The following is a 56,898-nucleotide window of genomic DNA, read 5'->3' on the forward strand; positions in this document are numbered from 1 at the left end:
CGTCCGAAGACGAGGAGAACGCGGAGAAGCTGGCAGGAGGCAAGTCGTGAGCACACATGACGATGGCAGCGGCGCACACATGCGGGTGCGCCGCTATTCGGGAAGCGCCCGCATCAATCACTGGATCGTGGCGATCAGCTTCGTTCTGCTCTTGCTGAGCGGGCTGTCGCTCTTCCATCCAAGCCTCTTCTGGTTGGCCGGTCTCTTCGGCGGAGGTACGACCGTCCGCTGGCTCCACCCCTGGATCGGGGTGGTGCTGGTGGTCGGGTTCATCGGCCTGTTCCTGCGCTTTTTCGCGCAGAACCTGCCCGAGCGCACGGACTGGGTCTGGCTCGCACGCATCCGCCATGTCCTCAAGGGCGATGACGAATATCTGCCGGAAGTCGGCAAGTACAATGCCGGGCAGAAGTTCGTCTTCTGGTCGCAGTCCATCCTGGTGATCGTACTTTTCGTCACCGGTCTCGGGCTGTGGGCGCCTGGGCTCGCCTATGTCGAGGGGCTCTTCGGCTTCAAGGCAACCATCGATCAGCTCCGCATGGCGGCATTGATCCATGCCGGCGCCGCGGTGCTCGCGATCACGATCTGGATCGTTCACGTTTACGCAGCGATCTGGGTCCGCGGTACGATCAGTGCCATGACGCGCGGCTTCGTCACCGGCGGCTGGGGCTGGCGTCATCACCGCAAGTGGTTGCGCAAGGAAGTCGGCCACGACGAACGCTCACGCGTCACGCCGGCCGAGTAGTTCGGCGCACGCTGCGGCAGGAGGTGCCTATTCATGCCGAGCGGGCGTCGCATCGTCGGCGACATGACCAACATCGGGGAGCAGGCGAAGCCACCGTTCGCCGTGCTCCCCGATCCATCGTCGCTCTTTCTCGCACGCGCCGAGCGTTTGAGCGCGCTGGCGCCTGACCACGAGCTCGGCCCTTACCTCAGCTTTCTCGCGAAGCTGGCGACGGCGCAGCACGAGGTCGCGTCCGATCTGCCGCCGGCCTTGCTGCCGCCGGACGATCGCATGGCCCGGTCGCTCGCGCATGGCGTGCCGCCGCTGTCACGCGCGACGATCGAACCCGATGACATCATGCTGGCCGCCGTCGAGCGCCTGGTCGCGCGGTTCGGCGCGGTCACGCTTCCTTCTGAAACGGCAACGGCCATCGCGGCTTTGCGCACGGGATTGCGCTCCGACGGCCATCGCATCGTCGGGGCGGCCCTCAAGGAGGCGTCGCCCGCTCAGGATCTGGCCCAACGCGTCCTGATCCTTGCGGGTCTGCAGGTGCACTTCTCGCGCCTTGCCGCCATGCTGGATGCAAACGCGCTGAAGCCTGTCGCCAATGCGGCCTGTCCAACGTGCGGCAGTCCGCCGATGGCGAGCACGGTCGTCGGCTGGCCGCGCGCCTACAACACGCGCTACTGCACCTGCGGCCTCTGCGGGACCATGTGGAACGTGATCCGCGTCACGTGCGTGCTCTGCGGGGCGACGGACGGCGTGAGCTTCCGCGGCTTCGAGGGCCAGCCGGACACCGTCAAGGCCGAGACCTGCGACACCTGCCGCGGCTACGTGAAGATCGTCTACCAGGTGAGCAACACCGCTCTCGAGCCGCTCTGCGACGACGTCGCGAGCCTCGGCCTGGACATGATGCTGGCCGAGGAAGGCTGGAAGCGCGGCGGCGAGAACCCGTTCCTGCTCGGCTACTGACCGGCAGCCGGTAGTGGTAAAACCACCATCTTCAATTTGGTGCAGCGCTTCTGGCAATTATCAAGTGGCGAGATCTCGATTGATGGCCAGCGTATCGCCGACGTTCCGCTCGCCTCACTTCGCAGACAGGTGGCCCTGGCGAGTCAGGACGTCTTTCTCTTCGAGGGGACCGTCAGAGAGAACCTCGTAGGTGCTCTGAAGGATCGGTCGGAGAACGACATTCTGGCCGCTGCGCGGCTGCGCGCGCCGACGTATTCATCAGGAGGCTGCCGCGGGGGGCTACAATACACAGGTCGGCGACTCGGGGGACGACCGTCGGGTGGCCAGCGACAGAGCTTGTCGATCGCTCGGGTATGCCTGAACATGGTTGGCAACATGACATCTCGGTAGCCCCAGAGAGCAGGCTCTAATGTCGAAGCGCCCCGCAGTGATAATCACCGGCCTGCCGTGGATACGCAGCGGCACCGGAAAAGTAATGCAGGCTCAGGTCGAGTATTTCAAATCGTTGGGGTGGGTCACGATATTCGTGGCCTGCCCGTTTAAGCGGACTGATGCCTATTCGAGGAAGATCTGGAAGAGGTTCGAGGAAGAGAAGGTGGATCTCGATGCGGACTTCACCGCAATCGCCTCGTTTTGGTGGCGCGTCTCGAAGCCCAGCATCACGCGTAGGCTTTGGGGCCGCTGGCATGGACAGAATGCCATGCACTGGGCTCTCGAACCCGGCAGAGCCGCTAGCATTCCACACACTCTTATGAGTGTCGCCAAAGAGTTTGATATCAGGTTGGTTCTAGCCAACCATGTCTACACATTTCCGGTGGCGCAAAAGTTGCGTACGCGATGGTCGTCCAAAGCGCCTATTGCACTCGTGACGCACGATATCCAGAGCCACGTGCTGCTCGACAACGTGGAGATCAATCCCTTCACCGGACAATTGGACGGGAGTGACGTATTGCTTGATACCGAGTTGCGAACACTCGCTGGTGCGGACTATCTTATTCATGTATCGAGCGACGATGAGGAGTTTTTTCGCTCCTGTTTGCCAAGCATACCCCATAAGCTTGTTCTGCCCACGATTGATAGCAGCTTTAAAGGGAGCGATCATGGCGAGGAGGCTCCCTTCTCCGATTTTATTTTCGTCGGTGCCGGGCACATTGCAAATTATCACGCTCTGCAGTGGCTTCTCAATGATGTCTGGCCGTTAATCGATCCCGACCTGAGAATAAAGATTGTGGGACCGGTGAAGGACCTCATGAGTAAACGGAACCCAACGCTCTACGCTACTTTCCAAGAGTTCTTCACTGGCAGCGTTCCCGATGTTTCGCAATGCTATCGTGGATCGCGCTGTGTACTGGCCCCAATGGTCACCGGGCGGGGTGTCTCGATCAAGACGATAGAGGCGTGTGCATTTGGACTACCTCTTGTAGGAACCTCTTTCGCATACAGAGGTCTGCCTAAGTTGGAGGTCGAGGCGGCAGGTCTACGCATGTACGACGAGCCAGAGGCGTTTGCCGAGGCCGCTCGACGGGCGGTTGACACGCCGGCGCCGTTCCAAGAGGCGAGTAAGCGACTATACCGTCGGCTTTTCAGCGGAGAAGCATACGCAAGCTCCATGAGCCAAGTGCTTGAGCATCTCGGCCTCTCAGACTAAGTGGAACGATGAAAAACCTGGCCCTCGCAATGTCCAATTGGAGGTCCGTACTTCGTGGATGACGAAATAGCAACATATGCGGAACTGCTTCTTCAGCAGTCTCGCGACGCGCTCTCTGCGCGGTACGTTAATGCGGGTAGCCGGACATGGCTTGAAGCAGCAGACGTTCGCTCCCTCACGGTGCAGCCTCTGATCCAAGTTCATCCAAGATTGCGAGCCCTGAAGGATCATGCGGCGGTCAAAGGGCACAGGACTTTTCCATATGTGTGATGGCGGCGCCATCGACCTTTCCCATGCAAGCGGCTATATGGGTTGCTTGTGCTCGATGCACGCGGAACTCCATCGAATGCAGGGTTGAGCATACCGGGAGATTGGATAGCCGTGCTGGCAGAATCTACAACCAGGGCAGGGCTCATCTCGGCGTACTTCGCCGAAACAGAAACCCTTATAAAGCAGCTCACAACACTGAGTGCGCAAATTGAGCGTGCGGCCGATGCTTGGATCAACGCACTTCGGAATGGCAGGAAGATTATTTTCTGTGGAAACGGCGGATCTGCAGCGGACGCACAGCATCTGGCGGCCGAGCTGATGGGGCGCTTTCTCTTGGACCGCGAGCCGATGCCCGCACTCTCGCTCACGGTGGACACGTCGGCTTTAACCGCAATCGGCAACGACTACGGCTATGAGAACGTGTTTTCGCGCCAGCTACGCGGCATCGGTAAAAAGGGCGACGTGTTGGTAGGTCTGTCGACGAGCGGCAATAGCCCGAACGTCTTGCGCGCTTTCGAGACAGCACGAGCGATGGGCATCCTAACAATCGGCTTCACCGGTGAGCGTGGCGGCAAAATGGAGAAGCTGTCGGATATTCTCCTCGCCGTGCCTCACAAGCAGACGAATCACATACAGGAAGCGCACATCGTTCTTGGACACCTCGTTTGCGGATTGGTTGAGGCCACTCTTTGCTCTCCCAAGCTCTAGTCCTCTGTGGCGGTCTAGGAACCCGGTTGGGAGAACTCACCGCGTCGACGCCTAAGCCGATGCTGCCCGTAGCCGGCCGCCCTTTTCTGGAACACTTGCTTCAAGAAATTGCCCGCTACGGCGTGACGCATATCGTGCTGCTTGCCGGCCGTTTTGGTGAGCAGATTGCGGACTTATACGACGGTCGTCGCCTGTTTGGCGCTCACATCGAGGTTTTGGTGGAGCGGGAGCCGTTGGGGACAGCTGGAGCTCTGCGTTTTGCAGAGGAGAGGCTGGCGTCTGAATTCCTGCTGCTCAACGGCGACTCCTGGATCGACGCCGATCTCGTTCACTTTGCCCTTCAATGGCGCACGGCAAAGGCGGTTCAGCCAACGCTTGCAGCTCAGATGTTGCTGCAGTCAGTTCCGGACGTCGGACGGTATGGCAGCGTGATGGTTGACAACGGTCGTGTCACGGCCTTTCGAGAGAAGGCTCGCGACTTGGCCGGCTGTTCCGGCCATATCAATGCCGGCGTCTATCTCCTGTCGAAGGAAGTCATCGGCTTAATTCCCGGAGGCGTCGCAAGCTCGCTGGAAGCCGATATCTTGCCGCTCCTGATCTCGAGCAGGCAGGTCGTTGCCGTCGCCGCGCCGGAGAACACCTATTTCATTGACATAGGCGTGCCAGAATCTCTTGCCCGAGCGCAAGAAGCATTGCAGCGAGCGCGCACGCGGGCGGCAGTATTTTTCGATAGGGACGGGACGCTCAATCGTGACTTTGGCTACACCCATCGGGTTGAAGACCTAGCGTGGATGCAGGACGCCCGCGAAGCGATAGCTTTTGCCAATGCGGCGGGCTTTTTGGTCTTCGTCGTCACCAACCAGGCAGGCGTAGCACGCGGACTCTATGACGAAAGGGCGATTGCGGCTTTCCACGGAGCTATGCAGGAGCAGCTGTTCGATTTTGGCGCCCATATTGATGCCATCGAATGGTGTCCCCATCACATTGACGGCCTCGTTGAGGCGTATCGCAAGCAGTGCGGATGTCGCAAACCTCTTCCCGGCATGCTCAACAATCTGCTTGGCGCTTGGCCGGCTGATCGAACTCGCAGCCTCCTTATCGGCGACGCCGAGACGGACATGCAGGCGGCCGGCGCGGCCGGTATCCGGGCCTTTCGATATGAAGGTGGTTCGTTACTGAAACTATTGCAGAAGGCGATTTCAACATTCGAGGAAGGACATGTGGATTAGCAGAACGCCGTTGAGGGCCAGCTTTCTTGGAGGCGGCACGGACTATCCTTCTTATTTTCACTCGAATCCCGGAGCTGTGCTCGGTGGGACGATCGACAAGTATGTCTATATTCAGGCCCTGCCGATGTCGCCCATCGCGGAACAGAAATTCCGTGTCACCTATCGTACGACTGAAAGCGTCGATCGGATTGAGGACATCCGGCATCCGGTCATTCGCGAATCCCTGAGGTCCTATGATTGGACCTCGCCGCTCAACATCGCCACCATGTCGGATCTCCCCGGTAGTACGGGACTCGGGAGTTCTTCCGCCTTCACTGTGGGCTTCATCAACCTGCTTCACCGTATGCGCGGGATCGAGCTCACGCGCTACGAGCTCGCGCGTCAGGCTATCCATATGGAGCAGGACATCCTCAAGGAGAATGGCGGCGCCCAAGATCAGATCCATGCCGCCTTCGGCGGCCTGGCACGTTACGAGTTCGCCGGTGATACTTTCACTATCGAACCGCTGAGGTTGGCCACGAATCGTCTTAGTTTCCTGAACGCATCGCTGCTGCTCGTCTACACGGGCGAGCAGCGCAGCGCCTCGGTGGTTCTGGAAAACCAGGAAAAACGCAACAAATCCGGCGCCAACGAGAGCTATCTGCGCGAAATGTATGAGATGACGCGTGTTGGCGCCTCCATTCTGGAGGCTGATGGTGATGATCGTGCCGCGATCGTGCGCTTTGCCGAGCTGCTCGATCATGGATGGAAATTGAAGCGGAAGCTTGGAACGGCAGTGTCAAATACGACGATCGATAATCTCCACGGCAAAGAGTTGGGGGCATGGGGGGGAAAATTGCTGGGCGCTGGAGGTGGTGGGTTTGTTCTGTTCCTTGCCGATCCGGAGGTGCACGGGGTCTTCATCGAGCGCTTTGGGGCTGAGAGGGTTATTCCGGTTTCGCTGACCAACGGTGGGTCTACGGTGTCGAACATTCTGTAGACAGCAATTGAAGTCGCCGCCCGGGTATTGCGAGTGCGCCGCGAATACGGAACGACGCCTTCGTGTGGGAGGTCTGAAGGTGATCGCCGTCGATCCGGCCAGTGATGGAGACAGCGCATGACGGCACGTGAACGGCGCATTATCTTGGTTCCCCCCGCGACACCCGGCAGTAAGGGGGACGAGGGGATGGTCCGCGGCGCTCTAGAACTCTTCCGGTCGAGCGTTGTGGTTATCCTCAATGCCTCTCCGGAATGCCTCTGGATTGAAAAGCTGGGGCTCGCATCCGACGAGCGTCAACGCGTTTCCGATGCGGCAGGGCCGATTCGCGACTTCGCACAATACTTGGAGGCGAATGATCTTGTATTTTTCTTGGGTGCCGATGTCATCGACGGCACATGCGGTCTCGAACCTAGCTTGGAGCGGATTGAATTGATGGCCAGCGCGCTGGCACGCGGGGCGCCGGTGTATGTCTCTTGTTCGTTCCGGTCGGTTGTCGCATCGGAAATTTTGGAGCCGCTGCGTCTTATGTCCGATGCAATTTTCCTGCTGCGTGACAATCACTCATTGGGCAATTTCGAAAGACAGACCGGGCTCGCTGGCCGCTATTTGCCCGACATTTCGTTCTTTTGTCCCAGCAGCAGCGGGGCGCCGATTGAAACCATCATCGCCGATATCGCTAAGGCGCGGAAAAGCTACGAGCCTGTCATCGGTGTGAACTTCGCCGAGCATTCCTTTCGCTCGTTCTTTGAGGTGCATTCTGACTTGAATCGAAAGGTATTCGTCGGCTCCATCCTAAGAGAATTGTCTGCATCACATCCAAATGCTTTCTACGTGCTTCTATCTAACGACGAGCGGCGTTGGCACAATCATCCATCCGATGATGATTATCAGCAGATCGCGCAGGAATGGCTTATCGAGAACATCGGAGAAGACCGGGCACTCACAGTCTGCCCCTCCATCGCGTACGGTGGAAACATCACGGTGCTGAGTGCCGTCGATTTCTTGATTACGGGACGAATGCACCTATCGTTAGCGGCATTTCGTGCTGGCACCCTGCCGCTGGTTATGATGGCGCAGGGTAAGGGCTATAGTTCTGTGGATAAGATGCGCGGGGCCTTCGAGAAGCATGCCGGTTCAGCTGCCGGGGTAATTTCGAAGGTCGGACAACTTGGTGCTGCCAGCGCCCAGTTTTTTGCCAACCGGCAAGCGCTCAAGGATCGGGTATTGGTTATCGACGCGGAATTGCGAACGGCACGTGCGCAGGACGCCAAAGCGCTTCTGGAGGAAATGCACGGTCGGGCGCTTCCCGGCTTTGGACAGGGTGGCCAATTGGGTACGGCGCCGATGTCTGCATTGGCCGGGCTGATCCGACGTTCCGACCAACTCGTCAAAGAGCAAGCGGTCATCCAGACACTTCGCCACCAGTTTGCTGGAGTGCAAAGTCGTGAACTGAACGCCGCAAGGCTTGGCGATGAGAGCAAACATTTTTTGGCGAATAACGACGCTACGGTCACTCCTGCGCAGCAGCGCATCGCCAACATGGCTGTCCGAGGGGATCGATTGGCCGAGGAATTGCGTCGAGCCTACGCCAATCCTTGGCGTCCTCTCAGATTCGCCCTCCGACGCTTTGTCCTACGCAGTTTGCTCCTCCTCGAGGGTGTCATCCTCTCGAAACGGAGATCGGAAATGCTTCGCCGCTCGATAGCCAGGTACAAGCTCGAGCACGTTCGGCATGACTGGCTCGTGGCTCGCGGGTTTGATGCGGGCAACGGGGATAAACACGAGGTTTTGCCAAAGTGAAGATTACTCTGGGACAACGTTTACACGTCTTCTTGCTGCGATTGCTTGTGAAGTTGGTTAGGCCATTTTCGAAACGGACTGCCGCACGTTTTACGCGCTCCGCTGACAAGCGCGATCCGAAGCAACTGGCACTGAGGCTGAAAGAAAAGCAAGAGCTGGAAAGGGCCCTTGCACTGGGCCTTCCGGGCGGTGCAGAGCCTCTTGTTGATCCAGCTCGGGTGCGGCGAATCCTTGTTGTGGACGATCGAATGCCGCAGCAGGACGCTTCCGCGCGCGAGCGGGCGACGTTGGGGATCATTACGGATCTGTGTGCAATTGGCTTCGACGTTGTTTTCTGCCCAACCAATCTGAGCGATGCAGAGCCCGTTCGCCGCGATATTGAGGCGTTCGGCGCGACGGTGATTGGCGCCACGAGCGGTCATGTGGACGCCGGCGCCTATCTACGCGCCGAGGGGGCGAAATTCGGCGCATTCTACCTGGTCGGTCTCGAAGTCGCGGAAGCGTTGATGCCTGAAGCGCGAACAGCGGCTCCGGATGCTCCCATCGTCTTTCACAACCCCGATCTGGTGGCGTCGTGCGAGGGGCGCGGGACGAGCAAGGCAGGAGCACCTGCTGCTGCCGAAAATCGCCGCGCAAGAGAGAGTGCGCTTATGAATGCCGCCGATCATGTGGTTCTGGTGAACCCGGCGGAGTATCCTTTCCCGGAAAAAAGCGTCGATGGTCTCAAGATATCGCATTTGCGATCTCTCAGTGGTTCAGGCAGTGCGAACGTATCTGAGACGGTGCGTCGGTCCGAATTGCTGAGAGCCCTCGATCGGGCAAAAATACTGCCGCTTGATCTCTATATTGAAAGTTGCCGCACAACCGATCCTGTCGTCTTTCCTACATACGAGAGAGATCGCACGATCGATGTCTCCATCATTATGCAGGTCGGCAATGATCAGGCCCTTGCCGACAGTTGCTTGCGCTCCGTGCGAGTGGCCGCTTGCGGTACAGGTATTTGCTACGAGGTCCTGCTGGTAGACGAGAGCACTGGCACCGAAGAATCTACGGAGGCCCTGGGCTTTCCGAGATCCGAGACGGCAGCAGCCGATGATAGCCCCGATGAACTGAGGCATTGGAACGCAGCAGTTGCTCGGGCGCGGGGGCGGTACCTGCTCTTCCTCAGGAGCGATACGATCGTCTTGCCGAACTGGCTGCGTCCTCTGGTTCAAGTCATGGACGACGACCGGCGCGTCGCAATCGTTGGATCGAAAAGTCTCGATCAAAACGGCGCGATCGAGGAAGCTGGCGGCGTGCTGTATTCAGACGGTTCTGCCGTGAAAATTGGGCAGGGTCGTAGGCGGCGCTCGACATTCTATTCGCTCGTTCGGGAGGTCGACTACACATCTGGTTCGTCGATGCTAGTGCGCCGTGACTTCTGGCGGGAGGCCGAAGGGTTCGACAATCGTTTCGGTCGGTCAGATTATAGGGATGCGGATCTAGCAATGACCGCGCGGGCGCGGGGGTATCACGTTGTTTGCCAACCGATGTCCGAAGTTGTGCTGGCGAAGGCTGACCAACGCGCGAAGAAGGAAGGGGATCAGTCGGCGCCCCTTGCTGGGCAAGCCCGCGATGAGTTCTTTCAAAAGTGGCAAGGCTCTCTGGCCAAGGGTTATATGGAGAGCGGGACTGTGCCGGAGATCGCAATCGCGCGTGCCGAGCGGAAAGTCCCTGTCGGCGCAGCGGCCCGTCGGGCGTCGGGTAAGCTGAATGTACTTTACTTCAGCCCATTTCCCTCGCATCCCGACAACCACGGCAATCAAGCTACAATTCAAGCGTTTGGCCGGCGCTTCCGCGAAATGGGGCACCAAGTTCATTTCGCCTTGCTTCAAAGCCGGCTTTATGACGAGAACGCCGTCGCTTTGATGCAAAATGCCTGGGACAGCCTGACCATTATTCCGAACGATCTTCGGCTTTGGTCCAATGGTACGGATATTCCCTTTGACGCCTGGTATGAGGAGGGAATTGGTGAGCGTATTCGCTTGCTCTGCGCCAAGTACGACATTGATCTCGTTTTCTGCTCGTACGTCTTTCAATCGAAGCTTTTGGACTATGTCCCGGAACACGTGCTTAAGGTCATAGATACGCACGACAAGATGGGGGGGCGATATGAGATGCTTCGCAAAAACGGGCAGCCCACTGAATTCTTTTCGTGCACTCCTGATGAGGAAGGTGCATATCTGCGCCGCGCCGATATCGTAGTGGCCCGACGCGCCGAAGAAGCTGAATACTTCGACGCCGTGACCGGTCGTGCATCCGCGATCGTTATTCCGCATGTCGAGGAGCCTAGGCCTCTCGATCGGGAATTTACTGATCTAGCGAATATCGGACTAGTGGCGAGTGCCAATCAAATCAATCTGGCCATTGTGCTGCAATTTCTGCAAGCGGTCGAAAGACGCACCGAAGCCGGCCATCCGCCGTTTTATGTACATATTGCGGGACAGGTGCGTGACATGATCCGGGCACTGCCCTCGGCCAAGGCGGAGATGTTCATGAAGCCCTGGGTGAAACTACTGGGTTTCGTTCCAGACATAGGCGAATTTTATAGTAGCGTCGACCTTGTAGTTTCTCCAGTTACAATGGGAACGGGCATTAATGTGAAAACTGTTCAGGCCATGGCCTACGGTATGCCGCTTCTGGCTACGGCCTGGGGTAGCAAGGGCATCGAGACAGAAGAGCCGATGCATAACCATCAGGATCTCGACACATTGGTCGATGGCCTTTTCTGTTTGGCTAAGGATCCAAATCGGCTTTCCGCACTCGCTGAGGTCAGTCGTCAGCGCTACCGGGCCTTCTACGAGGACAGCAATCGCGCGATGGAGGGGATGTTTTCAGCAGCAAGAGGGCGTGAGGAAACGTCACTTGCGTAGGTTGCGCTCTCGCCCGCCTGGGTAAATATGAGTAACCAATGCGCGGTGAACAAAAGCAAGGGGGATCAAAACAATGGCTAACTTGCTCCGATGGATGCGCCGGACTTCTGGAAGCCCCGGCACTACGGCGCCGATTTCCGAGGATGTGCAGCCCCCTGCTGAGTATCCCGATGTCTCTGCGGCAATCAGCGCAATTACTACCAAAGAGTATCTTGAAATGTCTGCACGCTTCTTCGGCGCAGGGACGCATCGAGACCTAAGAAATGTTAAGCTCGCTTCGATCTATTTGCGCGACGATGAATTTTTCTCCCGCTGCCTCGAGGTGTTGCAGCAAGTAGAATCTGAAAAGATACAGAAATTGATCAATGATCAGGCGGCAAAGAGAGTCGGGGGCTCTTTTGCCGAGTTTGGCATCTTTCAGGGGGCTTGGATTGAACGCCTCTTTCACATGACGGAGAGTGCGGGCCTAAGCGACCGGCATATCTATGGATTTGATAGCTTTAAAGGACTGTCCAAGCCGCACGAAACTTTTGATGTGGCATTCTGGAAGGAGGGGATGTATGCGGCGTCGCGTGCCGACGTGGAAAAAAATCTGAAAGTCGCCGAACGGCCGAGGATCAAGCTGATTGAAGGTTTCTTTGACGAGTCGCTGGAGCGCGACGATGCCAAAACCGTTGGCAAGATCGCCTTTGCTCGTATCGACTGCGATATCTATGAACCGGCCAAGCGATGCCTTGAGTTTCTGTCATCGCGTCTGGAACATGGCGCCATTCTCGTGTTCGATGATTGGACGCATGACTACTCGGTTGGCGAGGGACGAGCATTTGCTGAGTGGGTCGTCACAGTTCCGCACTTGAGGTTTAAGTTTATTTTTCTCGGACCGTGGGATCATTTGCACTTGCGAGTACTGCATCGGGATCAGGACGACATTTTCTAGAGCGGCCTCCGCTGAATGATTGCTGCGATCGCGATCCTGCTCCTCAGCCCGCATCTGTTCGAACACCTAAGCGCGCTTTGCAAAGTCTTGATCGATGATTTCCCGATAGTGTTGGTCATAGATGCGCCGCAACGCACTTGGCATCGAGCGCTGATCGCACAGCGGTCTCCTTGGAAGCCGATACATCGCGACCGAGGCGATGCGCCTCGAATTGTTCGGCTTTTCCTTCGCCTTGTGGCGGATGAGACGATCGGCTTACCTGCGATCGCTGGTCCGCAGCGAAAAGGTGACCTCAGGTCTTGCGGAAGATATCGCGGATGTCTTTAGGGACCGGTGCGCGCAGGCAGTAGACGCTGCCGCGCCCGGTGAGCCAGCGATGTTTTGCCCACCGTCGCCATGCCCCCAAGTGCAACAGTAGGGTTAGCGAAGGCCCTGGTTTGCGTATTATTTATAGATTTCAGGGGCTTGGGCTGGTTCTGGCTCCGCGGGTAGGATTCGAACCTACAACCAACCGGTTAACAGCCGGTTGCTCTACCGTTGAGCTACCGCGGATCAGGGGTGTCGCCCGAAGGCTGGTGGCTTCTAGCAAACACTCGCGCGTCGCGCCACCCCTTTTGGGTGCGACTTGCGAGACTGGGAATATCCCGTGTGTCGCCGATTATTCCGTCGGCGTCATGTACTTCAGGGCCACGTTCGAGAGCGCCCCGCCGATCACGCACGGAATGCCGACCTGCGCCTGCCCGAGCGCGCTCGCCACTACGCAGCCGAAAGCCAGCGCCGTCTGGCCCGCCTGGCCCCACCACGAGGCATTCCGGACGTTTTCCGGCCCCTTGCGGCGCAGCTCCTCGACAGCAGCGACCGCCTGCTTGCGAATGGCCGCCGTCTCGTACGTCTCGGCCGCCGTGATGACCTCGCGCAGCTCCTTCGCCGTCTCCTTGGGGACGCTGTCGAGCTGACGCTTCACGTAGGCGAGGAGCCGCGGATCGGTCTGCAGGTTCTGGGCGAGCGTCCACTTCGCCATGCTGCCGAGCGTCAGCTTTTCGACATCATTGCGGTCCTTGGACCAGGGCAGAACAGTGATGATGCGGTCGATGCCCTTGAAGCTGCCCGAGCCGAAATAATGGCCCCACATGATATCGATGTTGGCCGGCGAGGCCTTGAGGTCCAGCGTCTCGAAGGTCGGGCCCTTGCCGTAGAGATGATGCTCGATGAGCACCTTGCGCGTCGGCATGCGCTCGACGAATTTCTGGAGCAGCTCCTTCCAGCCGCGGAGGCCCGAATACGCGATCGCGCGTATGATCACCACCTGATCCTCGGGCGGCAGCGGGTACATCTCCGAGATAAGCTTCTCCGCGATCTCGGGATTGGCCGCGATGACGCCGGCGATGAAGCCCTGGTAGACGCCAGCCTGCTCGAGCTCCTTGAACACGCCGATCCCGCTCATGGCCTTGACGGCCTCGGGCAGCTTGTTGGGCTCGGGCTTCTCCCGATAGCTGTTGATCCATTTGAGGATGGTCTGCGCCGTGAGCTGCTGCGGAGGCGGCTGCGGCTGCTGCAGCGTGGCCTTGCGCTGGGCACCAGCCGTGCCTGCGCTCAATGCGAGCACGAGCACCACGAGAAAGGACAACACCGCACGCATAGCTACTCCCAGTCTCTTCGGCGCGCGTGGCGGTGCGCGCGGCGCCTGCAGCTACAATGCGAGAGGGCGTGGCCAATTTGCGGCTGGCTTATGGCCGTTTTGCGGTTGTACCGTGGACGCGGGATGGTCGCGCGCGCGTCGAGTGGTGTAGGGCTTCGCGCTTTCAGCGCGACGGGGCTTTCGCCCCTGGCCCCAACCGGGGAGACCCCGGACCCCCTCCTTTTTATGACTTGGAGCGAGCCGCGAGCGCCGCCATGTCCCTTCTCCCCGTCCTTTACGGGGAGAAGGTTAGGATGAGGGGCGGCGCCAATTGCCGACGTTTGCGTATGCCGCCGCCCCTCACCCCGGCCCTCTCCCCATTGAAGACAATGAGGAGAGGGGGAATGGGGCGGCCTCTCGCGAGCGCTGTCCGCTCGCGGCCAAGAGGAAGCAATTGGCACCCGAGCGCGACAGTCATGAGCGCGCGACTGCGCGCCGGCCGGTAGGCCGTACCAGGAAAACGACAGCACCTCTTCCCAGCAGCCCGCGGCACTCAATAAAGGCGGGTGGGTCCGGGAGGGTGTCCCTCCCGGCTGGGGCTCGGGGACTGGTCCCCGTCGCGCCGAAGGCGCGAGCTTTGTCAGCGTTCCTCCCGCACGACCACCGCATCGACGATGGCATAGCCTTCGGCGCCGACGATGAGCGGGTTGATGTCGAGGCTCACAATGCGCGGGCTCGACTTCACGACGAGATCGCCGACGGCGACGGCAGCCTTCGCGATGGCCGCCACATCCGCCGCCGCTTCCCCGCGCGTTCCCGCGAGCACGGGCCAGCAGCGCAGCGAACGCAGCGCCGCGAGCGCATCGTCGATCGTGAAGGGCGGCAGCAGCAGACGCACATCCGGCATGGCCTCGACGTACTTGCCGCCATCGCCGAGCACCACCACGGGACCGAAGACGGCATCGCGATGCGCGCCGATCATCAGCTCGCGCAAGCCCCGCACCATGCGCGCAACGATCACGCCGTCGAACGTCGCGCCGGCTTTCGCAATAGCCTGCTCCATGTCGCGGAAGGCCGCGCGCACGGCATCCTCGTTGTCGAGGCCGAGACGCACGAGGCCGTGCTCGCTCTTGTGCGGGAGATCCGCCGAGCAGCCCTTGACGGCGACCGGGCCGCCGAGATTGCGCCACGCGGTCGCGGCTTGTGCCGCCGTGCGGCAGAGGTGATGCGGCACGACATCGAGACCCGCACGCGCGAGCACGTCGAGGCTCTCGGCTTCATTGAGCACGCGGCCTTCGAGAGTACCGCCATCCTTCGGGCGCGCCCATTCCGGCGCCGGACGCGCCTTCGCCCGCGCGATGAGCGCGTCATGATCAATGAGGCGCGTCATGGCGGCAATGGCGTCCGCTTCGAGCGGAAATGTCGGCACGCCCGCGCCCTTGAACACGTCCGCAACCGACTTCTGCCAGGCCGAGACGACGACCGGCGTTCCCGTCGCATCGGCAAAGGCGGCCGTATCGCGCGCGAAGGTCGGAACGTCATAGCCCTGGCCCGCAATGGGGAAGCCGATCATGAAATTGTCGGCCGCGTTCTCGTTCGCGAGCACCGGCAGGATGTCCGAGAGCAGGCGATTGTTCTGCAGGAGCGCGGCCGTGAGGTCGATCGGGTTGGCCGCCGAAGCAAAGACGGGGAGGATCGCGTCGAGCTTCTGGCGCACAGGCCCTTCGAGGCGCACCATTTCGAGCCCGGCGAAGGTCGCTTCGTCCGCGCTCATGACGCCGGTCGCGCCCGAGCCGGAGATGGTGACGAGGCGCCGCCCCTTGGGCGTCCAGCCCTTGAGATAGATCTGCGCCGCTGCCACCAGCTCGCCGATATTGCGCGCGCGCCAGATGCCGACGCGCTCCAGCGCCGCATCGACGACGCGATCCTCATTGGCGAGCGCGCCCGTGTGCGAGAGCGCCGCGCGCTGCCCGGCCTCGGTGCGCCCCGCCTTCAGCGCCACGACATAAACGCCACGCGCGTGCGCGATTCTTCCGAGCGCTTCGAGCTGATCGGGGCGTGGGATGCTTTCGATATAGAGGAGCAGCAGCTTGATGGCCGGATCGCTCGCTGCGGCGGCAGCCATCTCGAGCACGGAAACATCCGCGTCATTGCCCGTTGCGAGCGAGTAGCGCACGCCGAGACCCTGCTCGAAGAGCAAGCCGACCGGCACCGCACTCATGGCGCCGCTCTGGCTGACGACCGCGATCGGGCCGTCAACCGGCTCGGACTCCGACCACATGGTCGAGAAGCTCGTCACCGCGCCATTGCCGAAGTTCGCGAGGCCCTGCGTGTTCGGCCCGACCATGCGCATGCCCGCGGCGCGCGCGGCGGCGACCATGCGCGCTTCCTTGGCTTTGCCCTCGGGATCGGACGTCTCGCCGAAGCCCGAGGTCATGCACACGAGGCCCTTCACGCCCTTTTTCGCGCAAGCCTCGACCGCCGCGACGGCGTTGTCACCGGGCACCGCGACGACGACCGTATCCGGCACCTCGGGAAGATCATCGAGGCTCGGAATGCTTTTGAAGCCCTGCACCTCGGGTCGCGTCGGATTGATCGCCCACACCGGCCCCTTGAATCCGAAGCGCTTGAGGTACGCCAGCGGCCGCCCGCCGATCTTGTTCGGGTTCTCCGACGCGCCGAGCACGGCGATGGAGCGCGGGGCGAGCAGCGGCTTCAGGCTTTCGATCGACATGAGAGGACCTCAGGCGCGCTTGAAGAAGGGAATGGGACGACCGGCGAGTTCGACGATACTCCCGGCAACGCGATCGCCGATGGCGAGGCCGGGTTCGCCGTGCGCCATGAGGCGGAAGCCTTCCTCGGCATCGACCATCACGAGCGTGTAGGGCGCGAGTGCTTTCATGTCGGGCGTCGGCGCGCGATCGACGATCGTCACGGCGTGCACGACACCCGCACCGGACGCACGCGACGTCACAGGCTCGCGTGCGCCGCACTTCGGGCAGAAGCTGCGCACGAAGTACCAGACATGTCCGCAGGGGGCGCAACGCTGATAGCTGATCGCCTCGCTCATCCTTGACGCTCCATGATCAGGCTGACGTGCGAGGACATCACACCGCCATCGCCGTGCAGGAAGGCGAGGCCCGCATCTGCAACCTGACGGCTCTCCGCGCGTCCCGTCATCTGGAGCTGTGTCTCGACGAGATGAGCGAGCGCACCGGCAACGCCGCAATGGCCGTAGCTCATGAGACCGCCGTGCGTGTTCAGCGGTTTTGCACCCGTGCGCGAGAAGTAGCCATCGCGTGCCAGCTTGCACGCCTCACCGCGCCGCGCGAGGCCCAATTCCTCGAGCAGGATCGCGAGCGTGATCGTGAAGCTGTCGTAGATGGCGAGATAGTCGGCATCTGTCGTCGTGAGCTTGCGCCCCGTCGCGGCAATGGCGCGATCCATGGAGAGCCGTGCGCCGAATTCCGTCAGGCTCGGTGCCTCGCTGATGTGCTGGTGCGTGTGCGCCTGTCCGGCGCCGATGATGCGGACAGCGGCAGTGCCCGTCCGCTCGCGGCTGACGACGAACGCAACGGCACCATCCGCCGTCGCGCAGCAGTCGAGCAGCTTCAGCGGCCGTGCGATCGGCTTCGAGGCGAGCACATCGCCAACCGTGATCGGCTCCCTGAACTGCGCCCCCGGATGCGTCGCAGCGTTCGTGCGCATGAGCACGGCAAACTCGGCGAGATCGGCCTCGCTCACATCATGCTCGTGCATGTAGCGGTTGGCGACGAGACCGTAATAGGCCGGAATGGTCGGCCCGAGCGGCACCTCGTGCACCGGATGGCCGACCTGCGCCAAGGTCTCGACGACCTTGTCGCGGCCGCCCGGCGCCGAGAGGCGGTTCTCGCCCGCGACGACGAGCACATGCCTGAGGCGCCCGGCCGCGACCAGCTCGTGCGCGAGCATGGCCATGGCAAATCCTGTCGCACCGCCGACCTGCAACCCATGCGCATAAGCCGGGCTCAGGCCGAAGTGCTCGCAGAACACTGTCGCCAGCATGATGTGCGGCATGGTCGTGGCGTAGCCCGTGAGCACGCCGTCGATGTCGCCGCGCTTCAGGCCGGCATCGTCGAGCGCCAGCGCCGCCGCCTCGCTCATGAGGTCGAGCGTGTTCTTGCCCTCATGTCGCCCGAACGGCAGCAGGCCGACGCCAGTTATCCAACTCATGGGACCCAGCTCATGTGAGCCGGCTCAGACCGTAGCGATCGCGTTCGCGGGCGAGCCGACCGCACCCGGCAGATTGAGCGGCGGCGCCGTCATCAGGAAGCGGCTGCGGTTGTTCGCGCGCAGCCAGTCGGCAAGCTCGGAAAGCCGCCAGATCTCGCCGAGATTGACGCCGGTCTTGAAGAGGCAGTGCTGGTGCAGCGGGAGCGCCGCGCACTGGCCGGGCTTCAGCGGCGCATTGTGTACCTCGACGGCGTAGTTGTCCGAGATGAGCGCGACGAGCTTCGACTCCGTGATCCACTGATGGAGCTTCGTATCGCTGCCATCGAGGCCCGTGCAGGTGTTGTGCATGGCCTCATGCGTGGGCTTGCCCTTCTGCTCGAAGATGACCTCGTCGAAGCCTGTTCTGAGGCACACGAAGTCACCCGGCTCGACCTTGATGCCGTCGGCGGCCATCACGCGCATGAGATCGTCGTACGTCACTGCGTGCTTGCGCCGGCCGAAGTGGGCTTGCAGGTCGATCATCACGCCGCGGCCCTGCAGGCATTTCTCGGCGAGGTTCTCGACGCCGAGCTTTTTCGCTGCGGACGTGGCCTTGGCCTCGACGAACGTGCCCGGAATGCTGCCCGCTTCCTTCGGGTCGGTCGGCCCGAACATGTCGGTGTCGCCGCGAAAGCCGTTGTAGAACACGGGCTCGGCAACGCCGTCACCGTCGGCGTCGAACAGCGAGCCGACATGCGCGAGCGTATCCCACTGGCTCGAGTACTGCAGGTGCAGCAGGACCATGTCGTCGTTGATGACGTCCGTGAGGCCCGCCTGGTCGTACTCCGTGCGATAGAGCCAGTTCGGCCGATCGCTGCGCACGGTCGGCCTCAGCAGCGGCGGGTGACGGCGCGGGTTCAGCACATTGCCGCCCGGCAGATCCAGTGGCATGGAGAGACAGAACGAGCGCCCCGCCTTGACCTCGGCAACGGCCTGCTTCGTGCGCTCGGCATTGAGCTCGTTCATGCGCCCGAGCTGGTCATCGGGGCCATAATCCCCCCAGGTCGAGTTCTCGGGCCGCTGCTTCCAGCGCTCGCTTTTGGCCATGGGCTTCCTCCGGTGCGGCGCTCTGCTGCAGGCGGCGCGTTATCTCCGCCGGCGGTCGTCCGCCGGTCGCGCCATCAGGATACGTGCGCCGCGCACGCTGGCAAGCCGCGATTGAGCGCCCCAGCTATACGCCGCGCCAGACCAGCACCGGCGTGGTCGTGTGGGTGAGCACCTTTTTGGTCTCGCTGCCGAGCAGGATGCCGGCAATGCCCCGCCGGCCGTGCGAGGACATGAGAATGAGGTCGGCCTTCTGCTCCTTGGCCGTCTCGATGATCGCCTGCCAGGGATGGGCGTGCTCCACCTGGAAGGTGCTCACAAGCACATTCGCGTCCTGCGCCACGCGCTTCACGCGGTCGAGCACCACGGTGGCGTTGATGGACGCGCGCTTGGTGTACTCGTCACCGACCAGGAAGGAGGCCAGCCCGCCGAGCGCGACCGTCTCGTAGGGGGCGGTGACGTGGAGCGCCGTGATGCGTGCGCCGATGGCCTTGGCGAGCCTCACGGTATAGGGCACCGAGCCCATCCCGAACTCGGAGCCGTCGACCGCCAGGAGAATGTTCTTGTACATGGGACCTCCCGACATCTTTTGCGGGGCCGCCCCGTCGGCGGCTTGGCCGCGCGCATGCCCCACGATGCTCTTTGCGCAGGGCACGGCGCTTTGCGGCGGATCAAGTCGGGTGCGGTCCGGGTGTAGGGGGCAGGCGATGTTTGGCGTCAGGGGCGGAAGCAGCTAGTGTGGCGCCGAATTTCGGACCGGATGACCACCGCACCCATGCCCAGCGAACACGCCCCACAGGTAAACGCCGCCGACGCCCATGTGTTCCGCCCCGCGGCAGAAAGTGCGCCGCTCGACGAGGCGCGTCTTGCCGCTTACCTCGCCGGCATCGGGCTGCCGCTCGACACGTCCGAGCCCGTCCGCCAGTTCGGCACCGGCCTCGCCAACATCAACTATCGCCTGACAGCGGGCGGACGACGGCTCGTGCTCAGGCGCCCACCAGGGGGCGACCTGCCGCCCGGCGCGCACGACATGTCCCGCGAGCATCGCATTCTCTCGCGCCTCTGGCGGGTCCATCCGCTGGCCCCCGAGAGCCTGCATCTCTGCGAGGACCGGAGCGTCATCGGCGTACCCTTCCAGCTCATCGACTATCGCCCGGGCCTCGTCATCAAGGGCGATGACCGTTCGCGTTTCGATGGCCGCCCGGACGTCGCCCGCGCCACTAGCGACATGCTCGTCGCGACGCTCATCTCGGTGCACCGCGTGGACTGTGCCGCGATCGGCCTCGACACGCTCGGCAAGCCCGAGGGTTTCATCGCGCGCACGCTCAAGGGCTGGGCCGGGCGCGGCCAGCGCCTGGATCTGGCCGCGGACACGGCGCGCCTCCTCGCCGAGGTCGTCTCATGGCTCGAGCGCCAGCCCGTCCAGTCGCGCGCGCCGACGCTGCTACATTCGGACTTCAAGCTCGACAACATGATCGTGCATCCCGAGACGCTGGCGCCGGTCGCCATCGTCGACTGGGACATGGGCACGCGCGGCGACCCGCTCTTCGATCTCGCGACCACGCTCAGCTACTGGGTCGAGCCCGGTGACCCGCCCTGCATGTACGCCCTTCGCCAGATGCCGACGGCGGCGCCGGGTTTTGCGCGCCGGCGCGAGGTGCTCGCTGCTTATGCCCGCGACATGGGCGTCGATGTTTCCGACTGGCAGGTTCTGCGCGTGCTGGCGATGCTCAAGCTGGCCGTCGTGCTGCTCCAGCTTTTTGCGCTCTATCAACGCGGTGCCGCCAAAGGCGTCGACTATGCCGAGTTCGACCGGGTTGCCACCGAGCTGCTCGCCTATGCTACCGACGTCGCTCACGGTCGCGCGGACTGACTGAGGCCGAATACCTAGGCCCCGAATACCCAGGCCAGAATACCCAGGAAGGAAGCCCATGGATTTCACTATTCCGAAGCCGCTCGAGGAACTGCGCGACCGCGTGTCCGCCTTCGTGCGCGAGAAGATCATTCCCTTCGAGAAGGATCCGCGCTGGGGCCATCACGGCATCCCGGAGGATCTGCGCCGCGATCTCAACAATGCGGCCAAGGAGGCGGGCCTCCTCGGCGTCAACAGCCCCGAGGAGTTCGGCGGCAAGGGATTCTCGCACTTCGAGCAGGCCGTGGTCTTCGAGGCGGCCGGCTACTCCATCCTCGGGCCGATCGCGCTGCACTTCCATGCCCCCGACGAGGGCAACATCCACATGCTCGACGTCATCGCGACGCCGGCACAGCGCAAGAAGTATCTCTCGCGCCTCGCGACGGGCGAAGTGCGGTCATGCTTCGCGATGACCGAGCCCGATGGCGGCGCTGGCGCCGATCCGCTGCTCCTCAAGACCCGCGCCGTACCGGACGGCAACGGCTACGTCATCAATGGCCGCAAGTGGCTCATCACGGGCGCCGAGGGTGCCGCTTTCGCCATCATCATGGCGCGCACCGGCGACGGGCCGGCCGACTGCACCATGTTCCTCACCGAGCTGCCGAACCCGGCCTTCAAGATCAGCCGCGTGCTCGGGACGATGGACACGAGCTTCATGGGCGGCCACGCCGTCATCGACATCGAGAACCTGCGCGTGACGGGCGAGGATATTCTCGGCGAGGTCGGGCAGGGCTTCAAATATGCGCAGGTGCGCCTGGCGCCCGCGCGTCTTACGCACTGCATGCGCTGGCTTGGCTCGGCGATCCGGGCGCATGACATCGCGACAGCCTACGCGCGCGAGCGCACCTCCTTCGGCAAGCCGCTCGGCGATCACCAGGGCGTGTCGTTCATGCTCGCCGACAACGCGCTCGACATCCACACGAGCCGCCTCGCCATCTGGCACACGGCATGGCTGCTCGATCAGGGCGACAAGGCATCGACCGCGAGCTCGATGGCCAAGGTGATCTGCTCGGAGGCAATTTTCCGCGTCGTCGACCGCTCGCTGCAGATCCTCGGCGGCATGGGCGTCACCTCGGACACCGTCGTCGAGCGCATCTTCCGCGACGTGCGCGCCTTCCGCATCTACGACGGTCCGTCGGAGGTGCACCGGCACTCGCTCGGCCGCCGCATCGTGAAGGGCGATCGTCCCAAGGCGCACTGAAGTAGTTCAATCAAGATCGAAGCGCGATCCCCCTCCCCCTTGTGGGGAGGGGTTAGGGGTGGGGGGAATCCCAACGCCAATGTTCTGCAATCCCTCCCTAACCTCCCTCACAAGGGGGGAGGAATAAGTATGGAGCGCATCCACGACGATCGCGCGCTACTTCTTGCTGCCGGCCACCGCGGGCTTTACCGGCTCGGCATTCTCCGCGTCGTCATCCGCCTTGGCTGCGGCTGGCTTTGCCGCGTCGGGCTTGGTGACATCGGCAACCGGCGACGGCCCCGGCGGTGACGTATCGCCGATCACCATTTTGCACTCGGCCGGCAGGTCGGCGAGCGTGATCTCGGGCGGCTTTGGCTTGGGTTTCGGCTTCGGCACCGCGATCTTCGGCTCAGGTGCCGGCGGGCGCGGCGCATAGATGCGCTTCATGCGCGCGATCCAGTCGTCGACCTCCTTCCCGCAGCCATCGTCCGTGCCGACAATGGGCTGTGGCGTGCACGCCGGGCTGTCCTTCGGACAGGCCATGCGAATGTGCATGTGATAGTAATGCCCCCAGTACGGGCGGATCTTGTTGAGATGCTCGCGTGGCAGCGTCTTGGTCTCGCAGATGGCCTTCTTGATGGCGGGATGCACGAGCACGCGCTCGACCTGCGGGTAGGAGGCGGCGCGCGTGATGATGCGGCCGTGCGCCTCCGTCCAAACCTTCGGATTGATGCTCACCCTGTCATCGGCCAGCATCGAGGTCGCCGCGAGGTCCTCGCGCTCACGCGTGCTCAGTCGTTGATCCGGCATCGGCGTCAGCCAGATATCGGCATCGAGCCCGATCTGGTGGCTGGCGTGGCCGGTCAGCATGGGGCCGCCGCGCGGCTGTGAGATGTCGCCGACGAGGAGGCCCGGCCAGCCGTCGTGCTCCTTGCCGTCCTTCGACAGCCGCTCGACGAGTGCGATCAGCGAGGGATGGCCCCACATGCGATTGCGCGAGAGCCGCATCACCTGCCAGGTCGGCCCATCGACGGCGATGGCCTTGGCGCCGGCAAGGCAGCCCTTTGCATAAAAGCCGATCGCGCGCGCGGCGAGCGGCGCCGGGGCCTTGGCGGCCCCAAAGAGCACTTTGGCGGGCGTCGGCGGCGGGCCCTTTGGGGCTTGCGCCTTTTTCTTCACGAGCTTCCTTGCCGGCAGTGGCTTGGGTTTGGCCTTTGCAGCTCCGGTGTCGCCGGCCGCGGCGAGGCGCAGCTCGGCCTGGCTCTGGGCCACGGAGTCCGTGCTGGCGGGCATCAGGGCGAGGGCGATCAGCAGCGCTGGCCATGCCAGATGCCGAGACGTCAATTTCATGCGCGCTCCTCTAAAGCTCGCCGTCGTGTCTACCATGGTCGGCGCGTGGCACCAACGCTCATGGCTTCCACGCGAGAGGGCGGGATGACAGGTGAACGGGAGATGAAGCGCGTCGCCGAAATCGGCGACGAGGGGACGCAGCTCTTCACGTGTGGTTGTTCGGCGCGTGAAGGCGGTGCGCATGACAGCACCGCCACAATGTCATTTGCTATTCGATGACGGCGCTGCGCGATCGCGCCTTGCGCGGGCGCTTGGACGCCACCGGAAGCTTGGCGGGCGGCGCGCTCGGAACGGGCATCGATACTCGCCCGCGCCAGCTCTGATCCTGCCACGTGTTGCCGAGGCGCGGCCGCACCTTCCGCGTCCTGCGCGGCTTCGCGTTCGATACGATTGCAGTGTTCAGCATGATGCTTTCCGATTTGGACGGACTGCCCCGGGAGGATATCCCGGGGCAGTCCACTGGATCGTCGGATGATGGCCTACTTTTCGATCTTCGGCAGTTCCTTGGCCTGATCAGCGGTCAGCGTGAGCAGAATCTTGTTGTCTGCCGTCACGGTGAACTGCGAGGGCATGACCCGCACGCGCGTCTTGCCGATGCCGAGGAAGCCGCCGATATCGGCCTGCAGCTCGGTGACCTTGCCGTCGCTGTCGCGCTGGATGGCGGCGACATCGCCGACGTTCTTGTTGTCGCTGCTGACGACGGTCGCGCTGATCAGCGCCTTGGCTTGCGCCTCGGTGAGCATGGGTGCCGATTGGGCTGGAGCCGGTTGCACGCTCGGTGCCGTCACCGCCGGCGGTGCGGGCTCCGTCGACGGCGTCGTCGTCTGAGCAAATGCACTCGTCGATGCGGCGATGGCCAGCGCTGCGGCGGTCGGGACAATCCACTTCATCACGTCATCTCCATGACCTGTTGGCGGTAATGTGCGTGCCTTGATGTGGGAGCACTGCTCGAAGAACTCTTAATGGTGCTGACGGTTCCGGCCCTTTCGGCGCCCGATATGACGGCGCACGCGCCCAAGGAACCATGGTTTCGCACGTGCGTTCTCAGCACATCGGTCTCCGGCGAGGTCACACCTCCCGCGACACGAATTGAACCTGCATAAAAATGTAGAGGAGTTCAGCCGATGGATTGGAATCGGATCGAAGGCAACTGGAAGCAGTTCCGCGGTAAGGTCAAGGAGCACTGGGGCAAGCTCACCGACGACGAGCTCGACCAGATGGAGGGTCGTCGCGAGCAGCTCGAGGGCAAGATCCAGGAGCGCTACGGCTATGCCAAGGATCAGACCCGCAAGGAAGTCGACGAGTGGCTGAAGCGCATGTAACGCGCAACGCTAGATCAAGTGATTGTCAGCAGTGCGCGCCCGGGTGGCCTCAGGTCTTCCCGGGCCGCGTTGCGTCAGATGTGTTCATGCTACTAAAGTGTGCAATGCGGATCGTCCGTTTCCGGCGGTCCTTTATTTGCGTCGGGGTACCGTCATGTCGTTCGATTTCTCCTCGCTCATCTGGATCGCCGTTCTCATCATGGTGCTTCAGCCGCTACTCATGGGACGCTGGTTCGCCATGCAGCGGATGCGGCTCATTCGCGCCGTCGAGCAGGAGCACGGCTCGCGCGTCATCACGATGATCCACCGCCAGGAGCGCCGCAGCCTGCTCGGCTTCGCGGTCGCCCGGCACATCGACCTAGAGGACGCCCAGACGATCATCGCGGCGATCAAGGAAACGCCGCGCGACATGCCGATCGACCTCGTGCTGCACACGCCGGGCGGCCTCGTCCTCGCCGCCATGCAGATCGCGCGCGCCGTCGAGGCTCATCCCGCGAAGGTGACGGTCTACGTGCCGGTCTATGCGATGTCCGGCGGCACGCTGATCGCCCTCGCGGCCGACGAGATCGTGATGGGGGAGTTCTCGGTGCTCGGCCCGATCGACCCGCAGATTGCCGGCTTTCCTGCGGCCAGCATCGCCAAAGTGCCGAAGATCAAGCCCATCGAGCAGGTCTTCGACCTGACCCTCGTTCTCGCTGACGTCAGCGAGAAGGCGCTCGAGCAGGTGAAGCGCGGGGCTGTCGAGCTGCTCACGCCGCAGATGGAGGAAGGGGCCGCGCGCGCCCTCGCCGAGAAGCTCGCCGGGGGGCACTGGACGCACGACTATGCCCTGACCGCCGAGGAAGCCCGCTCGATCGGCCTGCCGGTCAAGGTCGCGATGCCGAGCCGCATCCTGGACCTCATGAAGCTCTACCCGCAGCCCGTTCAGCAGTCGGGGATCGACTTCCTCCCGATCGACCTGCCGCGCCGCCGGCAGACCTGATCGGCTTGTCACACTGGCGCCTTAACCATGATCGCTGCCGCGATCCGCGACAGCGGCTCCGCCAAGTGCTAAGGGCTGCAGTGGGACTGGCGGACCAGGTGCGCGCGCCGAGGCGTGGAGATCCGCCGAGCGGCGCGCGCTTCGAGGAGGGAGTGATGGGTGATTGTCGCAGAGCCTGTTGATCCGGCCCGGATGCTGGAATGGGGCGCATACTCTCGCGCAGCACACTACACTAGCCGCTCGCAGGGCCATTGATGCGGTTCCGGGCCTATATCCCGACACTCCTGATCATGCTGTTGCTGCTCGGCGCAACCGCCGTTGCGTCGTGGCTGCTGTTTAGCGACGCCACCGACAAGGCGCGCCGCCAGTTCGAGGAGCAGGCGAACGCATTCGAAAATCTGATGATCGATGTCATGCGCTCCTATCAGCAGGTGCTGAGAGCGGGCGTTGCCGCCGTGAACGCCATGCCCGCGATCACGCGCGAGCAGTGGCGCTTCTTCATCAGGGATCTCGCCATCGACGACTTCTACCCCGGCACCCAGGGTATCGGATACGTGAAGCGCCTCAGGTACGAGGAGATCGAGAGTTTCGTCGAGGAGCAGCGCCGCGCCGGGCGCCCGGACTACCGCTTCAATCCCGAGGGCAAGCGCGACGAGTACACCGCGATCGTCTACCTCGAGCCCGAGAACTGGCGCAACACGCGGGCGGTCGGCTACGACATGTTCTCCGAGCCCCGCCGCCGCGCCGCCATGGAACGCGCGCGCGATACGGGCAATGCCGCGCTGAGCCGCAGGGTCTCGCTCATGCAGGAGACGGGCGAGGACGTGCAGGCGGGCGCGCTCGTCTATATGCCCGTTTATGCCGATGGTCTCGTGCCCGATACCGTCGAGGCACGACGGCGCGCGCTGACGGGCTACGTCTACGGCGTTTTCCGCATGCAGGATTTCATCCCGCGGGTGATCGACAGAAACCTGCCCGGCACCCTCCAGCGTCTTCACGTCCAGATCTACGACGGTGCCAAGCCCACCGAAGCAGACCTGATGTTCGACGACAGGATGCTCACGCACGGCGGCATCTCGCCGCTCCCGCCACTGGGGCGTGTGCCTTTGTTCACCGATAGTCGGCCCATCACGGTCGCCGGGACGGACTGGACGATCGTGCTCGGCTCGAGACCTGTGCTCGAAGAGATGGTCGATCGCTCGAAGGCCTGGATGGCGCTGCTCGGCGGCACGCTCATCAGTCTTCTCATTGCGGGCATCGTCGGCTCGCTTGCCTATGCTGCGGAACGCAATGCGGCAGCCGAGCAGGAGCTCTCCGCCGAGGTCGCCGAGCGCAAGCGCGCGCAGGAGCAAGCGCAGCTCGCCAATCGTGAGCTGATCCACCGCGTCAAAAACATTCTGGCGATCGTTACGGCGATTGCATCCCAGACGGCGCGCTACAGCCCGACGGTCGAGTCCTTCAACAAGGCCTTCCGCGAGCGCTTGTCCTCACTGGCGCGCGTGCATGATCTGCTGCGGCCTGATCCGGCTCACACGCCGGACCTCGGCTCGTTCGTCAATGAGATCCTCGCCCCGTACTGCCACTGGCAAGGGGCGCTCGTCACCAGCGGCCCTCCGGTGGAGGTGACGCAGAACGAGGCCGTGCTCCTCAGCCTCCTGTTCAACGAGCTTGCGACCAACGCGACCAAATACGGCGCGTGGTCCGTGCCGAGCGGTCAGGTCACGCTGTCGTGGCGGGATGAGATCAACGGAGCCGAAAGCACCGTCTATATCGTCTGGCAGGAGCGTAACGGGCCCCCGGTGCTGGCGCCCTCGGCGAGCGGGTTCGGCACGAACGTCATGAAATTCTCGATCGAGCGCGGCCTGCGCGGGCGCATCACGACCTCGTTCGATCCTTCCGGTGTGCGCCATGAAGTCGAGCTGCCGCGCACGAGCGGGGCGACACCTGCCGAACGCCATCCTTCTGCGAATGGCGAGGATCGGCAGAACCACCGCAACTGACGTGCGCTTCGGTCGGTGCTCATGGCCGGCATCAGATGATGCCAAAGATGTTCAGCAGGATCAGAACCGAAATCGGCACGCCGAGCATCCAGAGAATGATGTTCTTGGTCATGTGTTTCCTCCTTGGATCGAAGGTGCGATTGCCGTGGCGACAGACCGCCGCCTGAGCTTGGATCTGCGTGCATAACGCTGCGGGTGTGCCGATCGTTGCTCGCCGTCGCTCAGGAAATAGGCTCTGCAACACGTGTGTCTTCGGCCGTTCGCGCTTCGTCGTCACTCTGGGTTTTGCGGCGCGGCGCGCAGTCGAGCTGGGCGACGATCGGCGCGATGGTCGTGTGCACGCGCACGTGCCCGTCATCGTCCCGCCGCTCCGATTGATCGTTGAGAGGTGACTGCGCAAGGCTCAGCACGAAGTGATGGGCCTCAGGGAATGCGCGGGTGGCGCGCCGCGCCATCAGCCTTATTTGCTTCTCGTCCACGCCGCCGACGGTCGCGATCACGATCGTATCCACCTCCTGATACTCCTCCATGGCCTGGAGATCGGCGATGGCGGTCAGGCCCGTCGAGCGCGTCGCAACGACGGCACGGCACGGTGTCTGGCGGCTCACGAGCAGCGCAATGTGCTCCGCCGCCGCGCGATCGACGATGCCGCGCGCCGGAATGACACAGACAGTCGGTCGCGCTTTTTCCGCTGGCGCATCGCTCTTGTCCTCCGGCGCCTCGAAGAAGAGGTCGGACGTATCGCCCATGGCTTCGCGCAAGCTCTCGGCCTTCTCGGCATCGATGCGCTGCGCGCGCTGATCGAAGGCCGCGAGCTGCAGCGCCGGCAGCACAATGCGGTCGCTGACCTCGACAGGGGAGAGGCCCTCCGCATCCTCCGCGAGCGTGGAAGCTGCAGCCACGGGATCACCGGCCAGCAGACGATGATAGAGCTCCTGCGCAGGGTCGAGCGCCGGCTCGTCACCAAAGAGCACCGATATGAACTCGAGCCCTCTGACGTGATGCCCGAAGACGACGATCGTCGTCGTCAGCGGTGCTGACAGAAGCAAGCCTATGGGGCCCCAGACGACCGTCCAGAAGCTCGCCGCAACAGCCATGCCGAACGCCGTGATGCCGGCCTTGCGCCCGAGCATGAAGGGCTCCACCACGTTGTTGACGATCGTCTCGCAGATGACGAAGAGGGCGACGGCCATGATCACCGTGCTCCAGCCGGGGTCGACTGCGGCGGCGAGCGCAATGGGAGGAATTGCGGCCAGCAGCGGACCGGCGAACGGCACGAACCGCAGCAACCCGGCGAGGATGCCCCAAAGCAGCGGGTTCGGCACGCCGATGATCCAGAGCGATACGCCGATGACGAAGCCATAGCCGCCGTTCATCAAGGCGAGCGCGAGGAAGAGATCCGAGAGCTTGCCGCCGGCATCGCTGATCGCCGCCGCAGTGCCGCTCAGACGGTCGGTGCCGGCAATCTTTATGATGCGGTCGCGGATGTCGTGATGCTGCAGGAGCAGGAGCATCGCGAACAGGATGGTTATGCCGAGCTGTGCGAGCGGCTCGAGCAGGAGGCCGATGCCGCTCATGATCTCGAGTGGCGTACCCTGCTGCTGCTGCGCGACGACGACGGGCTCGTTCTGCCCGCTGAGGCCGCGTCCGAGCTCGCGCGCAATATCGGTGCCGAGGGCCTCTATGGCCGTCACAGCCCGTTTGATCAGGCCATCCGAGCGCCCCATGTCGGCGATCGCGCGCACCTTCTCGATGAGATTGTGCTGGTAGCCGCCGAGATCGGCCGTGAGCGACAAGAGCTGCGCGCTCACGGCAAACGAGAGCGCGACGATCAACAAGAGGGCGAGTAGCAGCACGCTGACGGCAGCCACGGGCTGCGGCACGCCGCGCGCCGCGAGCTGCCTGACGAGCGGCGCCAGGATGAACGCGATGATGATGGCGATCGCCAGCGGAATGAAGATCGCTTTGCCGAGCACCAGCGCCGTGACGACGAGCGCCATCACGATCAGCGATGCCGAGAGATTGCGCAGACTGTCGGCGAGCAATGGCATGCTTGGAAGTTCCTTGAATGGACGATGTACGACGACATCGCGGTACCGACGAGGTGCGCGATCAGGTTTGCGAGCGAGCTGCGTGCCCGCCCATCACGACCGGCTTGGGAACGCAGCGCCGGGCTCTCGGGTTGCAGAAGAGAGCGCCACGAACGACGCGCAGAAATGCCGCCTGCAGGAACGAATTCGCCTGTGTGGCGTTTTAAGGGGCATCTCTGACGAATTCGGAAGCTGAGACAATCAGGAGCTGAGATATGGGCAATCTGCTTCACTATGCCGTGGTCTTCCTCATCGTCGCGCTCGTTGCTGCTTTCCTCGGCTTCGGTGGCGTTGCGGGCACGGCCATGGAGGGCGCACGGATCCTGTTCTGGGTGGCGATCGTGCTGTTCGTGATCGCGCTGGTGGGTGGCTGGATAAGGCGCGCTTGACGCCGTAGTCATTCCACCGCAGGTCTATCGGCCGGTGCTGCGGGAGGCATTTGCTTCCCACGGTCACCGGCCGCATCATGTCGCGGCCCACACCTTTGATGTTCGAGCTGGCGAGGTTCGAGTTGGCCATGGCGAAGAGCAATCCCGCGACCAGTGCCGCACGCTACATCCTCGTCGTAACAGCGCTGTTGTTGCCGACGCTGTCCCTCGTGCCGCTTGGCGGTCTTTATCTCTGGGAGAAGGGCTACATCCTCTATTGGGCCCTGGCGGCGCTCGTCTGCGTCGGCGTCGTCACTCTCGTGCAGCGGCTGCTGATCGCGGGCGCCGTGCGCAATGCGCCGCCCGAGGTGAAGCGCGTCGAGGGCCGCTCCGACGCCTCTGGTGAAGCCGCGGATGCCGGCCTCGTCGATCCGACCTGGAGCCCGCTCGAAGCCAAGGCCTGGGGCGATGTGAAGATGGTCGCGTCGCGCGTCGATCTCGAGCGCATGAACGATCTCGACGCCGTCATCACGCTCGGGCGCAACACCGTCGAGGTTGTCGCCCAGCGGCTGCATCCGACGCGCGAGGATCCCATCTGGCAGTTCACATTGCCCGAGGCTCTCGCCATTACCGAGCGCGTCAGCCGGCGCCTCGGCCGCATGATCGAGACGAATGTCCCGTTTGGCGATCGCATGACCGTGTCGCAGTTCCTCAGCATCTACCGCTGGCGCCACATGCTCGATGCGGCAGAGCGCGCCTACGACGTCTGGCGGCTCGTGCGCCTCGTCAATCCGGCGACGGCCATCACCAACGAGGCGCGAGAACGCCTTTCCCGCGCCCTTTTCCAGTGGGGGCGCGAGCACGTCATGCGGCGGATGGTCGAGGCCTACGTGGAGGAAGTCGGCCGCGCCGCGATCGACCTCTATGGCGGCCGCTTGCGCATCCCCCGCACGCCTTCGGATGCATCACCGGACGCGCCCGACAGCGTCGCCGCACTGACGCGGTCGCCGATCTCGGTGCTCGTTGCGGGCGGCACGCGTGAATCGCGCGAGACCGCCGCGGCACTTTTGCGCATGATCGAGCAGGACGAGGCCCGCGCCATGCTCGCGAGCCTGGATCGCAAGGATCCCTCGGCGTCGACCTGGGATCTCGTCGGTCTCGAAGTCCGCCTCTCGGAAGCGGATATCGCCGCCGGCAAGCACGTGCGTCATCTCGTCGATGAGGTCGGCGGCGCTGATCTCGTGGTCTGGGTGCTTCCGGGCGGAGACGTGACGGACGCACAGCGCGCCGCACTTGCGGCCATTGCTGAACACTTCAGAGCAGCGCCGAGCCTTCTCGCACCGGCCGTGCTTCCTGTTCAGCTCACGGCCGCATCGCCCGCGCCCATCGTCAAGGAGACGATTGCTGCGCTATCGGGCGAGGGGATCACCGTATTGGCGCCCGTCGTCATCGATCCGAAGTCGGCAAATCCGGAGGCGGACGGCGTACGCATTGCCGATGCCCTTCGCCGTGCTCTCGCCCATGCGCGAAGGGTCAAGGCCGTGCGCTGGCTCGAGCGCATGAAGGCGCAGCGCGATTACGTGGGCGCAGGTCGCCAGGCTGCCTCGGCGATCGGATCGGCCGTCCGCTCGATCTTTTCGCGCAAGGGCGCATAGTGCGCACTGTCGGGCGCCTCAAGCCGCTTCACGCAAACTCTTACTCTTAAACTCCTTTTCCATGATGGAACTCCGGCTTCGCGCGGAGCGTTTTCGCCACATGATCATAATGACCCGTGACGAAATGCGATCGTCACCTCTGCGCGTCGAAGGAGCTCACCCTATGCAGACATCCAAGACCTATCCGCACCACGAGAGCAGCAACGGGAAGCGGACGCAGTCCTCTGCCAGCGACATGGCGGAGCAGGTTGCCGACAAGGCCGCCGAGTATGCGGGCAAGGCCGGTGAGCAGTTCGACCGCGCCGTCGAAGGTGCGGATGCGACCATCCGCTCGGTTGCCGAGCATGGCCGCGAAGCGGGCGAGCGCGTTCAGCAGGTCGCGGGCAACTTCAAGACGGCCATCGACAAGTCGGTGAAGGATCAGCCCATGGCGACCCTCGCCGTCGTCGGCGCGCTCGGCTTCGTCCTCGGGGCGCTCTGGAAGTCGTGAGCCGTTGACTTGATGCTCGAAGGGGCTGGCCATGTTCCGTATGCTTTTCCGGCGCGCGCAGGCGACTGTCGATCGAGCGATCGATGGCCTCATGCTCCGCGTCATCGTGGCAATTCCCTTCCTCATCGCCGCGGGCTTCGGCACGGCCGCTTTGGCCATCTGGCTCAATCGCGAGTACGGGCCGGAGACGGGCTCGCTCATACTGGCAGGTGGTTTCGCGGCACTCGGCGTCATCGTCGCGCTCATTGTACGGGCTCGCTCGGAAGTGCCTGCCGAGGGGCAGGGATCGCCCGACGCCGAGACGACCTCGGCGCCGGAGAGTGCCGAGGCTGCCGGGGCGCAAGATTTCTCGGGAGTCGACCGTGAGCTGATCATGGCGGCCCTGACGTCCGCGGCGCCGCTCGCCATTCCTGCGATCGTGCGCACCATCGGGCGCAATCTGCCGCTCGTCGCGGCCGTGGCCGCGGCGGTGCTCATAATTTCCCGCGACGACCAGGGCAGTAGCAGCAGCACTGCACTGGAGCCGGGCGAGTAGCGAGTAAACGGCGTTAACTAATTGTGCAGGCTCTTTCGCTTCCGCGAGCGCAAATTGCGCCGGTAGCGGGAACCCGGAAGGCCTCTGCGTGTTACAACCGCGTCGGCAGCGTCCGCGTGCGCGCCCAGGCGACCTTTGCGAATAGGGAAGGAAATGCGTCCTGGCCTCTCAAGAGCGTGGGGTAGTGGGGGGATGAATGGCTGATGATCGGAAGCGAAGTGAAGAAGAGATGCGGCAAGAGGCCAGAATAGTGACATTGACACCGGAGTCTGCCCCCGAGGGAGGACTGCCGGCAGAGGCGCGGGGCCTCATCGGGCATCAGTTGCGCGAGGAATATCGGCGTGTTCTCGCCGAACCTCTCCCTGACAAGTTCACCAAGCTGCTCGAGGAGCTGGCGCGCACTGAAGGCCAGTCGGAAAGCAAGCCGGAGAACGAGGAATGACAGCAGGCAGCACGGGGGACCTGCAGGCCCAGTTGGCCGCGCTCGTCCCCAACTTGCGCGCCTTTGCGAGGTCGCTTTGCGGCGCTGCGGATCAGGCTGACGACCTGGTCCAGGAGACGCTCGTCAAGGCGTGGAAAAGCCGGGCAAGTTTCGATCCCGGGTCCAATCTGAAGGCGTGGCTGTTCACGATCCTGCGCAACACGTACCTCTCCGAGCTGCGCAAGCGCAAATACGAGGTCCAGGACCATGACGGCGAGCTCGCCCAGCAGCTCAGCGTCAAGGACGGCCAATCGAGCCACATGGACCTTCTCGATTTCACGAAGGCCTTTGCGCTTCTGTCTGCGGAGCAGCGCGAGGCGCTGATTCTGATCGGTGCCGAGGGCTTTTCCTATGACGAGGCCGCGCTGATGTGCGGATGTGCGGTCGGAACGATGAAGAGCAGGGTCAACCGGGCCCGTGGCAAGCTCTCTGAGCTCATGGGCGTCGACGGGGCCGAGGACTTCGGATCCGAGCACACGCCGCGCCCGCGCGGCATTGCGGTCGGATGAGCGCGGAGCATTTGTTCTCCGCGCGGCTGTCGGAACCAACCAGCCTGCCGGTGTGTTAATGAACCTAGCGGCCACGGCCGCATTGAGCGATCGTGGAATACCCGAGATCCAAGACTAGTCCCGAGCCTTGTGCCCGAGCCTTGTGAAAGGGGGAGTTGCTGCAGATGACAAGCTCTGTTGCCGATCTGGTCGCGCCACAGATTCCCTATCTTCGTCGATTTGCCCGCGCTCTCACGGGCTCCCAGGACCGGGGCGATGCATATGTAGTGGCGACACTCGAGGCTTTGGTGGCGGACCAGCGGAGCTTCCGGCGCGATCTGCTGCCGCGCCCCGCGCTCTACCATACCTTCGTGAAGGTCTGGGGTGCGCTCCCGATCAACCAAGTGCCCGAGCCCGTCGAGGCCGGCCTCGGCGGCATTGTCGATCGCCGGATCGAAACACTGACGCCGCTGCCGCGGCAGGCTTTCCTTTTGGCCGCTCTCGAGGAATTCCCGACGAGCGAAATCGCCGAGATCCTCGGCACCAGCGAGGACGAGGTGCGCCGCCTCGTCGATGTTGCAGGCGCCGAGATTGCCGAGCAGATCACGGCCCAGGTGCTCATCATCGAGGATGAGCCGCTGATCGCGCTCGATATCGAGGGCATCGTCAGCGATCTCGGTCACGACGTGGTCGGCATCGCGACGACGCGGACCGAAGCCGGCGACCTTGCGCGCCGCACCAATCCCGGCCTCGTGCTCGCGGACATTCAGCTCGCCGACGGCAGCTCGGGCATCGACGCCGTCAATGATATTCTCCAGGGCGCGGATATGCCGGTCATCTTCATCACGGCTTATCCCGAGCGTCTGCTGACAGGCGAGCGGGCCGAGCCGACCTTTCTCATCACCAAGCCGTTCAAGCCTGAAATGGTGAAGGCCGTGATCAGCCAGGCTTTGTTTTTCGATGTGCGCGCCGGTGGACGGCCGCGCGGAGCAGCCGCATGAGGGTGATGCGGCGAGTGGCGAGGCCGATCGTCGATTTCATCCACAAGGAATGTGACCGGTCGGTCAAATCACTTCGGGGATCTGCAACTCGGAGCATAGAATAGGACGAGGTGGAGCCATACGAAGAGGCAACAAGGGTCGAGCGACGAGCAGCAATGCGTGGCGGCAAGTGCCACCACGCGGCGGCAAGGTCGGACCGGCGCCGGTTGCGTTCGCAGGGGTCGAGCGGGGTTCGGTGCAGGATATGACGTCGCCTAAGCAGCCGGATAAGGGCAAAGGGCCCATTGGCAATGCAGCCGATATTCGCGCTGGGATGGCGGCAACGGGTGACGGGCCGTTCGAGCTTCCCGTCGGGCTCGCTGCCACGCTGCTGGAGGCGAGCCCTGATTGTGTGAAGCTCATCGATCGCCAGGGGGCTGTCCGCTATATCAATCCGGCGGGCCGCGCTCTCATGGAGATCGACGACGTCGGCATCGCTATGAACAAGCGCTGGGCTGGCCTTTGGCCCGAAGCCGCGCGCCAAACAGTCGAGAGCGCCGTCATCGATGGATTTCGCGGCGAGGTCGTTCGCTTCAGCGATGCCTGTCCGACCGCGAAGGGAACGTCGAAGTGGTGGGATGTGATCGTCAACCCGGTGCGCGATGCCGGGGGGCGGATCGATCACCTTCTCTGCGTCTCCCGCGACGTGACGGCCCAGAAAATGGCGGAGGTTTCTCTCAAAGCCAGCGAGCAGCGCTTCCGCGCGCTTGCCGACAACATGGCGCAGTTCGCCTGGATGGCCTACCCCTCGGGCTATGTCTTCTGGCACAACCAGCGCTGGTTCGACTATGCCGGCATGGACCCCGTGGAATCCGCCGGAGAAGGCTGGCACGAGGTCATCCATCCCGACTTCGTCGAGCGCGTCGTTCGCCAACTGAAGCGTGCTTTCGAGAGCGGCGAGACGTGGGAAGACACCTTCCCCATGCGCGGCGCCGACGGCACGTACCGCTGGTTCCTGTCGCGCGCGATGCCGCTGCGCGATGATCAGGGGCGCGTCGTGCTCTGGTGCGGCACGGATACGGACATCACCGATCAGCGGCGCCTCAGCGAGCGCCTTCTCAAGCAACAGCGCGTGATCGAGCTTTCGCACGAGGCCATGCTCGTGTGGGAGCTCGGAGAAGGGATCATCCTCTTCAATCGCGGCTGCGAGGAGCTCTACGGCTACGGCAAGAGCGAGGCGCTCGGCGCTGTTCCGGCGGAGCTGCTCAACACGCGCTATCCGATGTCGCTCGACGCCCTGCTCGAGCATCTGGAGGCCGAAGGCAAGTGGAGCGGCGAGCTGCTGCAGCTCGCGAAGGATGGGGCCGAGATCTGGGTCGACAGCCGCCTCGAGCTGATCCGCACCGGCGGGCGCAGCCTCGTCGTCGAGACGAACCGCGACATCACCGAGCGGCGCAAGTCCGATGATGTGCGTAATCTCCTCGTGGGCGAGCTCAATCACCGGGTCAAGAACACCCTCGCGATCGTCCAGGCCATCGTGGCGCAGACCGCCCGCACCTCGACGACCATCGACCAGTTCGTTGCTGGCCTCAATGGCCGCATTCAGTCCATGTCGAGCGCCCATCATATGCTCACCGAGGCGCACTGGTCGGGTGCCTCGCTGCGGGAGATCGCGACCTCGCAGATCGAGGTGAGCGCCGGCGAGACGCGCAGCGTCGAGATCATCGGTGATGATGTCTTCGTGCCACCCCAGACTGCGCTTCAGCTCACGCTCATGCTGCACGAGCTTGCGACCAATGCCGTCAAGCACGGCTCGCTCTCGCGCCCGGAGGGCCGCGTCACCGTCTCGTGGACGACCGAGGGGCGCGAGCATCCGCGCATCATCTTGCTGTGGACCGAGCGCGGCGGGCCGCCCGTGACGCCGCCCGCCGCTCGTGGCTTTGGCACGCTGTTGCTCGAGCGCTCGGGCAAGCTGCCCCATCTCAAGGCCCGGCTCGAGTTCGACCCCAAAGGGGTCATCTGCCGTATAGAAGCCAGCCTCCTGGCCGGAGACGAAGGCGAGCAGGCCTACTTCAATCCGCGCCGCCGCCAGCTTCTTCGTGCGTCCGGCACGACCGTCTCCTGACGGGCTAGGCGGGAACCTGCTCTCAATCCTGCGCGTTTATCCGGGGCGTTCGACGCCGCTTGCCGCGGCACAGACCGTGCTGCGCACGGCCCAAGAAAAACGGAGGACAGCAGAATGTCTGAGATCATGCGCATTGCGCCGGAGAGGGCTCGCCAGGATCCCGAGGCAGTCTTCAAACGGCCGGCGGACATCGAGAAGGAGGTTGGCCTCACGCGTGGTCAGAAGATCGCGACGTTGAGGCGCTGGGAGGCGGACGTCACGCGCCGCCTCGAGTCGACGGACGAAGGCATGCCGTCCAACAACGAGAACTCCAACGACGCAGCGCTCCTGAAGGAGATCAAGGTGGTGATCGAAGCCATCAATGCCGGCGAGGAGCCCCGCCCCGACGCTCAGTAGCGCGGCGTGCGTTGAGTGATGCTGAAAAGTCGATCTGCGAATGGCCGGGTGGTGAGTCCACTCCCGGCCATTCTTTTTGCCCGGGTCGATGGGGCGATCTCGCGGCCGCCTCAGCTCTTGTCGAGCAGGCTCGCGAGTGGCCCGGTAATGGTCTTCGGTGCGCCGGTCTCGTAGCCGCCCCGCTTCGACGTCTTGTGCCCGAGCGCGACGAGCATCTCGGCGAGCTTCACGGCAGCGCCGACGCCATCGATGACCGGACAGCCGTGCTGATCGGAGAGATCGCGCGCGAGCTTGGCCATGCCGGCACAACCGAGCACGATGGCCTCGGCGCGATCCTCGGCGAGCGCGCGTGCGATCTCCGCGTTTATGCGCGCGCGGGCATCCGAGCCTTCGTCCTCCAGTGCCAGCACGGGCACCTCGGCGGCGCGGATCGTAGCGCGGCGCTCGAAGCCGTACTTCATGAGATTGTGCTCGAGCGCGGGAATGGAGCGCGCGAGCGTCGTGATCACCGTGAAGCGGTTCGCGATCAGCGTCGCGGCATGGTAGGCGGCTTCGCCAATGCCGATGACGGGGCCTGCCGCGATCTGGCGCGCGGCATCGAGGCCCGTGTCGTCGAAGCAGGCAATGACGTGCGCGTTGGCGCCCGCAGCTTCGCCCTTCCGGACTTCGATCAGCAGGCCCGGTAGCGACATTGCCTCATCGAAGTATCCCTCGATCGAGACGGGGCCTGTCGGCGATGTGATGGCCTCGATGATCGTGCCCGTCGCGGCCGCTTCCTCGGCGGCACGCGCGATGGTGGCCGTCATCGCGGCGGTCGTATTCGGATTGATGACGCGGATGCGCATGGCGATCAGCTTGTCACAGCCGGCGCCAGAGCGGCAACCTTGTTCACTGTCTCCGCCGTTCTGAAGCAGCGCACACGATGCCCGCCACCGAGATCGACGGGCTCCGGCACGCTGGCGCGGCAGGCATCCGCTGCAATGGCACAACGCGGCGCGAAGGCACAGCCGGGTGGCAGGTTGGCCAGATCCGGCGGGCTGCCCGGGATTGCGGGCAGCCGGTGGCCTTCGAGACGCCCGCCATGGGCGCGCGTCGAGAGCAATCCGATCGTGTAGGGGTGGCGCGGCGTGCGAATGACATCGCGCACCGTGCCCGTCTCGACAATGCGCCCCGCGTACATGACGGCAATTCGGTCGGCCACTTCCACGGCGACCGAGATGTCGTGCGTGACGAAGATCATCGACAGGCCGAGCTCGCGCTGCAGCTCGCGCAGCAAGAGCAGGATCTGCACCTGCACAGTCGCGTCGAGCGCCGTCGTCGGCTCGTCGGCGAGCAGGATGTGCGGCTTGCTCGCGAGCGCGAGGGCGATCATGGCGCGCTGGCGCATGCCGCCCGACATCTCGTGCGGGTAGGCCGCGAGCCGCCGCTCCGGGCTCGGAATGCGCACGAGCGTCAGCATTTCGAGCGCCCGCGCGCGGGCGTCGGCCGCCGAGATCTTCTCGTGATTGCGCACGGCCTCCGTGATCTGCTGGCCGACCGTGTAGACCGGATCCATGGCCAGCATGGGCTCCTGGAAGACCATCGACACGGTCTTGCCGCGGAAGCTTTCGAGCGCGCGGCCTTCGAGCGACGTGACGTCGATGCCCTCGACCTTGATGCTGCCCTCGATGCGCGAGCGCTTCGGCGGATGCAGACGCAGGATCGAGCGCAGCGTCACGCTCTTGCCCGAGCCCGACTCGCCGAGCAGTGCGATGACCTCGCCGCGCCCGAGCGCGAGATCCACGCCGTCGAGCGCACGCACCGGCTTTGGGCCGCCTCCGAACGTGACGGTGAGCCCGCGGATGTCGAGGATCGGATCGCTCATCGTGTTCATTGAGCTCCCTCCGCGCGCATCATGCCGCGGCCTTGCTGTGGCCGGACCCAGGATCGACCATGTGGCAGGCCGTGAAGTGCCCGGTGCCGCTCACGGTGAGCGCCGGCGTCTTCGCCGAGCAGACGCTCTCGGCAAAGGAGCAGCGCGTGTGGAAGCGGCAGCCGGACGGCGGATCGATCGGATTCGGCGGATCTCCGGCGAGTGGTGCCTCCATGGTGCGCTCGTCCGGGTCCATGGAAAGCATCGAGCCGAGTAGCGCCGTCGTGTAGGGATGGCGCCCGCCGGTGTAGAGCGCATCCGTCGGCCCGATCTCGGCGACGCGGCCGAGGTACATAACCATCACGCGGTTGGCGATGAAGCGCACGACCTCGAGATCGTGGCTGATGAAGATGTACGTGAGGCCGATCTCCTCCTTGAGATCGAGCAGCAGGTTCAGCACCTGCGCCTCGACGGACTTGTCGAGCGCCGAGACGGCCTCGTCGAGGATGATCACCTTGGGCTCGAGCGCGAGGGCGCGCGCGATGTTCACGCGCTGGCGCTGGCCGCCGGAAAGCTCGTGCGGATAGCGGCCGGCAAAGCGGCGCGGATCGAGGCCGACGCGATCGAGCAGGCGGCGCGCGCGGCGCACGGCATCCGTCCCGGAGACACCATGCACGGTCGGCCCATAGGCGATCGAGTCCTCGACCGTCAGGCGCGGATTGAGCGAGGCATAGCTGTCCTGGAAGACCATCTGCACTTGCGAGCGGAAGGCTTTCAGCGACAACTCGGGCGTTCCCGGTGCGCGGCCGTTGAGCAGCACATTGCCGCTGTCCGGCTTGATCAAGTTCATGAGCACGCGCGCGGTCGTCGACTTTCCGCAGCCGGACTCGCCGACAATGCCGAGCGTCTCGCCGGGGTACAGCGAGAAGGTCACGCCATCGACCGCGCGCACCACGGCATTCGAGCGCCCGAGCAGCCCCGACTTGATGGGGAAGTGCTTCACGAGGTCGGCAGCCTCGAGCAGCGGCCGCACCGGCTCGCTGCCCGTCGCTTGTGCCGCTGCCGGCGCCCTCGTCATGACCGTGTCGCTCGCCATCACTTAAGCCTTGATGTCCATGGCCGACCTCAGGCCGTCCGTCAGCAGGTTGAACGAGATCGAGGTGATGAAGATCATGATGCCGGGGAGCGCACACAACATGGGTTGCGTGTAGAGCGCCGTGCGCAGCGTGTTCAGCATGAGGCCCCACTCGGGCTCGGGTGGGCGCACGCCGAGGCCGAGGAACGAAAGGCCGGATGCCAGGATCATCGACACCGCAATGAGGCTCATGGCGTAGACGAAGATGGGGCCGAGCACATTGCCGAGTACGTGCTTGCGCACGATGGAGAGCGCACCGGCCCCGCTCGCGCGCGCGGCCTCCACATAGTCGAGGCTTCTGACGCTCGTCGTCACGCTCTCCGCGATGCGCGCGATCGGCGGAATGAAGACGATGGTGAGCGAGATGAGCCCATTGACGATGCCTGCGCCCATGGCGCCCGAGAGCGCGATCGCGAGCAGCACCGAGGGAAAGGCGAAGATGATGTCGATCGTGCGCATGAGCAGGGTGTTCACGATCCCGCCGACATAGCCCGCAGTGACGCCGATCGCCGAGCCGATGAAGAGCGCGAGGAACACCGGCGTCACGCCCATGAAGAGTGAGAGCCGCGCGCCGTAAATGAGGCGCGAGAGCATGTCGCGGCCGAGCTCGTCCGTGCCGAGCAGGTAGCCCGGCGTTCCGGGCGGTCTCAACCGCCGCAGCGTTGCGCCGCGAAAGGGATCGTGCGGCGCGATGTACGGCGCGAGGATCGCGATCAGGATCAGCAGGACGATGACGCCGAGCGCGATCATTGCGACCGGATCGCGGCGAAAGCGCCGCCAGACCGTCGACCAATAGCCCGGCGAGCGCTCGATGGTCGCATCGTCGATCATTGCGGGGGCGACGGCTTGGACCATTTCGTCAGCTCCGGGCAATGCGCGGGTCGATCGCGGTCTGCACCACGTCGACAATGAGGTTCAGGACGACGAAGAAACAGGCGAGCACCAGGATCGTCCCCTGCAGCAGCGGCAGATCACGCTGGAAGATCGCATCATTGAGCAGGAGGCCCGTTCCCGGCCACGAGAACACGGTCTCGATCAGGATCGAGCCGCCGAGCAGATAGCCGAGCTGGATGCCCATGACGGCAAGCGCGGTGGGTGCTGCATTCTTCACGACATGGCGGAAAATGCCGAAGGCCGACATGCCCTTGGCCTTGAGGCCGGCAATGAACTCCTGCGAGAGGATCTCGGCGACGAGCGCGCGGACCGTGCGCGCGATGATGCCCATGGGGATCACCGACATGGTGACGGCGGGCAGGATCATGTGGCGGATGTGCGCCCAGTCCCAGACCCAGTTGTCGGAGCCGCCGGGGCCCGCGCCGGTCGGCGGCAGCCAGCCGAGCTGCGCGGAGAAGATGATGACGAGCACCATGCCGAGCCAGTAGTGCGGCACGGAAACGCCGGTGACCGAGATGGCGGAAGCCACCTTGTCGATCCAGGTATCGCGGAAGCTGCCCGCAACGAACCCGAAGAGAGAGCCGAGCACGAAGCCGATGACGGTCGCGAGCGCGGCGAGCATCAGCGTGTTGGAAACGGCCTTGCCCACCTCGGCGACCACGGGGCGGTTCGTGCGGATGGAAGTGCCGAGATCGCCGCCGAGTGCGCGGCCGAGCCACTTGAGAAACTGCTCGGCATAAGGCCGGTCGAAACCGTAGAGCGCCATCATCTGCTGGCGAAGTTGCTCTGATGCGTCCGGCGGCAGCACCGAGACCAGCGGATCACCTGGTGCGATGTGTACGAGCAGAAAGCAGACGATCGCAACGCCCAGCATGATCGGCAGGGTATAGATCACCCGCTTGGCAATGTAGGTGAGCATCGGGCCCCTCTGTGGAGCGGGCTTTCATGTGAGCCCGCTCCACGCTCGAGTAATAGCTCCAGTTTCGGTCCGCTTATGCGCGCACCTACTCCATGCTGACCGTTGCGAGGTCGATGAACCAGCTCTTCGGCTGCACGACGCCCTTCAGCTTGGGGCTGATGGCACGGGGGCCGACGTCGTGGGCGACCCACAGGAACGGAGCTTCCTCGACGATGCGTGCGTGCAGGTTGGCGAGCGCCGCGTCGCGATCCTTGTCGGCGAACGAGGTGCGTGCCTTGGCGATCAGGTCGTCGAACTCGGGATTGACGAAGTAGCCCCAGTTGTTCGAGACCGGCGGAACGGTCTTCGACGACGTGAAGCGGACCATGGCGAAGAACGGATCCATGGCAGCGAACGTCACGTTCGTCGCATGAGCGCCGCGCGAGCCGGGGTCCTTCGCACCCTGGCGCCAGTTCGTGAAGAGCGCGTTCCACTCGATCACGTCCAGCTCGACGTCGAAGAAGCATTCCTTCAGCGCCTGCTGCAGGAACTCGTTCATCGGCACCGGCTGCATCTGGCCGGAGCCCGAAGCCGAGGTGATGGTCTTCACCTTGAGGCGCTTGTTCGGACCATAGCCGGCCTCGGTCATCAGCTTCTTCGCTGCTTCGAGGTCATACTTGATGTCGAACTTCGGATTGCCCCACCAGGGATGGCCTGGCGGCACCGTGCCCTTGGGAATTTCCATCAGGCCGTTGAGGGCTTCCTTCAGCTCCTCGCGGTTCACGCAGAGGTTCGCCGCGTGACGCACGCGCTTGTCGAGCCAGGGCGAGCCTTCGGCGAATGAGAACTGCCAGGGCCAGACGTGCGGCTGCGCGTTCGCCTTGATCACGAAGCCCTTGCCCTTGATGGCACTGAGCGCGTCCGGCGCGGGGTTCTCGATCCAGTCGACCTGGCCCGAGAGAAGGGCGGCCGTGCGTGCGTTCGCTTCCGGCATCGGGAGCAGCACGACGCGGTCGATCTTCGGCACGCGCTTCGCGTCCCAGTAGTCCTTGTTGGCGGCGTACTCGACGCGCTCACGCGCCGAGAAGCTCGCCATCTTGAACGGACCCGAGCCCGAGGCGTCCGTGGAGAAGGCGGCCCAGGCCTGCTTGGCGCGCTCGGCCGGATCGGAGACGCTTGCCAGCGCATCATACTTCTTCTGCCAGTGCGCGGGCGAGGCAATGAAGAGGTTGGTCAGGTTGATCGGGATGAAGCTGTCCGGCTCCTTGGTCGTCAGCTCGACCGTGTAGTCGTCGATGACGCGCGCCGAGACGAGGTTCGGCATGCGGCTGACCGTGACGCCGATCTGGTCGGGGGCGAAATGCGGTGCCGACTTGTCGAGCACCTTCTGCACGTTCCACACGATCGCCGCGGCCTTGAGGTCGCTGCCATCATGGAACTTCACGCCCTGGCGCAGCTTGAAGATCCACTTCGTCTTGTCGCTGTCGGAGACGGCCCATTCCGTCGCGAGGCCGGGAATGAGGACGCTCGGCTTGTCCTCCGACGAAAGATCCCAGTGCGTGAGCGCATCGAAGAGCGGGATGCCGGTGAAGCGGTTGCCTTCGAAGCCCTGGTCGGGCTGGCCGTTCGTCTTGGGGATGTCTGCGGCCGTCATGGCAATGCGCAAGGTCTTGCCTTGGGCCATGACCGGCAGTGCTGGCATCGAGAGCAGCAGCACCGAGCCGGCCACAAGGCCTGCCCGCCGCCACGAATACTGCAGTGGGGTCTTCTTCACTGGCGCCTCCATCAACGCACTCTGCGGTTTTCTGAAATTCGCGGAGCTTCGGCCGCGGTCGCACGGCAGGGAGGAATGCCTGCAGCATCAGGTGGCATGGTCGGAATTGCGCGCACCATGGATGCTCTTGCCTCTCCCCTTGCTCTCTTTTTGCGCTCGTTGAGAGCGCACTATCGCCTGGATGACACCGATTGTATACAGGCGCGAAAGCTTATCCAAGCACATGGAATAGGCACGCACTGCACAATAAGCCGCCATTGCGCCGCGAGAGCTTCCGGGCGCGCGTGAGTTCTTGTATACAGGATGGGATGAGCAGGTTGCGCAAAAGCCCGATGGAGAACGCTGGCGCCAGCACGGAGACGATCGTCGAGCGCATCACCACGGCGGTGCTGGAACAGCGCCTGCCGCTCGGTGCCAAGCTCGGCGAGGAGAAGCTTTGCGCCGTCTTCGGCGTCTCGCGCACCAAGGTCCGCCAGGCACTCAATCGTCTCGCCCGCAGCAAGCTCGTTGTGCTGAAGCCGCGCCGCGGCGCCTTCCTTGCCGAGCCGACGCCGGAGGAGGCGCGTCAGATCTTCGAGGCGCGCCGGGTCATCGAGTGCGAGATTTTTGCGCAGTTCACGCGCACGGCGAGCGAAGCCGATCTCGCCGCGCTCGAGCGTCACGTCCAGGCCGAGCGCCGCGCCATCCGCCTGGATGATGTACCGCTGCGCAACCGCCTACTCGGGACATTCCACGTACGCATTGCCGAGATGGTGGGCAACAAGGTGCTGACCGAGATCCTCGCCGATCTCGTCACGCGCTCGTCGCTCATTACGCTGCTCCTGCAGTCGACGCAGGCCGCATCCTGTTCGTCTGACGAGCACCGCGCCCTGATCGCCGCGATCCGTGCGCGAAAAGCGCCGCTCGTCCAGAAGCTGCTGCGCGAGCATCTCGACCATGTCGAGCGCGATCTCGCCGACATCGACGGCCGCGGCAGCGAGTTTGATCTTGCCGATGCCCTGGGGCCGGTCGCCGCCGAGCGTAAGGGCAAGGCGCCGGCCCGCCGTGTCCGCAATGGCAGCACGCCGAGCCGCGGGAGAGTACCGAGCCAGCCATGAGCCAGACATCCGATTATCCGCGCGATCTCAAGGGCTATGGCCGCGAGCCGCCTCATGCGCGCTGGCCCGGCGACGCGCGCATCGCCGTGCAGTTCGTCGTCAATTACGAAGAGGGCGGCGAGAACTGCATCCTGCACGGAGATGCAGCATCCGAGGCCTTTCTCTCGGAGGTCGTCGGCGCCGCGCCCTGGCCCGGCCAGCGGCACATGAATATGGAATCCATGTACGAGTACGGCGCGCGCGCAGGCTTCTGGCGTCTCTGGCGCGCCTTCACTTCGCGGCGGATGCCGGTGACCGCCTTCGCCGTCGCCCACGCCATGATGCGCGGGCGCGAGCAGGTCGCGGCCATGCGCGATGCCGGCTGGGAGCTCGCGAGCCACGGCCTCAAATGGATCGAGTACAAGGATTTCTCCGAAGCCGACGAGCGTGCGCACATTCGCGAGGCCGTGCGCCTGCACACCGAGATCGCCGGCGAGCGGCCGCTCGGTTTCTACCAGGGCCGCTGCTCGGCGCACACGCTCAAGCTGACCATGGAGGAAGGTTTCCTCTATTCCGCCGACAGCTATGCCGATGATCTGCCGTACTGGGTGCAAGGCCCGCGCGCGCCCTTCCTGATCGTGCCGTACAGCCTCGATGCCAACGACATGCGCTTTGCGACCGCGCAGGGCTTCAACTCGGGCGATCAGTTCTTCACGTACCTGAAGGATACGTTCGACGTACTCTACCGCGAGGGCGAGATGGTGCCGCGCATGATGTCGATCGGCCTGCACTGCCGGCTCGCCGGCCGTCCCGGCCGCACCGCCGCGCTCGAGCGCTTCCTCGACTACATCGCCGCGCACGATCGCGTGTGGATCGCGCGGCGCATCGACATTGCGCGCCACTGGGAGGCCGTCCATCCGCCCGAAGGCACGCGCTGATGGCCGACCTCGCGCTCGGCCGGCGTTTGATGGATCGTCTGGAGGCGCTCGCACGCTTCTCGGATGACGCCGACGGCCTGACGCGCCTCTATCTCTCGCCCTCGCATAAGCAGGCTGCCGACGCGCTCGCCGGCTGGATGCGCGAAGCCGGCCTCGATGTACGCATCGATGCCGTTGGTACGCTCATCGGCCGCTACGAGGGCACGACACCTGGAATGCCCGCGCTCCTCGTTGGTTCGCACATCGATACCGTGCGTCAGGCCGGCAAATACGACGGTGCCCTCGGCGTGCTCGCCGCGCTCACGGCCGTGGAGGTGCTATCGCAAGCGGGCGAGCGCTTGCCCTTCGCGATCGAGGTCGTTGCTTTCGGCGATGAGGAAGGCGTGCGCTTTCCTTCGACTCTCCGCGGCTCGCGCGCGCTTGCCGGCACGCTCGACGCCGCGACGCTCGATGAATGCGATGCCGCGGGCACATCCGTGCGCGAGGGCCTCATTGCTTTCGGCGCGAATCCCGCTCAGCTCGCCGAGGCAGCTTATCCGCGCGGTGCCGCGCTCGGATTCGTCGAGCTGCACATCGAGCAGGGCCCTGTGCTCGAGCGCATGAGCCAGCCCGTAGGCGTCGTGACCGCAATCAACGGCGCGCGGCGCCTCAGCGTCGTCGTGCAGGGCACAGCAGGTCATGCCGGCACCTCGCCCATGAACATGCGCCTCGATAGCCTCGCGGGCGCAGCCGAGATGATCCTCTCCGTCGAGCGCATTGCCGCCGAGACGGGCGATGTCGTCGCGACGGTCGGCGTCATCGAGGCGCGACCCGGCGCTGTCAACGTCATTCCCGGCGAGACGCGCTTTACCATCGATGCTCGTGCGCCCGATGATGTCGCGCGCGATACAGTCGTCGAGCGCATCGGCGCCGCCATCGAAGGCATCGCCGCTCGCCGCGGACTCGCTGTGCGCATCACGCAAACACATTCTGCGCCTGCCACCGTTTGCGACGCCAAACTGATCGCCGACCTCGACGACGCCGCGCGTGCCGCGGGCCATGAGCCCGTGCATCTTCCTTCGGGCGCCGGCCACGACGCCATGGCCATGGCCGCGTTGTGTCCGGTTGCGATGCTGTTCGTGCGCTGCGCGGGCGGCATCAGCCATCACCCAGCCGAATCCATCTCGCTCGAGGATGCGGACGCAGCCATGCGCGTCCTCCTGCACTTCCTGCGCACCTACCGCACCTGAAATCCAACGGACAGTGAACATGAGCACAGCCATCGATCAGAAGGTGCGGGCGTTTCTCGAAGGCGAGCGCGATGCACAGGTCCGCTTCCTCGCCGAGATCGTGAAGATCCCGACCGACAATCCGCCGGGTGACTGCGGCCCCGCTGCCGAGCGCGCTGCGAAACTCATCGAGGCCTTCGGCTGGACCGTCGAGCGCCATCCCGTGCCCGACGACATCGTCAAAGCTGCGGGGATGATCTCCTGCACGAACCTGATCGTGCGCCGCACGTTCGGGCCGGGGCCGACGATCGCCCTCAATGCGCACGGCGACGTGGTTCCGCCCGGCACAGGCTGGACGTTCGATCCTTATGCCGCGACGATCAGCGACGGCTGGATGTACGGACGCGGCGCCGCGGTCTCGAAGTCCGACTTCGCGACGTACATCTGGGCCCTGCGTGCGCTCGAAGCGAGCGGCGCCAAGCTCGGCGGCACCATCGAGCTGCATCTCACCTACGATGAAGAAACGGGCGGCGAGATCGGCCCCGGCTATCTGCTGGCACAGGGCCTGAGCAAGCCCGATCTCGCGATCGGCGCCGGTTTCTCCTATGCCGTCGTCACCGAGCACAATGGCTGTCTGCATCTCGAAGTGGAGGTTGCGGGCCGCTCGGCGCACGCCGCCAAGCCGTGGACCGGCATCGACGCATTGCAGTCCGCGACCGCCATTCTCTCCGCGCTCTATGCCTGGCGGCCGACACTCGCGACGCGCACGTCGAAGACGCCGGGTATCGGCGCACCGCAGCTCACCATTGGCCTCATCAGCGGCGGCATCAACACGAATGTCGTTCCTGATCGCGTCGTCTTCCGCCTCGATCGCCGCATTGTCCCTGAGGAAAATCCCGAGGTCGTCGAGGCCGAGCTGCGCGAGGTCATCGCCAAGGCCTCGTCCGCAGTCGAGGGGGGCGCGCGCGTGGACGTCCGTCGCATCCTGCTCGCCAAGCCGCTGCAACGCCTGCCAGCCGGCGATCGCATGATCGACGCGCTCTGCCGCCGCGCGAGCCAGATCATGGGCGAGCCGATCAGCGCGAGTGGCGTGCCGCTCTACACGGACGCCCGCCACTATACGGCCCACGGCGTGCCGATCGTGCTCTACGGTGCCGGTCCGCGCACGATCGAGGAGGCAAACGCGCATCGCGCGGATGAACGCCTTCCGCTCGCCGATCTCGCCAAGGCGACGGAGGTCGTCGCGCTCACGCTCGCCGATCTGATGGCGACCTGAGGCGCTCAGCCGGCGTTCTTCGCGCGCACTTTCGCGTCGCCGCCGGCCCATTCCTCGAAATACTTGATGATGTGCGCGTAATCGAGCGCGCCATCGCCCTGCTCCTTGGAGTAGGCGAGCACATCGCGCGCGCACTTCACGACCCACATGCGCGCGCCCATGGCCTCGGCTTCCTCGATGCCGAGATTGACATCCTTGTGCAGCAGGTCTGTCGAGAAGCGCATGGGGAACGTGCCCGGCAGAATGCACTCGGGGATCTTCACCTCTGTGCCGAAGCAGCGACCCGACGAGCTGTTGATCACGTCGAGCATCTTCTGCGGATCGAGGCCGGCCTTGGCGCCCGCGACCAGCACTTCCATGGCCGCGAGCGTTCCCGCCGCTGTCAGCATGTTGTTGACGAGCTTCATGGACTGGCCGAGCCCAGGCTTGTTGCCCATGTGCATGACGTTCTTGCCGATGATCTCAAGGATCTGGCGCACGCTCTCGAACGTTGCGGGGTCACCGCCGACCATCACCGTCAGCGTGCCGTTCGCCGCACCCGCAACGCCGCCGCTGACCGGCGCATCGAGCAGCGTCATGCCCTTCCCCGCGAGCTTCGGGGCAGTGCGAGTGATGACCTGGGAGCCGGTGGTCGACGTATCGATGATCGTCTTTGCCCGTGTGCCTTCGATCACGCCACCCGGCCCTGTCAATACGGTCTCGACCACATCCGGCTTCGGCAAGCTGAGTAGCACCACATCACTCCGGCTCGCGACCTCGGCGGCCGAGCGCGCAGCCTTCGCACCCTTCTCCACGATTGCCGCGACCGCACCCTCGCTCACATCATGCACGACGAGCGTATGACCTGCCGCGAGGAGACGCGCCGCCATGCGCGATCCCATGATGCCAAGCCCGATGAAGCCAATATCCGCCATTGTTGCGTCCTCGATCTGAAGTCGTTTCCCGCCCCAAATCTTGCCCAACGGCGCAGATTTGCCAATCGGTACGTTGGGGCAAGCCTCAGGTGCGAGCGGGCGCGCCGGCGAGTGGCGCAGGCGCTGAGGCAGGCACCGCCTCACGGCGATGGCGGCGGCGCACGACAGCAAGGATCGCGACCACGACGGCAATAGGAAGCAGTGCGACGGGGCTTTGCGCCACAGTCAGGACGATGGCCATGGCCCAGGAGATCGCGATGGCGTGCTCGACGAGCGCGATGAGCTTCGATTGCGAATGACGCCGCAGCATCCCACGGCGATTACCCGGCATGGGGTGCCAGAAGTTCAGCAGCGCCGTCGACGCGGCGCCTGCGGCAGCAAAGAGCGCGGCAAGGATCGCGATGCGCCACGAGGCGAGCGCGAGGCCTGCAAGCGGCAGCGCGACGATCGCCAGCACCGGCAAGCCGACGGCGGTCAGCTTCGCGCGGTCGATCTCGGCGGCGCTGACAGGCGCGGTCGCCATCAGCTCAGGGGCATCCTCGCCCGAGACCATGATCCACGAAATGGAAGCAGAAACTTGCGCGGCAATGACGACGATGGTCGGCGCCAGCGCGAGTGCGGTCGGCAGCGCCTCGCTGCGCAGCAGGATGACGGCGATCGGGATGGTATAGATGATCTGCAGGCCGAGCTGCGCGAACAGGCTCGGATCGCGCGCGACGAGCCGCCACTCCTTCCGGCGAAGATTGCGGGCGAGGCCGCTGCGGAAGCGGATACCGCGTTGCGAGCTTGTCGCACGATCACGTCCGGAAGGCGCGCCCGTCGCAGCGAGCGTCGCAGCCGCAAAGCGGTTCGCGAGCACGTTTATGGCGAGAGCAAACAACAGGACCGAGATCACAACGAGCACCGCCAGCGCCCGCGCATTCCCCTGCAGGGCGTGCACGGGCAGGAAGGCGATGTCGCTGAGACCTGAGCCGGCAGCCGTGTGCTCCAAGGCACGCGTGATCCCCGCGCGCATTCCCTCTGGCAGCACGGCAATGGCCTGCGCCCCGAGCACGAACCCGCCCGCGATGAGAGCGCCCGTCATCTGCGTGAACGTACGCGCGCGGCGCGGTCCGACGAGGAAGAACAGGCCGATCGAGATCCCGAGACCGAGCGCCGTCGCCATCAGCGCGAGAGAAATCAGCACCGGATAGGCGGCGAGCCAAACGGGCTCGCCGAGGATCGCGCTCATGTTGGCGAGCGGCAATACCAGCAGCGCAATCGAGCCGAGCGTGCTCGCGGCGATAGCGGTCGCCTTTGCCGCGAGGATGCGCGCGGCGGGGAGTGGCGCGCCGAGCAGGAGATCGAGATCGCCGCGATCGAAGAGCGTTCGCGTCGTCGCGAAGAGACCTTGCGCGATCATCCACGTGAAGATGCAGAGCATGGCGATCGCGAGCGGCATGAGGCTCGCATCGGCGCCCTGTACACGCGGCTTGACCAGCAGCACAGCCGGCCACGCAACGAGATGCAGCACCACGACACCACACGCGAGCAGCACGCCGAGATGGCTGATGCTCGTGCCGCCCATCATATCGACGAACCGACGCCAGTTCAGGCGCATGTCGTGCGCGACAAGCCAGAGAAAGGAGCCGGGTGCCGGGTTCATGACGCGCTCACGAAGCCAGTACGGCGTGATCCGCATCGGATCGCATGAGCTGCAAGAACACATCCTCGAGCGTCGAGCTGCCGCGCCCGGCGGTGGCCTTGAGCTCGGCGAGCGTGCCATCGGCAGCGAGGCGTCCGCGGTGCACGATGCCGATGCGGTCGGCGAGGCGCTCGGCGACCTCCAGAATGTGCGTCGTGAGGATGATCGTCGCGCCAGCGCGGACGCGGGCTGTGAGCAGGTCCTTCACCTGCCGCGCGATGGCCGCATCGATGCCGGTGAGCGGCTCGTCCAGCATGATGAGCTGCGGATCGTGGATCAGCGCGCCCGCGAGCGCGACCTTCTGTTTCATGCCGCGCGAGAAGCCTTCGCAGCGCTGATGTCGGTGAGGCCCGAGCTCGAGGACGTCGATCAGCTCGCCGGCGCGGCGCTCGGCAAGTGTTGTGGGTACGCCCCACAAGCCCGCGACCAGCTCCAGATATTCGAGCGGCGAGAGCTTGTCGTAGAGCATGGGCTCATCGGGGAGCCATGCCGTGATGCGTTTCGCTGCGGTCGGGTCCGCCAAGGCGTCGATGCCGAAAATGCGGATCGTGCCCGCATCGGGACGCAGCAGGCCTGCGATCATGCGCAGTGTCGTCGTCTTGCCGGCACCATTGGGGCCGAGCAGGGCATAGAGCTCGCCCGGCCGGACGGCGAGGTCCATCCGGTCGACCGCGACAGCCGCGCCGAATGTCCGCCGGACGCCGCACAGCAGCACGGCCTCGGCAGCCGGCGCCGCGCCCGCGCGCCAATCCGGCACAAGGTTTAAGCCTGCCGTCACATCCAACTCCTTTGCGCAGGGCGCTGCGCGGGCAACTCCCACGCACACAGAAGGTGTCGGCAGCCTAGCCGGCCGGCGTTGCTGCCGTCTTAATTGCCCGCATGGCGGTTGCGCGTTGCGGCCCCTGGACAGGGGCGCGGCGATACCCCTCTATGCTGGTGCAACACATGGGCATGACGGGAGAGGGTGGCATGAGCGCTGCGGCGGGGAAGAGCGATCTCGAGAAGAAAATCTGCGCATGGCTCGCCGAGAGCCGTCAGGACATGCTGAGCCTCCTGGAAGAGGTCGTGAACATCGACAGCGGCAGCTATGACAAGGCCGGCGTCGATGCCGTCGGCGACCGTTTCGTGCGCCATTTCGAGCAGCGCGGGCTGCTGACGCGCGTCGAGCCGCACGAGACCTTCGGCAATGCCATTCACATCCGCCTCGACGACACGCCGACCAACGAGAAGCCGATCGTGCTCATGGGCCACCGCGACACGGTCTTCCCCAAGGGCGAGGCAGGGCGGCGGCGCTTCAAGATCGAGGGCGGGCGTGCCTACGGGCCCGGCGTCGCCGATATGAAGGCGGGCCTCGTCATGAATGCTTTCGTGCTCGAGGCCTTCAAGCGCCATGGTGGGGCGCCAGGGCCGCTCGCTGGTCTCATCACCTCGGATGAGGAGATCGGCTCGCCATCCTGCCGGCCCGTGATCGAGCGCGTGGCGCGTGAGGCGCGCGCCGTATTCAACTCCGAGCCAGGTCGGCCGACGGGCAATGTCGTGAGCGGTCGCAAGGGCGGCGTTTTCATGCGCTTCGAGGTTCTCGGCAAGGCGGCCCACTCGGGTGGCAATTTCGAGAAGGGCATTTCCGCGATCGGCGAGCTGGCGCACAAGATCGTCGCCCTCCACGCGCTGACGGACCTGCCGCGCGGTATCACGGTCAATGTCGGCCTCGTCTCCGGCGGACAGAGCGTCAACACCACGGCTCCCTCCGCCGAAGGGCGCATCGACCTGCGCTACGTGAAGCCGGCCGATCGGCAGTACGCCCTCTCGGCCATCCAGAAGATCATCGATGGCGCGACCGTGCCGGGCACCTCCGCCAAGCTCGAGATCCTCGGCGAGTTCCTGCCGCTCACGCAGTCGAGCGAGAGTGGGGCACTGCTCGACACCTATGCGGCCGCCTCGCAGGACCTCGGCATGAGCGTGAAGGGCGAATTCACGGGCGGTTGCGCCGATTCCGGTTTCACTGCCGGGGTCGGCTGTCCGACGCTCTGCGCCGTCGGTCCCGTCGGCGGCAATGCCCACACGCCGGAGGAATACCTCGAGGTCGACAGCATCGTGCCGCGCGCGCAGGCTCTCGCGCTCGCCATTCTGCGACTTCCGCCGCCCGGCTGAGCAGCTTTTGCCGGATGACGGCAGAAAGTTGCCTCGCAGTGCTGATTCCGGTCGCGTTCGTATGCCAGTGTCCCAATTCCGAAGCTCGCCCCCCGGATGCTGGCGGTGCGAGCGAGCTTCGGAATTAAAAGGGACACTGGAATCATAATCTTGCTCGTGTGATTCAGATCGAGAAATTCGCTCCATACTGTGCCGCGAGATATGGCGAATTTCTCGATCTTCACACGAGGGACCGGAATCATCCAATAAGGTCCGAAGAAATCGCGCCTTCTTGCGCCTTCTAGCGCCCTGGGCCCGCGTGCGCTGTTGCAATGCGGCCTTGGATCACGAAGATAGGATCGAGCCACAACGCAGGAGCCTCCAGTCCCGTATGCCGCACGCCACGCCCCTGATCTCCACGATTGTAATAGGCCTGTCACTGGCCTTTCTATTGGGGGCATTTGCGCAGAGGCTGCGTTTTTCACCGCTTATAGGCTACCTCCTCGCCGGCGTCGTTGCGGGACCTCATACGCCGGGATATGTCGCCGATCAGGCGCTCGCCAACGAGCTTGCCGAGATCGGCGTCATCCTGCTGATGTTCGGCGTCGGCCTTCATTTCTCGCTCAAGGATCTCTGGTCCGTACGGACGATCGCCATTCCCGGCGCGCTCGGGCAGATGGCGGTGGCAACCATTCTCGGTATGGGCCTTGCCTATCTCATGGGCTGGTCGATCGGCGCCGGCCTGGTGTTCGGCGTCGCGCTCTCGGTCGCCAGTACCGTGGTGCTGCTGCGCGCCCTGCAGGAGCGCCGGCTGCTGACCACCGAAAGAGGCCGCATCGCGGTCGGCTGGCTGATTGTCGAAGACATCGCGATGGTCTTCGCCCTGGTGCTCATACCCGCGGTCGTGCCGCTGCTCGACGGCAGCATGGAGCGCAATGCCGCCTTCGGCTTCAGCTCCTCGCAAGTGCTCGGCACGATCGCGCTGACGATCCTCAAGGTCATGGCCTTCGTCGCCATGATGATGGTTGTCGGCCGCCGCCTCATACCGTGGGTGCTCCACTACATCGCACACACCGGCTCGCGCGAGCTCTTCCGGCTCGGCGTCCTGGCGATCGCGCTCGGCTTCGCGTTCGGTGCGGCAAATCTGTTCGGCGTCTCTTTCGCGCTCGGCGCGTTCTTTGCCGGCATGATCCTGAGCGAGTCGGAGCTCAGCCAAAGAGCCGCCGAGGAGACGCTGCCGCTCAGGGATGCATTCGCGGTCCTGTTCTTCGTGTCCGTCGGGATGCTGTTCGATCCGACCATCATCATCCGCGATTTCTGGCCGGTGCTGGCAACGGTCGTGATCATCGTCATCGGAAAATCTCTGGCCGCACTCGCCATCGTTCGGGCCTTTGGCCATCCCATGAGCACGGCGCTCACGATTTCGGCGAGCCTCGCGCAGATCGGCGAGTTCTCCTTCATCCTCGCCGGCCTCGGTGTCGCGCTCGGCGTGCTCGGGGCCGAGGCACGCGATCTCATTCTTGCCGGCGCGCTCATCTCCATTCTGCTCAATCCGCTGATCTTCATCGGCCTCGATCGCATGAAGCCGTGGCTGGATCGGCTCGAAGGAAATGTCGACGCCGCCCAGCCGCGAGAGCCCGAGCCGGCCAAGATCGAGGCGACCACGCTCGAGGATCACGCCGTGCTCATCGGTCACGGCCGCGTAGGGCATCGCATCGGCAAGGCACTCAGGGACAACGGCGTACCGCTCTTCGTGATGGACGAAAGCGAGGATGTGGTGAACGCGCTCAAGGAGGAGGGCATCGAGGCCGTCTCGACCAACGCCGTGACGAGCCTCGCCGCGGCGAACCTCGAAAAGGCCCGCTGCCTCCTCGTCGCGATCCATGAGAATTTCGAGGCCGGGCAGATCGTCGAGCAGGCGCGCGCCATCAATCCCAATCTCATCATCCTCGCGCGCGGCCATTCCGAGGCCGAGAAGCTGCACCTCGAGAGCTGCGGTGCCACGTCCGTGGTGCTCGGCGCGGAGGAGATCGCGGGCGCCATGCTAAGATCCTATTGGACCATCTTGCCGAACGAGTAGCCTCGGAGGGCGACATGACCCTTACCGTTGAAGAAAAGTCGCGACGCTTCGTAGCCCTGCACGAGCGCGATGGCACCTTCGTCATTCCCAATCCCTGGGACGCGGGCTCGGCGCGCATTCTCTCAGCTCTCGGCTTCGAGGCGCTCGCGACATCGAGCGGAGCGGCGGCCGGCGTGCTCGGCCGCACTGACGGCCGCATTTCCCGCGACGAGGCCATCGCGCACGCACGCATCATCGTCGAGGCGACCGATCTGCCCGTTGCAGCCGATCTCGAGAGCGGTTTCGGGGATAGCGTCGATGATGCCGCGGCGACGATCCGCGCGGCGGGCGCCGTCGGCCTCGTCGGCGGCTCGATCGAGGACTGCGCCGGCCCGGGCAAGCAGATCTACGAATTTGACCACGCCGTCCGCCGCGTCGAAGCGGCAATTGCTGCGGCGCGCGCGCTGCCTTTCCGCTTCATGTTCACGGCACGCGCCGAAAACTTCATCCGCGGCAATCCCGATCTCGACGACACGATCCGCCGCCTCAAGGCCTACGAGCAGGCTGGCGCCGATGTCCTCTTCGCGCCGGGCCTGCCGGATATCGAGGCAGTGCGCAAAGTGTGCGCGAGCCTCGATCGCCCCTTCAACTTCATGGTCGGGATCAAGGGCCGCTCGTTTACCGTCGCGGATTTGACTGCCGCCGGCGTGAAGCGGATCAGTCTCGCAGGCTCGCTCCACCGCGCCGCCATGACCGGCCTCATCGATGCGGCGCGCGAGGTTCGTGATCAGGGCACATTCGGCTATCTCGATCGCTCCGTGCCGGGGCCCGATCTCAACAAGATGCTCGACGGCTAAGCCACGCCGCGATCCCACGCACGCAGGTCATCGGCGCAGTTCGGCTCGCTGAAGTGCGGGCGGCTGCCGAAGCACCCACGTCCATGATCTTGGCATACCAGGCGCACCTTCGAGGCGGGCCGGCCGCAGGCGTAGTTCTTCGCCGTGAGCGCCGTACGGGGGCATCGGCGCGCCTCGCCGACCCGCAGAGCCACTCGCGATTACAACTCACGATGGCGTGATTGTTCTGTTTGATTAATAGCTTAGGCGGACTTGCGCTCTGTGCTCTGAGAGTCCTGCTGCAATGCAAAATATGTGTGCGTTTACAATGCGAAACGCAATGTGTAAGAGTTCTAATATTCGAGGAGTCTCGCCCGGGCGGTGGTCGACTTCGAAGACGTTGGTCTTCTTTGTACGACACGCGCCGAGGCGGGACTGGCAATCTCCGCAACGTCGGCGCGATAGACAAGGCGGAGAGGAAACTAATGAACGTGCAATTCTCACGACGCCAGTTCCTTAAGGGGACGGGCGCGGGGGTTGCGGGTTCGGCGATCGGAGCCTTTGGCTTCGGGGGAGCTGAAGTAGCGCTCGCGCAGGCCGCGCACGCCTTCAAGCTTTCGAAAGCGACCGAGACCCGTAACACGTGCCCATACTGCTCAGTCAGCTGCGGCATGATTCTTTACAGCCGCGGTGATGTGAAGAAGGGCGAAAAGGCCGAGATCTTCCACATCGAAGGCGATGTCGATAACCCGGTGAACCGCGGCACGCTGTGCCCGAAGGG

51 protein-coding genes, 1 tRNA gene and 1 pseudogene (2 of these 53 only partly in view) are annotated in these 56,898 nt (G+C 64.2%); 32 read left to right on the plus strand and 21 right to left on the minus strand.

All coding sequences use genetic code 11. The features are described from left to right. The 10 genes from fdxH to CS1BSM3_RS16220 all read left to right on the plus strand — a co-directional run. On the plus strand, positions 1–50 hold the 3' portion of the coding sequence (gene fdxH, locus CS1BSM3_RS16170) for a formate dehydrogenase subunit beta (protein WP_072388615.1). 889 nt of this gene lie to the left of the window's left edge; the window shows 50 of its 939 coding nt (coding positions 890–939); its start codon lies beyond the left edge, outside the window; it ends in the stop codon at positions 48–50. 29 nt (positions 51–79) lie between these two features. After that, a complete protein-coding gene (locus CS1BSM3_RS16175; RefSeq protein WP_072393847.1) occupies positions 80–742 on the plus strand; it encodes a formate dehydrogenase subunit gamma in 663 nt (220 codons plus the stop codon). 33 nt (positions 743–775) lie between these two features. Further along, on the plus strand, positions 776–1,693 hold the full coding sequence (fdhE, locus tag CS1BSM3_RS16180; RefSeq protein ID WP_072388617.1) for a formate dehydrogenase accessory protein FdhE: 918 nt from the start codon (positions 776–778) through the stop codon (positions 1,691–1,693). 409 nt (positions 1,694–2,102) lie between these two features. Then, complete coding sequence (locus tag CS1BSM3_RS16190) at positions 2,103–3,341, plus strand: glycosyltransferase (RefSeq protein WP_083528651.1); 1,239 nt, start codon at positions 2,103–2,105, stop codon at positions 3,339–3,341. Between the two features lie 381 nt (positions 3,342–3,722). After that, entirely contained in the window at positions 3,723–4,319 is a 597-nt protein-coding gene (locus tag CS1BSM3_RS16195; protein WP_244540536.1) for a D-sedoheptulose-7-phosphate isomerase, read from the plus strand. A gap of 26 nt (positions 4,320–4,345) precedes the next feature. Further along, positions 4,346–5,548, plus strand: coding sequence for an HAD-IIIA family hydrolase (locus CS1BSM3_RS16200; protein WP_244540537.1), 1,203 nt, complete (start codon positions 4,346–4,348; stop codon positions 5,546–5,548). Beyond that, positions 5,538–6,527: a GHMP family kinase ATP-binding protein gene (locus CS1BSM3_RS16205; RefSeq protein ID WP_072388624.1), complete on the plus strand. Its 990-nt coding sequence runs from the start codon at positions 5,538–5,540 to the stop codon at positions 6,525–6,527. The genes CS1BSM3_RS16200 and CS1BSM3_RS16205 overlap by 11 nt, the downstream gene beginning before the upstream one ends. A gap of 117 nt (positions 6,528–6,644) precedes the next feature. Continuing rightward, positions 6,645–8,327, plus strand: coding sequence for a polysaccharide pyruvyl transferase family protein (locus tag CS1BSM3_RS16210; RefSeq protein ID WP_072388626.1), 1,683 nt, complete (start codon positions 6,645–6,647; stop codon positions 8,325–8,327). After that, entirely contained in the window at positions 8,324–11,239 is a 2,916-nt protein-coding gene (locus tag CS1BSM3_RS16215; RefSeq protein ID WP_072388628.1) for a glycosyltransferase, read from the plus strand. Before CS1BSM3_RS16210 ends, CS1BSM3_RS16215 begins: the two co-directional genes overlap by 4 nt. Positions 11,240–11,312: 73 nt before the next feature. Then, the gene (locus CS1BSM3_RS16220; protein ID WP_072388630.1) at positions 11,313–12,176 is read left to right on the plus strand and encodes a TylF/MycF/NovP-related O-methyltransferase; all 864 of its coding nucleotides are present in this window, start codon (positions 11,313–11,315) and stop codon (positions 12,174–12,176) included. Positions 12,177–12,653: 477 nt separating this feature from the next. Here the strand turns inward: CS1BSM3_RS16220 and CS1BSM3_RS16225 are convergent. The 7 genes from CS1BSM3_RS16225 to CS1BSM3_RS16255 form a co-directional block, all read right to left on the minus strand. Further along, positions 12,654–12,728: transfer RNA gene (locus CS1BSM3_RS16225), tRNA-Asn, on the minus strand. Positions 12,729–12,834: 106 nt separating this feature from the next. After that, complete coding sequence (locus CS1BSM3_RS16230; RefSeq protein WP_072388631.1) at positions 12,835–13,815, minus strand: hypothetical protein; 981 nt, start codon at positions 13,813–13,815, stop codon at positions 12,835–12,837. A gap of 619 nt (positions 13,816–14,434) precedes the next feature. Continuing rightward, positions 14,435–16,528: an acetate--CoA ligase family protein gene (locus CS1BSM3_RS16235; protein ID WP_072388633.1), complete on the minus strand. Its 2,094-nt coding sequence runs from the start codon at positions 16,526–16,528 to the stop codon at positions 14,435–14,437. 9 nt (positions 16,529–16,537) lie between these two features. Continuing rightward, positions 16,538–16,864, minus strand: a complete 327-nt coding sequence (locus CS1BSM3_RS16240) for a Zn-ribbon domain-containing OB-fold protein (protein WP_072388635.1) — start codon at positions 16,862–16,864, stop codon at positions 16,538–16,540. Beyond that, positions 16,861–18,006: a thiolase family protein gene (locus tag CS1BSM3_RS16245; RefSeq protein WP_072388637.1), complete on the minus strand. Its 1,146-nt coding sequence runs from the start codon at positions 18,004–18,006 to the stop codon at positions 16,861–16,863. Before CS1BSM3_RS16245 ends, CS1BSM3_RS16240 begins: the two co-directional genes overlap by 4 nt. Positions 18,007–18,030: 24 nt before the next feature. Beyond that, on the minus strand, positions 18,031–19,092 hold the full coding sequence (locus CS1BSM3_RS16250) for a cyclase family protein (protein ID WP_072388639.1): 1,062 nt from the start codon (positions 19,090–19,092) through the stop codon (positions 18,031–18,033). Between the two features lie 124 nt (positions 19,093–19,216). Next, a complete protein-coding gene (locus tag CS1BSM3_RS16255) occupies positions 19,217–19,660 on the minus strand; it encodes a universal stress protein (protein WP_072388641.1) in 444 nt (147 codons plus the stop codon). Positions 19,661–19,864: 204 nt separating this feature from the next. Between CS1BSM3_RS16255 and CS1BSM3_RS16260 the strand changes: the two genes are divergently transcribed. Both CS1BSM3_RS16260 and CS1BSM3_RS16265 read left to right on the plus strand, forming a co-directional pair. Continuing rightward, a complete protein-coding gene (locus CS1BSM3_RS16260; RefSeq protein ID WP_072393851.1) occupies positions 19,865–20,962 on the plus strand; it encodes a phosphotransferase family protein in 1,098 nt (365 codons plus the stop codon). Positions 20,963–21,020: 58 nt separating this feature from the next. Further along, positions 21,021–22,202, plus strand: coding sequence for an acyl-CoA dehydrogenase family protein (locus CS1BSM3_RS16265; RefSeq protein ID WP_072388644.1), 1,182 nt, complete (start codon positions 21,021–21,023; stop codon positions 22,200–22,202). A 156-nt stretch (positions 22,203–22,358) separates the two neighbouring features. Here CS1BSM3_RS16265 and mepA read toward each other — a convergent pair whose 3' ends face one another. From mepA to CS1BSM3_RS16280, 3 genes are all read right to left on the minus strand, one after another. Continuing rightward, complete coding sequence (gene mepA / locus CS1BSM3_RS16270; protein ID WP_072388646.1) at positions 22,359–23,531, minus strand: penicillin-insensitive murein endopeptidase; 1,173 nt, start codon at positions 23,529–23,531, stop codon at positions 22,359–22,361. Positions 23,532–23,739: 208 nt separating this feature from the next. Continuing rightward, on the minus strand, positions 23,740–23,937 hold the full coding sequence (locus CS1BSM3_RS16275; RefSeq protein ID WP_072388648.1) for a hypothetical protein: 198 nt from the start codon (positions 23,935–23,937) through the stop codon (positions 23,740–23,742). A gap of 73 nt (positions 23,938–24,010) precedes the next feature. Then, entirely contained in the window at positions 24,011–24,421 is a 411-nt protein-coding gene (locus CS1BSM3_RS16280) for a PRC-barrel domain-containing protein (protein WP_072388650.1), read from the minus strand. 234 nt (positions 24,422–24,655) lie between these two features. Here CS1BSM3_RS16280 and CS1BSM3_RS16285 point away from each other — a divergent pair, with 234 nt between their 5' ends. The 3 genes from CS1BSM3_RS16285 (at position 24,656) to CS1BSM3_RS16295 (ending at position 27,835) form a co-directional block, all read left to right on the plus strand. Next, positions 24,656–24,853, plus strand: coding sequence for a CsbD family protein (locus tag CS1BSM3_RS16285; RefSeq protein WP_072388652.1), 198 nt, complete (start codon positions 24,656–24,658; stop codon positions 24,851–24,853). A 154-nt stretch (positions 24,854–25,007) separates the two neighbouring features. Further along, entirely contained in the window at positions 25,008–25,835 is an 828-nt protein-coding gene (locus CS1BSM3_RS16290) for an SDH family Clp fold serine proteinase (protein WP_072388654.1), read from the plus strand. Between the two features lie 254 nt (positions 25,836–26,089). Further along, entirely contained in the window at positions 26,090–27,835 is a 1,746-nt protein-coding gene (locus tag CS1BSM3_RS16295; RefSeq protein ID WP_072388656.1) for a CHASE domain-containing protein, read from the plus strand. A gap of 31 nt (positions 27,836–27,866) precedes the next feature. Here the strand turns inward: CS1BSM3_RS16295 and CS1BSM3_RS28030 are convergent, their stop codons facing one another. Continuing rightward, on the minus strand, positions 27,867–28,112 hold the full coding sequence (locus tag CS1BSM3_RS28030) for a hypothetical protein (RefSeq protein WP_143149238.1): 246 nt from the start codon (positions 28,110–28,112) through the stop codon (positions 27,867–27,869). Next, positions 28,057–29,886, minus strand: coding sequence for an AI-2E family transporter (locus CS1BSM3_RS16300; RefSeq protein ID WP_072388658.1), 1,830 nt, complete (start codon positions 29,884–29,886; stop codon positions 28,057–28,059). Before CS1BSM3_RS16300 ends, CS1BSM3_RS28030 begins: the two co-directional genes overlap by 56 nt. 254 nt (positions 29,887–30,140) lie before the next feature. Here CS1BSM3_RS16300 and CS1BSM3_RS16305 point away from each other — a divergent pair, with 254 nt between their 5' ends. The 9 genes from CS1BSM3_RS16305 (at position 30,141) to CS1BSM3_RS16345 (ending at position 37,443) form a co-directional block, all read left to right on the plus strand. Further along, on the plus strand, positions 30,141–30,314 hold the full coding sequence (locus tag CS1BSM3_RS16305; protein ID WP_072388660.1) for a DUF1328 domain-containing protein: 174 nt from the start codon (positions 30,141–30,143) through the stop codon (positions 30,312–30,314). A 128-nt stretch (positions 30,315–30,442) separates the two neighbouring features. Further along, positions 30,443–31,948 (plus strand): hypothetical protein, encoded by a 1,506-nt coding sequence (locus CS1BSM3_RS16310; RefSeq protein WP_143149239.1) that lies wholly within the window; start codon positions 30,443–30,445, stop codon positions 31,946–31,948. 163 nt (positions 31,949–32,111) lie between these two features. Beyond that, a complete protein-coding gene (locus CS1BSM3_RS28460) occupies positions 32,112–32,438 on the plus strand; it encodes a hypothetical protein (RefSeq protein WP_210188794.1) in 327 nt (108 codons plus the stop codon). A gap of 31 nt (positions 32,439–32,469) precedes the next feature. Further along, positions 32,470–32,973, plus strand: a complete 504-nt coding sequence (locus tag CS1BSM3_RS16320; protein WP_072388664.1) for a hypothetical protein — start codon at positions 32,470–32,472, stop codon at positions 32,971–32,973. A 196-nt stretch (positions 32,974–33,169) separates the two neighbouring features. Then, positions 33,170–33,415, plus strand: a complete 246-nt coding sequence (locus tag CS1BSM3_RS16325; protein ID WP_244540538.1) for a NepR family anti-sigma factor — start codon at positions 33,170–33,172, stop codon at positions 33,413–33,415. Continuing rightward, positions 33,412–33,963 (plus strand): sigma-70 family RNA polymerase sigma factor, encoded by a 552-nt coding sequence (locus tag CS1BSM3_RS16330; protein ID WP_072388668.1) that lies wholly within the window; start codon positions 33,412–33,414, stop codon positions 33,961–33,963. Before CS1BSM3_RS16325 ends, CS1BSM3_RS16330 begins: the two co-directional genes overlap by 4 nt. Before the next feature lie 164 nt (positions 33,964–34,127). Then, the gene (locus CS1BSM3_RS16335) at positions 34,128–34,943 is read left to right on the plus strand and encodes a response regulator (protein ID WP_072393855.1); all 816 of its coding nucleotides are present in this window, start codon (positions 34,128–34,130) and stop codon (positions 34,941–34,943) included. 244 nt (positions 34,944–35,187) lie between these two features. Continuing rightward, on the plus strand, positions 35,188–37,047 hold the full coding sequence (locus CS1BSM3_RS16340) for a PAS domain S-box protein (RefSeq protein WP_143149240.1): 1,860 nt from the start codon (positions 35,188–35,190) through the stop codon (positions 37,045–37,047). A 114-nt stretch (positions 37,048–37,161) separates the two neighbouring features. Continuing rightward, on the plus strand, positions 37,162–37,443 hold the full coding sequence (locus tag CS1BSM3_RS16345) for a hypothetical protein (protein ID WP_072388672.1): 282 nt from the start codon (positions 37,162–37,164) through the stop codon (positions 37,441–37,443). A 110-nt stretch (positions 37,444–37,553) separates the two neighbouring features. On the opposite strand, the gene CS1BSM3_RS16350 is transcribed toward CS1BSM3_RS16345, so the two are convergent. The 6 genes from CS1BSM3_RS16350 to CS1BSM3_RS16375 all read right to left on the minus strand — a co-directional run bounded on the left by CS1BSM3_RS16350 (position 37,554) and on the right by CS1BSM3_RS16375 (position 43,924). Then, a complete protein-coding gene (locus tag CS1BSM3_RS16350; protein ID WP_072388674.1) occupies positions 37,554–38,288 on the minus strand; it encodes an aspartate/glutamate racemase family protein in 735 nt (244 codons plus the stop codon). Between the two features lie 5 nt (positions 38,289–38,293). Further along, on the minus strand, positions 38,294–39,307 hold the full coding sequence (locus tag CS1BSM3_RS16355) for an ABC transporter ATP-binding protein (protein ID WP_143149384.1): 1,014 nt from the start codon (positions 39,305–39,307) through the stop codon (positions 38,294–38,296). Positions 39,308–39,335: 28 nt separating this feature from the next. Then, positions 39,336–40,391 carry an ABC transporter ATP-binding protein gene (locus CS1BSM3_RS16360; protein ID WP_083528654.1) on the minus strand — a complete coding sequence of 352 codons (1,056 nt, stop codon included), beginning with the start codon at positions 40,389–40,391 and terminating at the stop codon, positions 39,336–39,338. A 3-nt stretch (positions 40,392–40,394) separates the two neighbouring features. Beyond that, positions 40,395–41,285, minus strand: coding sequence for an ABC transporter permease (locus tag CS1BSM3_RS16365; RefSeq protein WP_072388678.1), 891 nt, complete (start codon positions 41,283–41,285; stop codon positions 40,395–40,397). A gap of 4 nt (positions 41,286–41,289) precedes the next feature. After that, positions 41,290–42,243, minus strand: a complete 954-nt coding sequence (locus CS1BSM3_RS16370; protein WP_072388680.1) for an ABC transporter permease — start codon at positions 42,241–42,243, stop codon at positions 41,290–41,292. 85 nt (positions 42,244–42,328) lie between these two features. Then, the gene (locus CS1BSM3_RS16375) at positions 42,329–43,924 is read right to left on the minus strand and encodes an ABC transporter substrate-binding protein (RefSeq protein ID WP_143149385.1); all 1,596 of its coding nucleotides are present in this window, start codon (positions 43,922–43,924) and stop codon (positions 42,329–42,331) included. A gap of 389 nt (positions 43,925–44,313) precedes the next feature. Between CS1BSM3_RS16375 and CS1BSM3_RS16380 the strand changes: the two genes are divergently transcribed. The 4 genes and pseudogenes from CS1BSM3_RS16380 (at position 44,314) to CS1BSM3_RS16395 (ending at position 48,494) form a co-directional block, all read left to right on the plus strand. Next, positions 44,314–45,093 (plus strand): GntR family transcriptional regulator, encoded by a 780-nt coding sequence (locus CS1BSM3_RS16380; protein ID WP_210188795.1) that lies wholly within the window; start codon positions 44,314–44,316, stop codon positions 45,091–45,093. Further along, positions 45,090–46,001, plus strand: a pseudogene (gene puuE / locus CS1BSM3_RS16385) (allantoinase PuuE); the annotation flags it as partial. The gene CS1BSM3_RS16380 and the pseudogene puuE, both read left to right, overlap by 4 nt. An 8-nt stretch (positions 46,002–46,009) precedes the next feature. Further along, a complete protein-coding gene (locus CS1BSM3_RS16390; RefSeq protein WP_072388686.1) occupies positions 46,010–47,239 on the plus strand; it encodes an allantoate amidohydrolase in 1,230 nt (409 codons plus the stop codon). Positions 47,240–47,258: 19 nt separating this feature from the next. Beyond that, entirely contained in the window at positions 47,259–48,494 is a 1,236-nt protein-coding gene (locus CS1BSM3_RS16395) for an ArgE/DapE family deacylase (protein WP_072388688.1), read from the plus strand. Positions 48,495–48,499: 5 nt separating this feature from the next. Here CS1BSM3_RS16395 and CS1BSM3_RS16400 read toward each other — a convergent pair whose 3' ends face one another. Genes CS1BSM3_RS16400 through CS1BSM3_RS16410 form a run of 3 tightly spaced genes read right to left on the minus strand, consistent with a single transcriptional unit; the run spans position 48,500 to position 51,807 of the window. Continuing rightward, complete coding sequence (locus tag CS1BSM3_RS16400) at positions 48,500–49,552, minus strand: NAD(P)-dependent oxidoreductase (RefSeq protein ID WP_280174756.1); 1,053 nt, start codon at positions 49,550–49,552, stop codon at positions 48,500–48,502. Continuing rightward, positions 49,494–51,053, minus strand: a complete 1,560-nt coding sequence (locus CS1BSM3_RS16405) for a hypothetical protein (RefSeq protein ID WP_143149241.1) — start codon at positions 51,051–51,053, stop codon at positions 49,494–49,496. Before CS1BSM3_RS16405 ends, CS1BSM3_RS16400 begins: the two co-directional genes overlap by 59 nt. Before the next feature lie 7 nt (positions 51,054–51,060). Continuing rightward, the gene (locus tag CS1BSM3_RS16410; protein WP_244540629.1) at positions 51,061–51,807 is read right to left on the minus strand and encodes an ABC transporter ATP-binding protein; all 747 of its coding nucleotides are present in this window, start codon (positions 51,805–51,807) and stop codon (positions 51,061–51,063) included. A 254-nt stretch (positions 51,808–52,061) separates the two neighbouring features. Between CS1BSM3_RS16410 and CS1BSM3_RS16415 the strand changes: the two genes are divergently transcribed. The 4 genes from CS1BSM3_RS16415 to fdnG form a co-directional block, all read left to right on the plus strand. Continuing rightward, the gene (locus CS1BSM3_RS16415) at positions 52,062–53,243 is read left to right on the plus strand and encodes a M20 family metallopeptidase (protein WP_072388696.1); all 1,182 of its coding nucleotides are present in this window, start codon (positions 52,062–52,064) and stop codon (positions 53,241–53,243) included. Between the two features lie 370 nt (positions 53,244–53,613). Then, positions 53,614–55,302: a YbaL family putative K(+) efflux transporter gene (gene ybaL / locus CS1BSM3_RS16420; RefSeq protein ID WP_072388698.1), complete on the plus strand. Its 1,689-nt coding sequence runs from the start codon at positions 53,614–53,616 to the stop codon at positions 55,300–55,302. 14 nt (positions 55,303–55,316) lie between these two features. Then, on the plus strand, positions 55,317–56,138 hold the full coding sequence (locus CS1BSM3_RS16425) for an isocitrate lyase/PEP mutase family protein (protein ID WP_072388699.1): 822 nt from the start codon (positions 55,317–55,319) through the stop codon (positions 56,136–56,138). 464 nt (positions 56,139–56,602) lie between these two features. Continuing rightward, positions 56,603–56,898, plus strand: the 5' portion of a protein-coding gene (fdnG, locus tag CS1BSM3_RS16435) for a formate dehydrogenase-N subunit alpha (RefSeq protein ID WP_143149242.1). 2,794 nt of this gene lie beyond the right edge of the window; 296 of the gene's 3,090 nt are visible here — the first part of the coding sequence; it begins with the start codon at positions 56,603–56,605; its stop codon lies off the right edge, out of view.

The organism is Hyphomicrobium sp. CS1BSMeth3 (assembly GCF_900117415.1).
Taxonomy (GTDB): Bacteria; Pseudomonadota; Alphaproteobacteria; order Rhizobiales; family Hyphomicrobiaceae.

Coding starts and splice junctions, on each gene's coding strand:
- CS1BSM3_RS16175 (WP_072393847.1), top strand. CDS start 80: ATGCGGGTGCGCCGCTATTCGGGAAGCGCCCGCATCAATCACTGGATC.
- fdhE (WP_072388617.1), top strand. CDS start 776: ATGCCGAGCGGGCGTCGCATCGTCGGCGACATGACCAACATCGGGGAG.
- CS1BSM3_RS16190 (WP_083528651.1), top strand. CDS start 2,103: ATGTCGAAGCGCCCCGCAGTGATAATCACCGGCCTGCCGTGGATACGC.
- CS1BSM3_RS16205 (WP_072388624.1), top strand. CDS start 5,538: ATGTGGATTAGCAGAACGCCGTTGAGGGCCAGCTTTCTTGGAGGCGGC.
- CS1BSM3_RS16210 (WP_072388626.1), top strand. CDS start 6,645: ATGACGGCACGTGAACGGCGCATTATCTTGGTTCCCCCCGCGACACCC.
- CS1BSM3_RS16220 (WP_072388630.1), top strand. CDS start 11,313: ATGGCTAACTTGCTCCGATGGATGCGCCGGACTTCTGGAAGCCCCGGC.
- CS1BSM3_RS16230 (WP_072388631.1), bottom strand. CDS start 13,815: ATGCGTGCGGTGTTGTCCTTTCTCGTGGTGCTCGTGCTCGCATTGAGC.
- CS1BSM3_RS16235 (WP_072388633.1), bottom strand. CDS start 16,528: ATGTCGATCGAAAGCCTGAAGCCGCTGCTCGCCCCGCGCTCCATCGCC.
- CS1BSM3_RS16240 (WP_072388635.1), bottom strand. CDS start 16,864: ATGAGCGAGGCGATCAGCTATCAGCGTTGCGCCCCCTGCGGACATGTC.
- CS1BSM3_RS16245 (WP_072388637.1), bottom strand. CDS start 18,006: ATGAGTTGGATAACTGGCGTCGGCCTGCTGCCGTTCGGGCGACATGAG.
- CS1BSM3_RS16250 (WP_072388639.1), bottom strand. CDS start 19,092: ATGGCCAAAAGCGAGCGCTGGAAGCAGCGGCCCGAGAACTCGACCTGG.
- CS1BSM3_RS16255 (WP_072388641.1), bottom strand. CDS start 19,660: ATGTACAAGAACATTCTCCTGGCGGTCGACGGCTCCGAGTTCGGGATG.
- CS1BSM3_RS16260 (WP_072393851.1), top strand. CDS start 19,865: ATGCCCAGCGAACACGCCCCACAGGTAAACGCCGCCGACGCCCATGTG.
- CS1BSM3_RS16265 (WP_072388644.1), top strand. CDS start 21,021: ATGGATTTCACTATTCCGAAGCCGCTCGAGGAACTGCGCGACCGCGTG.
- mepA (WP_072388646.1), bottom strand. CDS start 23,531: ATGAAATTGACGTCTCGGCATCTGGCATGGCCAGCGCTGCTGATCGCC.
- CS1BSM3_RS16275 (WP_072388648.1), bottom strand. CDS start 23,937: ATGCTGAACACTGCAATCGTATCGAACGCGAAGCCGCGCAGGACGCGG.
- CS1BSM3_RS16280 (WP_072388650.1), bottom strand. CDS start 24,421: ATGAAGTGGATTGTCCCGACCGCCGCAGCGCTGGCCATCGCCGCATCG.
- CS1BSM3_RS16285 (WP_072388652.1), top strand. CDS start 24,656: ATGGATTGGAATCGGATCGAAGGCAACTGGAAGCAGTTCCGCGGTAAG.
- CS1BSM3_RS16290 (WP_072388654.1), top strand. CDS start 25,008: ATGTCGTTCGATTTCTCCTCGCTCATCTGGATCGCCGTTCTCATCATG.
- CS1BSM3_RS16295 (WP_072388656.1), top strand. CDS start 26,090: ATGCGGTTCCGGGCCTATATCCCGACACTCCTGATCATGCTGTTGCTG.
- CS1BSM3_RS16300 (WP_072388658.1), bottom strand. CDS start 29,886: ATGCCATTGCTCGCCGACAGTCTGCGCAATCTCTCGGCATCGCTGATC.
- CS1BSM3_RS16305 (WP_072388660.1), top strand. CDS start 30,141: ATGGGCAATCTGCTTCACTATGCCGTGGTCTTCCTCATCGTCGCGCTC.
- CS1BSM3_RS16310 (WP_143149239.1), top strand. CDS start 30,443: ATGGCGAAGAGCAATCCCGCGACCAGTGCCGCACGCTACATCCTCGTC.
- CS1BSM3_RS28460 (WP_210188794.1), top strand. CDS start 32,112: ATGCAGACATCCAAGACCTATCCGCACCACGAGAGCAGCAACGGGAAG.
- CS1BSM3_RS16320 (WP_072388664.1), top strand. CDS start 32,470: ATGTTCCGTATGCTTTTCCGGCGCGCGCAGGCGACTGTCGATCGAGCG.
- CS1BSM3_RS16325 (WP_244540538.1), top strand. CDS start 33,170: ATGGCTGATGATCGGAAGCGAAGTGAAGAAGAGATGCGGCAAGAGGCC.
- CS1BSM3_RS16330 (WP_072388668.1), top strand. CDS start 33,412: ATGACAGCAGGCAGCACGGGGGACCTGCAGGCCCAGTTGGCCGCGCTC.
- CS1BSM3_RS16335 (WP_072393855.1), top strand. CDS start 34,128: ATGACAAGCTCTGTTGCCGATCTGGTCGCGCCACAGATTCCCTATCTT.
- CS1BSM3_RS16340 (WP_143149240.1), top strand. CDS start 35,188: ATGACGTCGCCTAAGCAGCCGGATAAGGGCAAAGGGCCCATTGGCAAT.
- CS1BSM3_RS16345 (WP_072388672.1), top strand. CDS start 37,162: ATGTCTGAGATCATGCGCATTGCGCCGGAGAGGGCTCGCCAGGATCCC.
- CS1BSM3_RS16350 (WP_072388674.1), bottom strand. CDS start 38,288: ATGCGCATCCGCGTCATCAATCCGAATACGACCGCCGCGATGACGGCC.
- CS1BSM3_RS16355 (WP_143149384.1), bottom strand. CDS start 39,307: ATGAGCGATCCGATCCTCGACATCCGCGGGCTCACCGTCACGTTCGGA.
- CS1BSM3_RS16360 (WP_083528654.1), bottom strand. CDS start 40,391: ATGGCGAGCGACACGGTCATGACGAGGGCGCCGGCAGCGGCACAAGCG.
- CS1BSM3_RS16365 (WP_072388678.1), bottom strand. CDS start 41,285: ATGGTCCAAGCCGTCGCCCCCGCAATGATCGACGATGCGACCATCGAG.
- CS1BSM3_RS16370 (WP_072388680.1), bottom strand. CDS start 42,243: ATGCTCACCTACATTGCCAAGCGGGTGATCTATACCCTGCCGATCATG.
- CS1BSM3_RS16375 (WP_143149385.1), bottom strand. CDS start 43,924: ATGCCAGCACTGCCGGTCATGGCCCAAGGCAAGACCTTGCGCATTGCC.
- CS1BSM3_RS16390 (WP_072388686.1), top strand. CDS start 46,010: ATGGCCGACCTCGCGCTCGGCCGGCGTTTGATGGATCGTCTGGAGGCG.
- CS1BSM3_RS16395 (WP_072388688.1), top strand. CDS start 47,259: ATGAGCACAGCCATCGATCAGAAGGTGCGGGCGTTTCTCGAAGGCGAG.
- CS1BSM3_RS16405 (WP_143149241.1), bottom strand. CDS start 51,053: ATGAACCCGGCACCCGGCTCCTTTCTCTGGCTTGTCGCGCACGACATG.
- CS1BSM3_RS16415 (WP_072388696.1), top strand. CDS start 52,062: ATGAGCGCTGCGGCGGGGAAGAGCGATCTCGAGAAGAAAATCTGCGCA.
- ybaL (WP_072388698.1), top strand. CDS start 53,614: ATGCCGCACGCCACGCCCCTGATCTCCACGATTGTAATAGGCCTGTCA.
- CS1BSM3_RS16425 (WP_072388699.1), top strand. CDS start 55,317: ATGACCCTTACCGTTGAAGAAAAGTCGCGACGCTTCGTAGCCCTGCAC.